The sequence below is a fragment of the Paenibacillus sp. FSL E2-8871 genome (genome assembly GCF_038000345.1).
GTDB lineage: Bacteria > Bacillota > Bacilli > Paenibacillales > Paenibacillaceae > Paenibacillus_AQ.
The window spans coordinates 1,326,442-1,384,112 of the sequence record NZ_JBBOBV010000001.1 but is presented as its reverse complement, the minus strand read 5'-3'; the positions used below and the strand labels follow the sequence as shown (position 1 = coordinate 1,384,112).

At 42.9% G+C, this 57,671-nt stretch carries 57 protein-coding genes and 1 riboswitch (1 of these 58 running past the window's edge); of the genes, 47 read left to right on the top strand and 10 right to left on the bottom strand.

Annotation, left to right across the window (positions count from 1 at the left end; genetic code table 11):
- The first annotated feature begins 74 nt into the window (after positions 1-74).
- Positions 75-986 (top strand): UDP-N-acetylmuramate dehydrogenase, encoded by a 912-nt coding sequence (gene murB, locus NYE25_RS06275; RefSeq protein WP_076283599.1) that lies wholly within the window; start codon positions 75-77, stop codon positions 984-986.
- Positions 987-1,046: 60 nt separating this feature from the next.
- On the opposite strand, the gene NYE25_RS06270 is transcribed toward murB, so the two are convergent.
- Positions 1,047-1,382: a hypothetical protein gene (locus NYE25_RS06270; protein ID WP_341145429.1), complete on the bottom strand. Its 336-nt coding sequence runs from the start codon at positions 1,380-1,382 to the stop codon at positions 1,047-1,049.
- Between the two features lie 213 nt (positions 1,383-1,595).
- On the opposite strand from NYE25_RS06270, the gene NYE25_RS06265 reads away from it, so the two are divergent.
- From NYE25_RS06265 to NYE25_RS06185, 17 genes are all read left to right on the top strand, one after another.
- Positions 1,596-2,444, top strand: a complete 849-nt coding sequence (locus tag NYE25_RS06265) for an ABC transporter ATP-binding protein (RefSeq protein WP_341145428.1) — start codon at positions 1,596-1,598, stop codon at positions 2,442-2,444.
- Complete coding sequence (locus tag NYE25_RS06260; RefSeq protein ID WP_341145427.1) at positions 2,441-3,127, top strand: ABC transporter permease; 687 nt, start codon at positions 2,441-2,443, stop codon at positions 3,125-3,127. Before NYE25_RS06265 ends, NYE25_RS06260 begins: the two co-directional genes overlap by 4 nt.
- A gap of 74 nt (positions 3,128-3,201) precedes the next feature.
- Positions 3,202-3,245: riboswitch (PreQ1 riboswitch) on the top strand.
- Positions 3,246-3,408: 163 nt separating this feature from the next.
- Complete coding sequence (queF, locus tag NYE25_RS06255; RefSeq protein ID WP_042193989.1) at positions 3,409-3,882, top strand: preQ(1) synthase; 474 nt, start codon at positions 3,409-3,411, stop codon at positions 3,880-3,882.
- A 29-nt stretch (positions 3,883-3,911) separates the two neighbouring features.
- Positions 3,912-4,574, top strand: a complete 663-nt coding sequence (queC, locus tag NYE25_RS06250; protein WP_341055204.1) for a 7-cyano-7-deazaguanine synthase QueC — start codon at positions 3,912-3,914, stop codon at positions 4,572-4,574.
- Positions 4,574-5,056 carry a 6-pyruvoyl trahydropterin synthase family protein gene (locus NYE25_RS06245; RefSeq protein ID WP_076298716.1) on the top strand — a complete coding sequence of 161 codons (483 nt, stop codon included), beginning with the start codon at positions 4,574-4,576 and terminating at the stop codon, positions 5,054-5,056. The genes queC and NYE25_RS06245 overlap by 1 nt, the downstream gene beginning before the upstream one ends.
- The gene (queE, locus tag NYE25_RS06240; protein ID WP_341145426.1) at positions 5,049-5,771 is read left to right on the top strand and encodes a 7-carboxy-7-deazaguanine synthase QueE; all 723 of its coding nucleotides are present in this window, start codon (positions 5,049-5,051) and stop codon (positions 5,769-5,771) included. Before NYE25_RS06245 ends, queE begins: the two co-directional genes overlap by 8 nt.
- A gap of 128 nt (positions 5,772-5,899) precedes the next feature.
- Complete coding sequence (locus NYE25_RS06235; RefSeq protein WP_341145425.1) at positions 5,900-6,424, top strand: cysteine hydrolase family protein; 525 nt, start codon at positions 5,900-5,902, stop codon at positions 6,422-6,424.
- Positions 6,425-7,243: a VanW family protein gene (locus tag NYE25_RS06230; protein WP_341055199.1), complete on the top strand. Its 819-nt coding sequence runs from the start codon at positions 6,425-6,427 to the stop codon at positions 7,241-7,243.
- Between the two features lie 82 nt (positions 7,244-7,325).
- Positions 7,326-8,462: a zinc-dependent alcohol dehydrogenase gene (locus NYE25_RS06225; protein ID WP_341145424.1), complete on the top strand. Its 1,137-nt coding sequence runs from the start codon at positions 7,326-7,328 to the stop codon at positions 8,460-8,462.
- A gap of 141 nt (positions 8,463-8,603) precedes the next feature.
- Entirely contained in the window at positions 8,604-9,518 is a 915-nt protein-coding gene (locus NYE25_RS06220) for a DMT family transporter (protein ID WP_341145423.1), read from the top strand.
- Positions 9,519-9,550: 32 nt separating this feature from the next.
- Complete coding sequence (locus NYE25_RS06215; protein ID WP_341145422.1) at positions 9,551-10,396, top strand: class I SAM-dependent methyltransferase; 846 nt, start codon at positions 9,551-9,553, stop codon at positions 10,394-10,396.
- A 242-nt stretch (positions 10,397-10,638) separates the two neighbouring features.
- Positions 10,639-12,138: a sugar ABC transporter ATP-binding protein gene (locus NYE25_RS06210; protein WP_341055193.1), complete on the top strand. Its 1,500-nt coding sequence runs from the start codon at positions 10,639-10,641 to the stop codon at positions 12,136-12,138.
- A gap of 31 nt (positions 12,139-12,169) precedes the next feature.
- The gene (locus tag NYE25_RS06205) at positions 12,170-13,162 is read left to right on the top strand and encodes an ABC transporter permease (protein ID WP_076283610.1); all 993 of its coding nucleotides are present in this window, start codon (positions 12,170-12,172) and stop codon (positions 13,160-13,162) included.
- A 60-nt stretch (positions 13,163-13,222) separates the two neighbouring features.
- Positions 13,223-14,203: an ABC transporter substrate-binding protein gene (locus NYE25_RS06200; RefSeq protein WP_341145421.1), complete on the top strand. Its 981-nt coding sequence runs from the start codon at positions 13,223-13,225 to the stop codon at positions 14,201-14,203.
- Between the two features lie 113 nt (positions 14,204-14,316).
- Entirely contained in the window at positions 14,317-15,927 is a 1,611-nt protein-coding gene (locus NYE25_RS06195; RefSeq protein ID WP_341055191.1) for a response regulator, read from the top strand.
- A complete protein-coding gene (locus tag NYE25_RS06190; protein WP_341145420.1) occupies positions 15,924-17,708 on the top strand; it encodes a cache domain-containing sensor histidine kinase in 1,785 nt (594 codons plus the stop codon). The genes NYE25_RS06195 and NYE25_RS06190 overlap by 4 nt, the downstream gene beginning before the upstream one ends.
- On the top strand, positions 17,705-18,694 hold the full coding sequence (locus NYE25_RS06185; RefSeq protein ID WP_076298710.1) for a substrate-binding domain-containing protein: 990 nt from the start codon (positions 17,705-17,707) through the stop codon (positions 18,692-18,694). The genes NYE25_RS06190 and NYE25_RS06185 overlap by 4 nt, the downstream gene beginning before the upstream one ends.
- A 65-nt stretch (positions 18,695-18,759) precedes the next feature.
- Here the strand turns inward: NYE25_RS06185 and NYE25_RS06180 are convergent, their stop codons facing one another.
- Positions 18,760-19,644, bottom strand: a complete 885-nt coding sequence (locus NYE25_RS06180; RefSeq protein ID WP_341145419.1) for a LysR family transcriptional regulator — start codon at positions 19,642-19,644, stop codon at positions 18,760-18,762.
- A 332-nt stretch (positions 19,645-19,976) separates the two neighbouring features.
- Between NYE25_RS06180 and NYE25_RS06175 the strand changes: the two genes are divergently transcribed.
- The 10 genes from NYE25_RS06175 (at position 19,977) to NYE25_RS06130 (ending at position 27,323) form a co-directional block, all read left to right on the top strand.
- A complete protein-coding gene (locus NYE25_RS06175) occupies positions 19,977-20,909 on the top strand; it encodes a phosphate ABC transporter substrate-binding protein (RefSeq protein ID WP_042132223.1) in 933 nt (310 codons plus the stop codon).
- Between the two features lie 91 nt (positions 20,910-21,000).
- The gene (pstC, locus tag NYE25_RS06170; protein WP_042128137.1) at positions 21,001-21,903 is read left to right on the top strand and encodes a phosphate ABC transporter permease subunit PstC; all 903 of its coding nucleotides are present in this window, start codon (positions 21,001-21,003) and stop codon (positions 21,901-21,903) included.
- Positions 21,900-22,796, top strand: coding sequence for a phosphate ABC transporter permease PstA (gene pstA / locus NYE25_RS06165; RefSeq protein WP_042128135.1), 897 nt, complete (start codon positions 21,900-21,902; stop codon positions 22,794-22,796). Before pstC ends, pstA begins: the two co-directional genes overlap by 4 nt.
- A 39-nt stretch (positions 22,797-22,835) precedes the next feature.
- A complete protein-coding gene (gene pstB, locus NYE25_RS06160; RefSeq protein ID WP_042188599.1) occupies positions 22,836-23,612 on the top strand; it encodes a phosphate ABC transporter ATP-binding protein PstB in 777 nt (258 codons plus the stop codon).
- Positions 23,613-23,732: 120 nt separating this feature from the next.
- Positions 23,733-24,335 (top strand): nitroreductase family protein, encoded by a 603-nt coding sequence (locus tag NYE25_RS06155; protein WP_341145418.1) that lies wholly within the window; start codon positions 23,733-23,735, stop codon positions 24,333-24,335.
- Positions 24,336-24,574: 239 nt separating this feature from the next.
- Positions 24,575-24,754 (top strand): helix-turn-helix transcriptional regulator, encoded by a 180-nt coding sequence (locus NYE25_RS06150; protein ID WP_042132222.1) that lies wholly within the window; start codon positions 24,575-24,577, stop codon positions 24,752-24,754.
- A gap of 2 nt (positions 24,755-24,756) precedes the next feature.
- Entirely contained in the window at positions 24,757-25,230 is a 474-nt protein-coding gene (locus tag NYE25_RS06145; RefSeq protein ID WP_341145417.1) for a DUF6773 family protein, read from the top strand.
- A gap of 83 nt (positions 25,231-25,313) precedes the next feature.
- Positions 25,314-26,030: an MBL fold metallo-hydrolase gene (locus tag NYE25_RS06140; protein WP_341147691.1), complete on the top strand. Its 717-nt coding sequence runs from the start codon at positions 25,314-25,316 to the stop codon at positions 26,028-26,030.
- 1 nt (position 26,031) lies between these two features.
- The gene (locus tag NYE25_RS06135) at positions 26,032-26,604 is read left to right on the top strand and encodes a TetR/AcrR family transcriptional regulator (RefSeq protein WP_341145416.1); all 573 of its coding nucleotides are present in this window, start codon (positions 26,032-26,034) and stop codon (positions 26,602-26,604) included.
- A 26-nt stretch (positions 26,605-26,630) separates the two neighbouring features.
- Entirely contained in the window at positions 26,631-27,323 is a 693-nt protein-coding gene (locus tag NYE25_RS06130; RefSeq protein ID WP_341145415.1) for an AlkZ-related protein, read from the top strand.
- A gap of 71 nt (positions 27,324-27,394) precedes the next feature.
- Here NYE25_RS06130 and NYE25_RS06125 read toward each other — a convergent pair whose 3' ends face one another.
- From NYE25_RS06125 to NYE25_RS06115, 3 genes are all read right to left on the bottom strand, one after another.
- On the bottom strand, positions 27,395-27,577 hold the full coding sequence (locus NYE25_RS06125) for a hypothetical protein (protein ID WP_042128123.1): 183 nt from the start codon (positions 27,575-27,577) through the stop codon (positions 27,395-27,397).
- A gap of 222 nt (positions 27,578-27,799) precedes the next feature.
- The gene (locus NYE25_RS06120; RefSeq protein ID WP_341145414.1) at positions 27,800-29,029 is read right to left on the bottom strand and encodes an aminopeptidase; all 1,230 of its coding nucleotides are present in this window, start codon (positions 29,027-29,029) and stop codon (positions 27,800-27,802) included.
- A 51-nt stretch (positions 29,030-29,080) separates the two neighbouring features.
- Positions 29,081-30,313, bottom strand: a complete 1,233-nt coding sequence (locus NYE25_RS06115; protein ID WP_341055178.1) for an aminopeptidase — start codon at positions 30,311-30,313, stop codon at positions 29,081-29,083.
- 177 nt (positions 30,314-30,490) lie between these two features.
- Here NYE25_RS06115 and NYE25_RS06110 point away from each other — a divergent pair, with 177 nt between their 5' ends.
- Positions 30,491-30,766, top strand: coding sequence for a hypothetical protein (locus NYE25_RS06110; RefSeq protein ID WP_042188584.1), 276 nt, complete (start codon positions 30,491-30,493; stop codon positions 30,764-30,766).
- Between the two features lie 60 nt (positions 30,767-30,826).
- Here the strand turns inward: NYE25_RS06110 and NYE25_RS06105 are convergent, their stop codons facing one another.
- On the bottom strand, positions 30,827-32,173 hold the full coding sequence (locus tag NYE25_RS06105) for a TrkH family potassium uptake protein (RefSeq protein WP_339264944.1): 1,347 nt from the start codon (positions 32,171-32,173) through the stop codon (positions 30,827-30,829).
- A 161-nt stretch (positions 32,174-32,334) separates the two neighbouring features.
- On the opposite strand from NYE25_RS06105, the gene NYE25_RS06100 reads away from it, so the two are divergent.
- Both NYE25_RS06100 and NYE25_RS06095 read left to right on the top strand, forming a co-directional pair.
- Entirely contained in the window at positions 32,335-32,688 is a 354-nt protein-coding gene (locus tag NYE25_RS06100) for a VOC family protein (protein ID WP_341055678.1), read from the top strand.
- 27 nt (positions 32,689-32,715) lie between these two features.
- Positions 32,716-33,249: a GNAT family N-acetyltransferase gene (locus NYE25_RS06095; RefSeq protein ID WP_341145413.1), complete on the top strand. Its 534-nt coding sequence runs from the start codon at positions 32,716-32,718 to the stop codon at positions 33,247-33,249.
- 36 nt (positions 33,250-33,285) lie between these two features.
- On the opposite strand, the gene NYE25_RS06090 is transcribed toward NYE25_RS06095, so the two are convergent.
- On the bottom strand, positions 33,286-34,611 hold the full coding sequence (locus NYE25_RS06090; RefSeq protein ID WP_042188579.1) for a hemolysin family protein: 1,326 nt from the start codon (positions 34,609-34,611) through the stop codon (positions 33,286-33,288).
- 113 nt (positions 34,612-34,724) lie between these two features.
- On the opposite strand from NYE25_RS06090, the gene NYE25_RS06085 reads away from it, so the two are divergent.
- From NYE25_RS06085 to NYE25_RS06025, 13 genes are all read left to right on the top strand, one after another.
- A complete protein-coding gene (locus tag NYE25_RS06085; protein ID WP_341145412.1) occupies positions 34,725-35,492 on the top strand; it encodes a DUF1836 domain-containing protein in 768 nt (255 codons plus the stop codon).
- Positions 35,493-35,583: 91 nt separating this feature from the next.
- The gene (locus NYE25_RS06080) at positions 35,584-36,786 is read left to right on the top strand and encodes an MFS transporter (protein WP_042193977.1); all 1,203 of its coding nucleotides are present in this window, start codon (positions 35,584-35,586) and stop codon (positions 36,784-36,786) included.
- Between the two features lie 192 nt (positions 36,787-36,978).
- A complete protein-coding gene (locus NYE25_RS06075; RefSeq protein WP_341145411.1) occupies positions 36,979-38,583 on the top strand; it encodes a TerB N-terminal domain-containing protein in 1,605 nt (534 codons plus the stop codon).
- Between the two features lie 15 nt (positions 38,584-38,598).
- Positions 38,599-39,918, top strand: a complete 1,320-nt coding sequence (locus NYE25_RS06070) for an ATP-binding protein (RefSeq protein WP_341145410.1) — start codon at positions 38,599-38,601, stop codon at positions 39,916-39,918.
- On the top strand, positions 39,915-42,113 hold the full coding sequence (locus NYE25_RS06065) for a DEAD/DEAH box helicase (RefSeq protein ID WP_340969819.1): 2,199 nt from the start codon (positions 39,915-39,917) through the stop codon (positions 42,111-42,113). Before NYE25_RS06070 ends, NYE25_RS06065 begins: the two co-directional genes overlap by 4 nt.
- Before the next feature lie 178 nt (positions 42,114-42,291).
- The gene (locus NYE25_RS06060) at positions 42,292-43,959 is read left to right on the top strand and encodes a spore germination protein (RefSeq protein WP_076283627.1); all 1,668 of its coding nucleotides are present in this window, start codon (positions 42,292-42,294) and stop codon (positions 43,957-43,959) included.
- 36 nt (positions 43,960-43,995) lie between these two features.
- Positions 43,996-45,099 (top strand): GerAB/ArcD/ProY family transporter, encoded by a 1,104-nt coding sequence (locus NYE25_RS06055; RefSeq protein ID WP_076283628.1) that lies wholly within the window; start codon positions 43,996-43,998, stop codon positions 45,097-45,099.
- Positions 45,092-46,282, top strand: coding sequence for a Ger(x)C family spore germination protein (locus NYE25_RS06050; RefSeq protein WP_341145409.1), 1,191 nt, complete (start codon positions 45,092-45,094; stop codon positions 46,280-46,282). The genes NYE25_RS06055 and NYE25_RS06050 overlap by 8 nt, the downstream gene beginning before the upstream one ends.
- A 191-nt stretch (positions 46,283-46,473) precedes the next feature.
- Positions 46,474-47,847 (top strand): extracellular solute-binding protein, encoded by a 1,374-nt coding sequence (locus tag NYE25_RS06045; RefSeq protein WP_341060929.1) that lies wholly within the window; start codon positions 46,474-46,476, stop codon positions 47,845-47,847.
- Positions 47,848-47,923: 76 nt separating this feature from the next.
- Positions 47,924-48,817 (top strand): carbohydrate ABC transporter permease, encoded by an 894-nt coding sequence (locus tag NYE25_RS06040; protein ID WP_042188566.1) that lies wholly within the window; start codon positions 47,924-47,926, stop codon positions 48,815-48,817.
- Positions 48,818-48,834: 17 nt separating this feature from the next.
- On the top strand, positions 48,835-49,758 hold the full coding sequence (locus NYE25_RS06035) for a carbohydrate ABC transporter permease (RefSeq protein WP_256716236.1): 924 nt from the start codon (positions 48,835-48,837) through the stop codon (positions 49,756-49,758).
- 77 nt (positions 49,759-49,835) lie between these two features.
- On the top strand, positions 49,836-51,617 hold the full coding sequence (locus tag NYE25_RS06030; protein ID WP_341060928.1) for a cache domain-containing sensor histidine kinase: 1,782 nt from the start codon (positions 49,836-49,838) through the stop codon (positions 51,615-51,617).
- Positions 51,598-52,782: a response regulator gene (locus NYE25_RS06025; protein ID WP_341145408.1), complete on the top strand. Its 1,185-nt coding sequence runs from the start codon at positions 51,598-51,600 to the stop codon at positions 52,780-52,782. Before NYE25_RS06030 ends, NYE25_RS06025 begins: the two co-directional genes overlap by 20 nt.
- A gap of 75 nt (positions 52,783-52,857) precedes the next feature.
- On the opposite strand, the gene NYE25_RS06020 is transcribed toward NYE25_RS06025, so the two are convergent.
- Together NYE25_RS06020 and NYE25_RS06015 are read right to left on the bottom strand one after the other, a co-directional pair.
- Entirely contained in the window at positions 52,858-53,172 is a 315-nt protein-coding gene (locus NYE25_RS06020) for a DUF4190 domain-containing protein (RefSeq protein ID WP_076298693.1), read from the bottom strand.
- A 24-nt stretch (positions 53,173-53,196) separates the two neighbouring features.
- Positions 53,197-53,976, bottom strand: a complete 780-nt coding sequence (locus NYE25_RS06015; RefSeq protein WP_341145407.1) for a GNAT family N-acetyltransferase — start codon at positions 53,974-53,976, stop codon at positions 53,197-53,199.
- A 176-nt stretch (positions 53,977-54,152) separates the two neighbouring features.
- On the opposite strand from NYE25_RS06015, the gene NYE25_RS06010 reads away from it, so the two are divergent.
- A complete protein-coding gene (locus NYE25_RS06010) occupies positions 54,153-55,376 on the top strand; it encodes an MFS transporter (protein WP_341145406.1) in 1,224 nt (407 codons plus the stop codon).
- A complete protein-coding gene (locus tag NYE25_RS06005; RefSeq protein ID WP_341145405.1) occupies positions 55,373-55,897 on the top strand; it encodes a GrpB family protein in 525 nt (174 codons plus the stop codon). Before NYE25_RS06010 ends, NYE25_RS06005 begins: the two co-directional genes overlap by 4 nt.
- A gap of 11 nt (positions 55,898-55,908) precedes the next feature.
- Here the strand turns inward: NYE25_RS06005 and NYE25_RS06000 are convergent, their stop codons facing one another.
- Positions 55,909-56,772 carry an AraC family transcriptional regulator gene (locus NYE25_RS06000; protein ID WP_341145404.1) on the bottom strand — a complete coding sequence of 288 codons (864 nt, stop codon included), beginning with the start codon at positions 56,770-56,772 and terminating at the stop codon, positions 55,909-55,911.
- A gap of 254 nt (positions 56,773-57,026) precedes the next feature.
- Here NYE25_RS06000 and NYE25_RS05995 point away from each other — a divergent pair, with 254 nt between their 5' ends.
- A protein-coding gene (locus tag NYE25_RS05995; protein ID WP_341145403.1) for an alpha-glucosidase/alpha-galactosidase crosses the window boundary here: on the top strand, positions 57,027-57,671 show its beginning. 654 nt of this gene lie beyond the right edge of the window; 645 of the gene's 1,299 nt are visible here — the first part of the coding sequence; the start codon lies at positions 57,027-57,029; its stop codon lies off the right edge, out of view.

The following is a 57,671-nucleotide window of genomic DNA, read 5'->3' as shown; positions in this document are numbered from 1 at the left end:
CTACAAATCCATGATACCACTACTAAAAATAGATCAAGGACCATCATTTATACATGGTTAAAGGAGCATGAAACATGAATATTGACAAAATTCAAAATGACCTAGAGCAGCTAATGACTGCAGGGATTGTGAAGAGTCATGAGAACTTAAAAGATCACGTGTATACCAAAATGGGCGGTAAAGCTGATATTTTGGCAGCACCAGCTACTTATGAGGAAATTCAAAAGATCGTTACATATGCGGAACAGAATGGGATAAACCTTACGGTACTTGGGAACGGCTCCAATGTGATTATCCGTGATGGAGGTGTGCGTGGAATAGTTCTGCAAACGGCAGGACTAACGGATGTGGGGATTCGAGACAATCTCTTATATGCGGAGTGCGGCGCTAAGATTATTGATGTTTCCAGATATGCGCTGGATATGGAGCTTACGGGTCTTGAGTTCGCCTGTGGCATTCCAGGAACGGTTGGTGGAGCGTTATACATGAACGCAGGCGCTTACGGTGGAGAAATTAAAGATGTACTGCATAGTGCACTGGCTATAACTAAGAGCGGACAATTAGTGACTCTGCAAGGGGATGAGCTGCAATGGGGTTATAGAAAAAGCGTGTTCGCAAGCGGTGAATACATCGTACTTGAGGCCAATTTTGCTATGACTTCAGGTGATGCATTAGCCATCAAGTCGAAAATGGATGAACTTACTTACCTGCGTGAATCCAAGCAACCGCTTGAGTATCCTTCCTGTGGTAGTGTCTTTAAACGTCCTCCAGGTCGGTTTGCAGGTCAGTTAATTCAAGAGAGTGGCTTGCAGGGAACAAGAATCGGTGGTGCTGAGGTATCCAAGAAGCATGCAGGGTTTATTGTAAATGCAGATAATGCAACCGCCAGCGATTACATCGGGCTAATTCACCATGTAAGAGCGACTGTGAAGGATAAATTCGGCGTGGAGCTTGAAACTGAAGTGGAGATCATTGGAGAAGAGTAACTTCTAATTAGAAAGAGCCCACAGATTACTGTGGGCTCTTTTGTTGTCATTACATATAGTTTAATCCACTGAAAGGGTATATTTAGCTCTTTCAGTAGTTATTTCCGCCTTGCGATCACTTATGTCCTCAATCCGAAGCCCGTCAATTGCTAAGTCATAGGTGGAGTGTGGTAGTGATACTAGCTCACCATCGGCGTTTAAAGTGCTGCCAAATCCTTTTAATATTAATGCACTCCCAAGATAATCATCGATAACATCCTCCGCACTCCGAAACTCAACAGCCTCTAGATTAAAATGAATTTTATCCAGATCACGAAGCTCTTTCTTTTCAATTACAATAGTTTCATTCACATGACTGTTAATCCAGTCCATAAGTTTCTGTGTACTTTGTTCCATTAGATGATCCCACCCTTACCTCGAAGATTATTATGTTTAAGTTACCCTTTTCTTAGGATTTGAATCCTTATTTTTGCCACATCTGAGCGGATTTGAACAAAGGAAGGTACTAAGGAATAGCGAATGTTACAGAATAGCAACAAAAGAGATAATCCTCTACAACCAGAATAAGGATAGAAGAAAGTTAACTATTCTAAAAAGGGGGGAGTGTTATTGATTCAGCTAACTGAGGTCTCAAAATATTATCAGGAGAGGTGTGCAGTTGATCGAATTACTTTCACTGTGGAGAAAGGTGAGGTCTTTGGATTTCTAGGTCCCAATGGTGCAGGGAAAACTACAACGATGCGCATGATGACAGGGCTTCTTCAGTCTACAAGCGGAGAAATTTTAATTAATGGCATGAATATTTCACGTCATAAAAAAGAAATCCATGCTCAAATTGGTGTTGTTTTCGAGCTTCCGAACCTATACATGCGTAGTTCTATTCGAAATAATCTGGAGCTGTTCGCTGATCTGTATAGGGTAGCAGGAAATCGAGTGAATGAAGTCATGGAAACCCTCCAGCTGTTAGATAAGGAAAAAGCTAAAGTAAGCAGCTTATCCAAAGGCTGGAAGCAGCGTGTTCTAATCGCCAGAGCATTATTACATAAGCCTCAAGTGTTGTTTTTAGATGAGCCTACAAGTGGGTTAGATCCAAATTCAGCTTCACTCATACGTAATCACGTCAAGAGAATTCAAGAAGAAGGCACAACCATTGTCCTAACGACGCATGATATGCACGAAGCCGAGGAATTAAGCGATAGAGTGGGCATCATGTACGCTGGTGCATTAGTGGCACTCGATGAACCGCATAGACTTAAGACCATTTATGGTAAACCAGAAATTGAAGTTAAATATCAGCAGGATGGTAAAGTGGTTATTAAATCCTGGCCGATTGCAGAAGAAGCTACTAAAGATCATATCTATCAGTTAATGTCTACGAATAAAATTCTAAGTATGCACAGCAAAGAAGCTTCGCTGGCAGATGTATTCGCTGCCCTGACGGGAAGTGAGCTAAGTTGAGTTATCAGATATGGAAGCTGCTTAAACATGAAAGTAAGGATATACTGCGTAATCCTGCGACTGTAATTCTAATAATTTTGCCTATATTTATGGCTAAAATCATCATCACTGTAGTGGACAAGAGCGGTTTGGACTTCATGCTTCTTTCTACATGGATATTATTTGCACAAGTGATGGTTGGGATCATGATTACCGGCCCAGGATTAATTGAGGAGCGGGAGAGTAAGACTTATGATGCGCTGTTGATTACTCCGCTAAGCAGAGGCCAGATTATTACTGCGAAAGCTGGATCTGTTCTTGTTTTTTCTTTGTTATCACAGCTGATTGTTTATGTACTAAATCAAGGTTTGACAATGGATTTACTCCCTTCCTTATTGTATATGTTATTGGGTGGAATTATCTTTGTGCAAGTTGGAATTATCATTGGTTTAAAGGTAAGTTCCTCCAAAAATGGTTCAGCCATCAGCTCCGCATTTATGGTTGTTTTTTTCTTAGTAGCTTCTGTGTACGGCGCTCTTCCAGAATGGACCTATCCGATCTTTGTTATTCTGCCAAGTATTGAAATCGTTCAGAATTTGAACAGTATTCTAAATGGAGAAGGAGTATTGCTCCTAGAAAGCCTGCTTTTGCTCTTGTGGATTGTGGTACTTTCGCTCTGGATTTGGAAGACGGGCAAAGCGTAGAACTTGTCAGAAGCAAATTACCATGGTATAGTTCAAGACGCAATATGCATGAAGAAGAAGTCTGCACGGATTGTGCAGGAGAGGTTCGCGAACTCCCTCTATAAAAAACTAAGAGTATATTAAATCTTATAAGCGGATGCAGTCCTTAACCCGGATGTTGCTTCCGTTTCTTCTTAGTGGAGCAAAGTTTTCGAAATCTCGTTCTTCTTTCCATTACCGGCCAAGGCCGAAGGAAAAGAGAGGGGTTTTTTGTCGTGTCAGAAGGAAGATTGAAAGAGGAAATGCAAGAAGTCACTTTACTTGGTAATCAGGGAACGCAGTACAAGTTTGGTTATGATCCAGCTATTCTTGAGGTGTTTGATAACAAGCATCCAGGGCGTGATTATTTTGTTAAATTCAACTGCCCTGAGTTTACTAGCTTATGTCCTGTTACAGGTCAGCCGGATTTTGCCACATTGTATATTTCGTATATTCCTGAACAGAAAATGGTGGAATCTAAATCATTAAAGCTGTATCTGTTTAGCTTCCGTAACCACGGTGACTTTCATGAGGACTGCGTCAACATTATTATGAATGATCTGATCTCACTGATGGACCCACGATATATTGAGGTATGGGGCAAGTTCACTCCGCGTGGAGGCATATCTATTGATCCTTATTGCAACTATGGAAGACCGGGTACGAAGTATGAGGCGATGGCGGAGCACCGCTTAATGAATCACGACCTCTATCCGGAAAAAGTGGATAACCGCTAATCCCAACAAGTTGATAAGGAGAGATTAAGATGAACAAAAAAGCACTCGTCGTATTTAGCGGCGGACAAGATAGCACCACTTGCCTGGTTTGGGCATTGAAGCAGTTTGAGGAAGTGCAGGTAGTTACCTTTAATTATAATCAGCGTCATGCGGCTGAAATCGAAGTTGCTACAGAAATAGCAGCTAAGTTTAATGTAAAACAGCATATCCTTGATCTTGGGCTGCTTAATCAGCTGGCACCAAATGCACTAACCCGCCAGGATATTGATATCGTTGCTGGCGAAGGTGATGAGCTTCCTAGTACATTTGTTGACGGACGGAATCTGTTATTTTTATCTTTTTCCGCAATATTAGCTAAACAATTGGGTTACTCCCATATCGTCACTGGTGTCTGCCAAACGGACTTTAGCGGGTATCCGGACTGCCGTGATGTATTTGTGAAATCATTGAATGTTACGCTGAATTTATCTATGGACTATGAGTTTGCGATACACACTCCATTGATGTGGCTGGATAAAAAAGAAACGTGGAAGATGGCAGATGAACTTGGTTATTTTGATTATGTTCGCGAACACACATTGACCTGTTACAACGGTATTATTGGCAGTGGCTGCGGTACTTGTCCAGCCTGTCTGTTGCGTCAGCGTGGTCTTGAGCAATATGAGGCGGAGAAAATGGAGGCCGGATCTTAATGCTTAACGAGGTTTCAGTCTGCAAAATATTTACGTTTGATGCGGCGCATCAATTAATTGGTCACAAAGGGAAATGCAGCAATCTGCATGGACATACTTATAAGCTCGAAGTAGTGCTTAAGGGCAAACCAGAGGCTACGGAAGGCCATTCAGACGAAGGGTTTGTTATTGACTTCAGCGATATCAAGACGACTGTGCAACAAAGCCTTGTAGATCGTTTAGATCACGCTTTTCTTGCTATGGGAAATGAACCTGTGTTAGAAACGTTAACGAATACGGGCTCCAAAGTAGCTTTGTTGTCTTTCCGCACCACAGTGGAGAATATGTCTTCATATATTGCCTACAAGCTTAAGCAAGCAGGGTTGCCTTTGTACTCGGTAAAGCTATGGGAGACTCCAACCTCCTGGGCAGAGGTGCTGGCTGAAGATGTTCCGGATGAAGGGCCATCCTACCGTTTATATGGAGGCTGTGACTGTGAGTAAGATTCCTGTAATTGAAATGTTCGGTCCGACTATTCAAGGCGAAGGTGCGGTAATTGGAGTGAAGACGATGTTTGTCCGCACCTATGGCTGCGATTATCGCTGTGGCTGGTGTGACTCTGCTTTTACTTGGGATGGTACTGCTAAGGATAAGGTTCGAATGATGACCTCGGATGAAATTATGAATGAACTTTTAGCTATAGCTGGAGATAATTTCGACTGTGTTACGATTTCAGGCGGAAATCCTGCTTTGATTGGTGACGGGATGGGCACTTTTATTAACCTGCTACATGAGCGCGGGATTCAAGCTACAATAGAAACTCAGGGGAGTAAATGGCAGGAGTGGTTCAATGACGTGGATGTGCTGACAATTAGCCCTAAACCCCCAAGCTCAGGAATGACAACGAATTGGGAAATTCTAGATAACATCATGAGTAAAATGGAGAAACTGGGTCGTTCTACGCATAGCTTGAAGGTCGTAGTGTTTGACGATAAGGATTTTGATTATGCAAAAGACATTCATGAGCGATATCCCAATGTGCAGCTCTTTCTGCAGCCTGGGAATGATGATGTCACTGAAGAAGGCGACATTTCTGCTCGACTTTTGGGAAGGCTGGAATGGTTGTTTAATAAAGTAATCGTAGACGCTGATATGAATAGAGTACGTGTCCTTCCACAGCTGCATGCATTGATCTGGCATAATAAGCGTGGCAAGTAAAAAGTATTTAAATGTAACGGGTGTCTGCTCAGCAGATGCCCTTTTTTTATTGATTTAAGCCTTTAAATAGGTAGATAGAATGTCGCATAATCTGATATGATTTTCATAAAAGTTGTAGGAGGTACTAAATGAGAAATTCAACTGCACTATTAATTATCGATGTTCAAGAAGCTATGTTCTCCTATCCTGATCAAAAGCTGTACGATGAAGAGGGTGTAATGGAGAGAATTATTTCCCTTCAGAACAAAGCTAGGGTAGCAGGTACTCCAATAGTTTATATTCAACACACCGAAGATGAGGAATATACAAAAGGTACGTCCACATGGCAGATCAGTCACCGTATCACACCGCAGGAAGGTGAAGTTATTGTGGAGAAGTCTACTTGGGATGCTTTTCACCGAACCGAACTGCAAGAGGAGCTACAGAAGCTGGGGATCACGAATCTGGTGATTTGTGGGATGCAAAGTGAGTTCTGCCTAGATACGACAATAAGACGCGCATACAGTATGGGGTATAAGAATGTTCTCGTCCAAGATGCTCATAGCACCTTTGATAATGGGGTTCTCAATAGTAGTGAGATCGTTAAGCATCATAATGCAGTAATCGGAGGGAGATTCGCCCAGTTACGAGCTGAAAGCGAGGTTCAGTTCTAGATGAGTACACCTCAGGCTGCCATGAAACCTATTCAGCGTTCTCGACTTAGACTATTTGCCGGAAAGCGATATTTTATTTGGAAAAGATATTTGAAATGGTGCACTAGCCGCAGCAAGGTGGCGAAGCAGCGCACTAGTGGAATTTTATCTAATGAAGTGATGACTCATGCTACACCGTTATTAAGAAGTCTACGGAATGTAGATATGGTACTTCAATACAATAAAATAACCAATTTACGTCTGGCGATAGCGAAACTGGATGGGCTCTTGGTGCGCCCGGGTGAGACTTTTTCCTATTGGAGAAGCATCGGTAAGCCCAGTAAGCGAAAAGGGTATCTGGACGGGATGGTGCTGCATTATGGTGGCTTCCATTCTGGAGTCGGCGGGGGACTGTGCCAGTTGTCCAATCTGATCTACTGGATGACATTGCATACACCTCTTACGGTTACAGAACGGCATCGGCACAGCTATGATGTATTTCCAGATGAACAGCGTACACAGCCATTTGGAAGCGGGGCCACCTGTTCTTATAATTATTTGGATCTTCAAGTGAAGAATAACACGAATCAAACGTATCAATTAAAGCTCTGGCTGGATGACAGCCATTTGCATGGGGAATGGAGATGCGATGAGCAGTCCCTTTATAAATATGAAGTGTACGAAAGTGATCATAGGATTAGTTTAGAACCTTGGGGAGGGTATATACGCAGTAACAAGATTAGTCGAAAAGTATATACACGGACCGGAGAGCTACTTGGAGATGAAGCTGTAACGGATAATTATGCGCTTATGATGTATTCTCCGCTTCTTCATGGATAAGAGGATAAGGTAATGGGTTATAACATAGAAGACACGTTATCGTTCTATCCTATGCTATACTTCAAAGGAGCGGATTAACAGCATGAAAGCATTAACCTACCAAGGGAAGAAGAAAGTGAAAGTTAAAGAGGTAGCTGATCCGAAGATTGAGAAAAAGGATGACATTATCGTTCGAATTACTTCTACAGCGATTTGTGGATCAGATTTGCACATTTTTAACGGTGAAATTCCAGGTATGTATGATGACTATGTTATTGGTCATGAGCCCATGGGGATTGTTGAGGAGACCGGTCCAGACGTAACTAAAGTCAAGAAAGGCGACCGTGTCATTCTTCCCTTTAATGTGGCCTGTGGTCAGTGCTTCTTCTGCCAGCATGAGATGGAGAGTCAATGTGACAATGCTAATGATGCTAAGGATACTGGCGGTTATTTAGGGTATTCTGATACTTATGGCGGATTTGCTGGCGGGCAAGCTGAATTGCTGCGGGTTCCTTATGGTAATTTCGGCCCTTTTGTAGTTCCTGAGGATGCAGAAATGGAAGATGAGAAGCTGCTTTTCTTATCAGATATTGTACCTACAGCTTGGTGGGGAGTAGAAAGCGGAGGAGTGAAGTCCGGGGATACGGTCATTGTTCTCGGCTGCGGGCCGGTGGGACTGCTAACTCAAAAATTTGCTTGGATCAAAGGCGCCTCTAGAGTTATTGCTGTTGACCACATTGGCTATCGGCTGCAGCATGCGAAGTTGACAAATAATGTTGAAGTTTATAACTTTGAAGAGATGAAGGATATTGCAGCTCATTTGAAGGAGATAACACATGGGGGCGCAGATGTAGTTATTGACTGTGTAGGTTTGGATGCCAAAATATCTGCATTGGAGAAAGTGGAAACCACACTGAAGCTACAGGGAGGCTCACTCAGTGCATTTAGAATGGCCTCGGATATCGTACGTAAATTCGGAACTATTCAGCTTGTAGGAGTTTATGGGCTTAATTACAATATGTTCCCTTTGGGTCATCTATTTGAACGTAACATTACTTTAAAAATGGGACAGGCTCCAGTGATTCACTATATGCCTTTGCTTTATAAGATGATTAAAGAGAATAAATTTGATCCTACAGATATCATTACACATCGCTTGCCTATCAGCAAAGCGGAGCATGGCTATGACATTTTTAGTGAGAAAAAAGAGGATTGCATCAAGGTTGTTCTGAAGCCGTAGCCTATAAGAAGCATATGCTCTCGTCAGAAATGACATTGCTTATGCTTTTTTTAGTGAAATCTAATGAAAATAGATGCATTTTTTCACGGTCTGCGTTAAATTAACATAAGTGACTTAAGATATTGAAAGGACGCGTACCATGTGAAGCTTAAAAAACCGCCACTTCCTATTCCAATTTTAATGTTGGTTGGGATTGTGGCCATCTCTTTTTCCGCAATTTTTATTAAGTGGTCTACAGCGCCAGCATCTATACAAGGAATGTATCGGCTGTTGTTCACCTCGCTGCTGATGTTGCCTTTTGCAAGACCATACAGCGGAGCAGCGTTCGCTCTTCGTAAAAAAGACTGGATCATGCTAGTGCTCTCAGGCATTATGCTAGCTCTACATTTTTTGCTTTGGATGGGCTCTTTGAAGTATACTTCGGTAGCTAGTTCAACGATGATCATGGCGCTGGAGCCAGTGTTTATTATGCTGGGCGTTTATTTTTTGTATAAGGAAAAAACGGCTGTGTCTGCTATTCTCGGGCTGAGTATTGCTATTGGCGGAGTAGTGTTTATCGGTTGGGGAGATATTGGTATCTCTGCAGATAATCTTAAAGGTGATTTGTTATCGGTTGGAGGAACAGTAGCGGTAGCTGTGCATATGCTTATCGGTCAAAAGCTTGTAGTGCGCATGCCCTCATACCTGTACAGCTTGATAGTCTTCTTATCAGCGGCTGGTGTGTTTGCCATATACAATCTGTTCATGGGGATTTCCTTCTTCAATTATCCTGCGAATGAGTGGGGGATTTTCCTTTTGCTAGCAGTGGTTCCTACGGTGTTCGGCCATATTTTATTTAATTGGCTGCTTCAGTATGTATCCGCAACTACGGTATCTATGAACATCTTAGGAGAACCAGTGGGGGCTAGTATCCTTGCTTATCTGCTCTTGGGTGAACAATTAACTGCGCTACAATGGGCAGGTGGACTTTTGGTTATGTTAGGACTGGGCGTATATTTGTACGCTGGAAGAAAGAAAACGATTCAGGTGGCAGATGCCATTCAGAATGCTTCATAACAGATATTTTAATCATAAAGGGGTCGCAAGGTATGGAAGAACAAGATCAAAATTTAGAACTGCATCCTGGAAAAGGCACTGCGCCAACGAGTGAGGAACTATGGAACGAAGACACATACACAGCTTGGGTTGCTCGATTTGGTACACCGTCAGAGGCAGCAGCCAAGTTAATCAAGGAACCTAGTGCAAAGCTGTACCCGCTCTCTTCTTATTTTGGAGATGTACAGGGTAAAAAGATGATGAATCTCATGGGATCAAACGGAATGAAGGCAGTCGCGCTGTCATTACTTGGAGCGGACGTTACTGTTGCTGACTTCTCAGAAGCTAATGCGCGTTATGCAGCTGATCTCGCACAAGAAGCAGGTGTTCAGCTTAACTATATCGTATCAGATGTTCTTAAGCTGCCAGATCACGTGCTCGATGGTTCATATGATATCGTATTTGCTGAATTAGGAATTGTACACTACTTTACCGACCTAGCACCGTTTATGGAAACCGTCCGCCATTTACTTTCTCCTGATGGGATCTTTGTTCTACGTGATTTCCATCCTGTGACAACTAAGCTTATATCCTCTAAGGGTTCTACAGCGAAGGTTCGTAAGCACAAAGTTAGCGGGGACTATTTCGATACGACATTGGAAGAAAAAAAGGTCTCGTACTCTAAGTATTTGCCTTCCACAGGCAAACCAATAGCCGAACAGGAACATAGCGTTGTATATTGGCGCCGCTGGACACTTGGAGAAATTGTAACTGCTGCTGCCAGTTCTGGGCTTGTGATCCGCCAATTGAACGAAGAACCTAATCTATCCTCGGATGTTTATGATAAAGGAATACCAAAGACATTCACCTTGGTGGCTGGAAAGGGTCAGAACCTGTAGGCTATTCGAATGTAAGGATTACAACTGTTATACACATATGAGCTAATCAAAAGGCTACTTTGTCCGAAAAAGGACGGTGTAGTCTTTTTTGCTTGCTTCAAAACATAAAATTTTAAACTTTTTTACGGAGAATATTCCATTACATTGGAAACTTATAGGTAATACAATAATTTTACATTCAACATTTGAAAGCGATTACTTTAACAAAAAGGCATTCATAAAGGATTTGAGGTGGATATGAAATGGACGAAGTATTACTACGAATGGCGGGGATTGATAAATTTTTCCCAGGTGTTCATGCATTGAATCAATGTCAATTTGAGCTGAAGCGTGGGGAAGTGCATGCCTTAGTCGGTGAAAATGGCGCAGGAAAGTCTACCTTAATGAAGATTGCAACAGGAGTCTATTCCAAGGATGCGGGTCAGATGTGGTACAAGGGATCTGAGGTGGAAATTGCCAATACTCGTGCTGCGCAGGAACTCGGGATTAGTATCATACATCAGGAACTGAATCTAATGCCGCATCTTACAGTGGCCCAAAATATATTTATTGGTCGTGAGCCGCGAAAGGCACTGAAATGGTTCGTTGATGATCTGGAGCTAAATCGTAAGGTGCAGGAACTGTTTGATCAGATGAATCTAAAACTAGATCCGAAGACTTTGGTCTCAGATCTGACAGTTGCTAATCAGCAAATGGTTGAAATCGCCAAAGCTTTGTCCTTCAATGCGGAGGTACTAATCATGGATGAACCAACTGCAGCGTTGACAGATACGGAAATTAACGAGTTATTCCGTATGATCGAGCAATTACGAGAAAAAGGTGTAGGTATTATATACATCTCTCACCGCATGGATGAGTTGAAACGGATCACAGACCGCATTACAGTCATGCGGGATGGTTGTTACGTGGATACTGTTCGGACGGATTCAATAACCATTGATCAGATTATTAGCATGATGGTTGGTCGTGAACTGTATCAAACGTCGAAGCCAACGCTTTCGTTACAGACAGAGCAAGTCGTACTAGAGGTTCGAAACTTATCCAGTGGGCAAATGTTGAAGGATATCAGCTTTCATCTGAATAAAGGTGAGATTCTGGGCTTCGCTGGATTAATGGGCGCTGGACGTACTGAGGTTGTTCGTGCCGTATTTGGGGCTGATCCTATCGATAAGGGTGAGATTAAGCTGCATGGAAATACGGTTCGTATAAAACAGCCTCACCAAGCCGTGCAGCATGGAATTGGCTATTTGTCCGAAGATCGCAAACGCTACGGGCTGCTTGTAGATATGGACATTAGCATGAATAATGCGATTGCTTCCTTCTATAAATTCCGTAATGCATTCGGATGGATGAGGGATCGGGAGATGCGAAAGTCCGCGGAGCAGCATGCGGAAGCACTAGCAACCAAGACTCCAAGTGTAAGTCAAAAAGTCAAATTCTTATCCGGTGGGAATCAGCAAAAAGTAGTTATCGGGAAATGGTTAACGAGAGATTGCGATGTGTTGATCTTTGACGAGCCAACACGTGGTATTGATGTAGGAGCGAAAAGTGAGATCTATAAGTTGCTTGATCAGCTAGCAGGTGAGGGAAAAGCGATCATTATAGTCTCTTCAGATCTCCCAGAGATTCTAAGAATGAGCCATCGCATTATTGTCATGTGTGAAGGACGTATAACTGGTGAACTACTCGCAGAAGAAGCATCGCAAGAAGCGATAATGAAATATGCGACGATGCGTTCATAATCGTTCAATGTTTATCGGAGGTGTCAAGGTCATGAAGATCGCAGATAAAGGGATTAGCCAGCCTATCAGCTCGAAGCAAACCGGGGCGCAATCAGGATTTAAACAAAAATTACTAGCATTCGCAAGTTTGATCATTCTGGTCATCGTATTTTCCGTAGCATCAAGTAACTTTTTTCAGTTTTCTAACCTAGTTGGAATTCTCGTCTCGACAGCTGTAATTGGGGTATTAGCGCTGGGCGCAACCTTTGTAATTATTACGGGCGGGATCGACCTTGCTTTGGGTACTGTGATGACCTTCTCCTCGGTGATGGTTGGCGTCATCATTACATTCTGGGGTCTACCTGTTCCACTCGGAATTGTAGGCGGAATTCTAGCTGGTGCACTATGCGGTTTTATAAGTGGTTTAATGGTGGCGAAAATGAATATTCCACCTTTCATTGCTACTCTAGCGATCATGATGGTCACTAAAGGATTGTCACTTGTCATAACGGGTGCCAAGCCGATTTATTTCAATGATGATCCGATTTTTGCCAAGATTGCAATGGGCAAGATGATCCCAGGCATTCCTAACACCATCGTAATCTTCCTATTGCTCGGTGTTATCGCAAGCATCATCTTATCGAAGACCATTATTGGACGCTATAACTTTGCACTTGGCAGCAATGAAGAAGCAACTCGCTTATCAGGTGTGAATACGGTCAAATGGAAGATTGTGATCTATACCATCACAGGGATTTTCAGCGGAATCGCTGGTATCCTGATGGCATCACGTCTAAATTCAGCCCAACCATCACTTGGCACTGGTTATGAACTTGAAGCTATAGCGGCTGTCGTCATTGGAGGCACATCTTTAAGCGGGGGCGTAGGTTCTATTCTAGGTACAATTATTGGTGCACTGATTATGAGTGTACTGACGAATGGCTTACAGATTATGTCCGTTGCTCAGGAATGGCGGACAGTCATTGTTGGTGTTGTAATCATCATAGCAGTGTATGCTGATATTCTTCGTAGACGGAAGCAATGAACGAGGTATTATCTCCATACGGAGTGATATACAAAGCAAATGACGAGGGGGAAGATTTAAATGAAACAACGTCGAAGAGGGATTATCATGCTTGCCAGTTTGTTATTGGCTACTACCTTACTTGGTGCTTGTAACAACAGTGATAGCAAAAAGAGTGCATCCGGTTCAGACAAACCATATATCCCAGTCATTTCAAAAGGCTTCCAGCATCAATTCTGGCAAGCGGTGAAGCAAGGAGCCGAGAAGGCTGCCAAGGAGTTTAATGTCGAGATTACGTTTGAAGGACCTGAAAATGAGAGTCAGGTAGATAAACAAATTGAGATGCTGCAGACGGCGCTAGATAAGAAACCAGCAGCAATCGCGTTAGCAGCTCTAGATAGCAAAGCAGCGATTCCATATCTGGAAAAGGCAAAGGAAAACAATATTCCAATCATTGGCTTTGACTCTGGTGTAGATAGCGATATTCCTGTAGCAACCGCAGCGACTGACAATAAAGCGGCAGCAGCTTTGGCAGCTGATAAAATGGCTGAGTTGATCGGCAAAAAGGGTAAAGTAGGTTTAGTTGTACATGACCAAACAAGCAGCACAGGTCAACAGCGTCGAGATGGCTTCTTAGAACAAATGAAAGCGAAATATCCAGATATTGAAGTGTTAGAGCCGCAATATGGCGGCGGAGATCAGTTGAAGTCCACGGATCTTGCAAAAGCGATGATGCAAGCCAATCCGGACCTTAAAGGAATCTATGGCTCAAACGAAGGATCTGCAGTAGGAGTAGCTAATGCAGTAAATGAATTACAGATGGGTGGTAAGATTGTGGTTATCGGCTTTGACTCCGGTAAACAGTTAATGGATGCTATTCGTAGTGGTGTTGTAGCTGGCGCTGTTACACAGAACCCCATTGGTATTGGGTATCAAGCGGTGAAGGCAGCTGTACAGGCGATTAAAGGGGAAACCGTAGAAAAGAATATTGATACCGGGTTTCACTGGTACGATAAGAACAATATAGATTCCGATGAGATCAAACCTCTGCTGTACGAATAGAAGAGATTAATAATAGAGGTTGCCTCAAGAAGGCAACCTCTATTATGCTTATCCCAAAAGGTAAACATTTACATTACATGCACTCGTTGAGTCAATAGCTGAGGAGGTGTTGGATGTATAAGATTATTCTAGTTGATGATGAAGACGAGGTTCGTGAGGGGATTAAACAGAAGATAGCATGGAATAATCATGGTTTTGAACTTGTTGGAGATTTCGATAACGGCAGAGATGCCCTTGATGCAGTCGAGCAGTATCGACCGGATGTGATTATTACAGATATTTGCATGCCCTTTATGGATGGACTAGGATTGGCTAAAGCTGTAATGGAACGATACCGGGACATGAAGGTCATTATCGTAACTGGTTATGAAGACTTCGAATACGCTAAACAGGCTATAACCTTGAAGGTGACGGAATATTTGTTAAAACCAATTAATGCTCGTGAGTTTGCCGAATATCTAAGCAAGATGAAGCAGGATTTGGATGAAGAGCATTTACAAAAGGCCAATATCGCTAAGCTTCGTATGCAATTAAATCAGAGCTTTCCTTTGCTTCGCGAACGTTTTCTGGAGAAGCTTGTTACTACTCGTATGAAAAACGACGAGATCGAGAATAAAATGAATTATTTTCATATACAGCTGCAAGGTGAGGCTAACCTTGCAATCGTAATCGATATAGAAATGGACAATCGTAGCCTGGATATTGCTTCTGATGCTGAGCTGCTGCGCTTTGCAGCTTTTAACATTGTGCAGGAGCAACTTGAGAAGGAGCAGGGCGGTGTCGTATTTCAGACGAGAGATGGGAAATTCGCTGCGATATTATCAGGGGATTCCGATGAGATCGAAGTCACAACACAACTTCTTGCAGATCAAGTACAAACCAGCCTGAACAAGTACTTGAAGCTGACGGCTACCATCGGCATCGGTAGAAAATACGCTGATTTACAGCAAATTCCACAATCATTCCAGGAAGCGATTTCATCCATAGAATACCGATATCTTTTAGGCATAGATAAGGTTATCTCCATACAGGACCTTGAGTTCGGCAAAGGATTGGATCAAGCACATTTCTCTTCATGGGAAAAGCAATTCATATCCGCGTTGAAGACAGGTAAAGCATCAGCGATCTCGGAGGTCCTCTCAAAATGGTTTCAGGAGCTAAAGAGCAATAGCTCTTCTATAGAAGACTGCCGAAGTAGCATCTACCAAATGCTCGTTGCTCTAATGAACTATGTAGTCGATATAGGATTCCCAAATACAGAGCTTGTTTCGCATAATATGTTTGCTGAGGTTGCAGCCCTTAAGACTTTAGATGAAGCTAGGAATTATTTGGAGAGAACTTGCCATGAGTTGATACTCAAGCTATCGGAACAAAGAACAACCGTCAGAACCTCTCAGATGAAAGCAGCAGAAGCTTATATTCGGGAGAATTATTGTAATGACAGCTTTTCACTTAATGAGCTGTGCAGCCATATTTTTATGAGCATCAGTTATTTCAGTGCGACTTTTAAACAGCATACTGGAGAGACTTTTATTGAGTATTTGACTCGTCTCCGTTTGGAAAAAGCTAAAGAGCTCCTTACCGTCACACAGTTGAAGACTTATGACATCGCTGCTAGAGTTGGCTATGCTGATCCTCAGTACTTTAGTGTGATTTTCAAACGTAATGTTGGGATCACACCGAAGGAGTATCGACAGCGACAGAAGGAGAATCTCCTTCTATGAACCCTCATCGCTTCTTCCGAAGTCGAAGTATTCATAATAATATCGCTATTTCTTTTTCCCTTCTTATTCTCTGCACAACTATAGTTCTGAGCTATACTTCATACCGACTCTCCTCAGCTGCCGTCATGGGGAATTCCGTAGCCTATACTTCACAATTAATAGAACAAGTAAAACTGAACATCGAGAATTATATTAGCAACATGGAGAGTATTGCTGCTTTGGTATTAACTAGTAGTGATCTTGAGAGATATGTAAAAGATTCGAGTTCGGGACAAGAAGGGAAAGTCAAAGATAAGCTGTTAGCCAGCCAATATCTTCGATCTGTCGTCCAATCCCGCACCGACATTTCTTCTATAGTGTATGCAAGCTCAGAGGGGATAACGGTTTCGGATCGACTAGACGCAGTTTTGAAACCGCTTCCTGAGTTGATTGCTCAAGAGTGGTATCAGCAAGCTTTGAACCAGACGGGAGTGGCTGTCTCCTCTTCACATGTGCAGCACTTATTTCAAGATGAATATCGTTGGGTAGTGTCGATCAGTAGAAAGCTATCAGATACCTTTTCAGAAATGGAAGCAGATCGACAAGGTGTGCTACTTGTAGATCTTAATTACAGCGTAATTAACAATTTGTGCAAACAAATCGAACTGGGAAAACGCGGCTATGTATTCATCGTAGATCCGTCAGGGAGCCTAGTCTATCATCCTCAACAGCAGCTGATCTACTCGCAGCTCAAGTTCGAGCAATTGGAAACCGTTCTTGGGATTAAGAGCGGGTCGGTTACAGTGAACACAGGGAACGAGCAGAAGCTGTACACGGTGGATACAACCAGCTTTGGCTGGAAGATTGTAGGGGTGACCTATCCGGATGACCTGGTTGCTAACAAACAGCAGATGCAAGGTACAGCTGCCTTGTGGGGAGCTGTAAGTCTCATCTTTGCCATGGCTATATCTGTGCTTCTTTCGTACGCACTAACTAAGCCACTCAAGAATCTTGAAATAAACATGAAAAAGGCTGAACGCGGAGAGTTCGACATTCGTGTGGAAATTGAGAGCACGAACGAAATTGGCAAGCTTGCCCGAACATTTAATCTGATGATCATGAAGATTAAAGAGTTAATGAGCCAGATTGTGATGGAGCAAGAGATGAAGCGTGTGAGTGAGTTGAAGGCATTACAAGCACAGATTAAGCCCCACTTTTTGTACAATACGCTAGACTCGATCATCTGGATGGCAGAGACCGGTAAGATGGAGGAGGTGGTCGAAATGACCTCATCATTATCGAAGCTGCTGCGTTCTACGATTGGTGAGGGCGAGGAATTGATTCCGATCGCAAGAGAACTAGAACATATTCGCCACTATCTAACGATTCAAAATATGCGCTATCGCCATAAATTCACATATTCGATAGAGGTGAATGAAGACATTCTTGAATGCAGTATATTGAAATTGGTCCTTCAACCCTTAGTTGAAAATGCGATTTATCATGGGATAAAGCATAATCCTGAGCAAGGGCACATCCTGATTAGAGGTAAAAAAGAGCAAAACGATATTACCATTCAGGTTATAGATAATGGTGTTGGTATGAATCCAGAGCAGATGAACAAGTTATTGCTTCAAAAGGCAGATTACAGGATTGGCAGCGGGGTTGGCGTTGCAAATGTGAACCATCGCATTCAGCTATATTTCGGGGACCATTACGGGTTGTCTTTTACGAGTGAAATGGAAGAAGGGACGACGGTCACTTTAAGAATTCCTGCGCTCTATGAGGAGGAGAGTCCATGAGCTCACTATGGTCGAAAATAGGCTTGTCTGCTCTACTGTTATTCTTCATTGTAGCGCTCGGGTGTGTAGGTTATCGTATGTTTATGAACGATCTTGATCCAAAGGTCAGAACCATTATCTACGTTCCTAAGACTATCGATACCAGTATTGAATTCTGGGAGGTAATGAAACAAGGGGTGGCGACTGCTGCCAAGGAATTCGGTGCAGATGTCCATACGGTAGGAACAGATACCGAGCTAGATGTAGATAAGCAGATTCAATTACTGGAACAGGCGATTGAGGAGAAGCCTGATGCCATTATTTTGGCTGCTACCGACTATTATCGTCTCGTTCCGGTTGCAGAGCAGATTAAGGCGGCTGGTATCACTCTTATTACGGTGGATTCGGGACTGAACGGCGGTGTATCGGAGAGCTTTATTGCTACAGATAATTATGAAGCAGGCCGTAAAGCAGCGCAGAAGTTAATTGAAAATATTCAAAGCGACGATCAAGTCGCCATTATGAATTTTGTACAAGGCTCCGCTACAGCTATCGAAAGGGAGAAAGGGGTTCGGGATGCTTTATCTCAGAATGGAGTTAATCTTGTGCAGGATACTCTTTACAGTAACGGATCTTCGAAGAAGGCATATCAATTAACTGTTGATCTTCTAAAGAATCAGCCACAACTAAAGGGAATCATTGGCCTAAATGAGCCCTCTACATTAGGTGCGGGACTGGCGATTATGGATATGGGCTTAAAATCAAAAGTGAAGCTGGTTGGGTTCGACAATTCCAGTAGTGAGGTTCAGTTGCTGGAGAACGAAACGATGCTGGGAACGGTGATTCAAAAACCTTTTACTATGGGGTACTTGGCTGTGAAAACTGCACTTGAAGTCGTTTCAGGTCACAAAGTAGCTCCTGTTATGGATACAGGCTCCGAATTCATTACGAAGGAAAATATGTACACAAGTGAGAATGAAAAGTTAATGTTTCCCTTTATAGAATAAGCAAATAAGAGCGCTCAAAACCATTTTGGCTTTGGGCGCTCCCTTTTATAAAATAGAAGGACCTATTAGTTGTTGTTTAATATATCGGCAAAAGATTGCTGCAACGGTGTTAATATATGATCTTTTCGCCAAGCCAGTACAAAACCACCGCTCTCAGGCAAAACTCCCGGTAGAGGAGCATAACAAAGACGACCTAACGCAAGTTCTGCTTCAATGCTAACTCTAGAACAAATACCTACGCCATCTCCCTCGCTAACTAACATCTTTAGAGTTTCAGGTGAATTCAACTCGGATCGGTTCCACAAGCGAATATGATTTATTTCTGCCCATTGATCCGCAAATCCCCGTAAACAAGAACCACCCTCATACTGAATCCAAGGCTCAAGCGCGATCTGTTCTGGTGTTAACTTCTCTATAGTTGCAAAAGGGTGACTAGGGGCAAAAATGAGCACAGGCTCGTCGCGGACAACCAGCTGAAAGTTAAAGGATTCATCATGCCAATCAGAAGTGTGTAAAATAGCCATTTGAATTTCTCGGCTTCGGAGTCGTTCCTTTAACAAAGTATCACTTTGGATCGTCATTGAATTATTAATCCCAGGATATTGTTTCATGAATTGGATTAGCGCTTTAGGTAAAATATAAGTTGCAGGTATATAACTTGCTTCCAGCTTTAAAGTACCTTGTGTTGGTGAAGAAAACTGTTTAACAGTACGTTCAGCTTCAGCTGTAAGTGAGACAATCTTGAGCGCATATTGATAAAGGGCCCGACCCGCATCTGTAAGCAGTACTCTTCCACTTCGATATTGGAATAAAGGCGTTCCAAATTCATTCTCTAGATTCTTCATATGAAAAGATACTGTGGGTTGTTTAAGGCCTAATTCAGCAGCTACATCGGTTACTTTCTTATATTTTTCAAGTAGGATAACGATCTTTAACTTCATAATATTCATGACTTTCCTCCGTACAATGCTAAGTTGGATAACAAATTATATCTCCATTATAGATTAAATCTATACATATATATAGTTTCTATTGGTATTTTTATCGTTGGCTTTACAAAGTTAAGAAGTTTCTCTAACGAACGAGCTCTAGAATAAGAAGAGTCAGAGGGGCTAAGAAGCTCCGGACAACAACAATAACATATGCGTACAATGCACTTTTACAGTAAACAAGCATATGGGGGCCAAAGCTCCACAACACCATGTTAAAGCTTGCGAAGCCAGTTCCGTATGAACTGTATGAGGAAGCTGTGCTAACAAAACATTTAGGAGGAGACAAAACAATGCAATTCAAAAAATCTTGGGTTATGACTTTGGCTTTAACAAGCGTACTAGCACTTTCAGCTTGCGGTAATGGTGGGGCAAACAACACGGGAGGAAACGCTGCAGCTACAAATGAAGGTAGCGGCGCTAAAATAAGTGGTTCGATTCTAGCTTCAGGTTCAACAGCACTACAACCATTGGTTGAGCTGGTAGCCGAGAATTTCATGGATAAAAATGCTGGTGTGGACATTCAAGTTCAAGGCGGCGGCAGTGGTACTGGTCTTACTCAAGTAGCTGAGAAACAAGTAGATATCGGTAACTCTGACGTATTCGCAGAAGAAAAACTAAAAGATGCAGATGCAGAAAAAGCAGCAGCTCTTGTAGATCATCAAGTAGCAGTAGTAGCGATCGCAGCAGTAACTCATCCGGATGCTGGTGTAGACAGCTTGACTAAGCAACAACTTATCGATATTTTCACAGGAAAAGTTACAAACTTTAAAGAAGTTGGCGGAGCGGATCAAAAAATCCAAATCATCAACCGTCCAGGCAGCTCCGGTACTCGCGCAACCTTTGAAAGCTTTGCACTTGGAACTAAAACTGAAGATATCCCAGGATCGATTCAAGAAGATTCCTCCGGTACTGTTAAGAAAATGATCGGAGAAACTCCAGGGGCTATCGGTTATCTGGCTCTTTCATACCTTGATGATTCAATCAAAACACTTAGCCTTGATGGTGTAGAAGCATCTGTAGACAATGTTATTTCTGGTAAATATCCAGTATGGGCTTACGAGCACATGTACACAAACGGCGAACCAAATGAAACAGTAAAAGCATTCCTTGACTTTTTCTTGACAGACGAAGTACAAACAGGTGAAGTTGTTGAGCTTGGATACATTCCAGCAGTAAAAATGCAAGTTACTCGTGACGTTGCAGGAAATGTTACAGCTAAGTAATTCACTTCTAAGTAATTTGTAAGGATTAGAATCTCAAGTGATTAGAGGCGGATACATCTGCCTCTCTTTTCACTTTAGAAAGAGGGAGCAATTGAGGGTGAAACTAAAGAACTCACGCATCGAGAAACATCATATTGAAGATTTTGTGGGACGTACATATATGTCCTTCTGTGTACTGCTATTGATAACAATCATTGTATCGATGGTATATTTTGTGGCGTCTAAAGGTATTTCAACTTTTACAAGTGGTGATGTTAGCGTTACTGATTTTCTATTCGGAACAAAGTGGTCACCTGAAGCAGATACGCCATCCTTTGGTGCTTTTCCGTTTATCACGGGATCCTTCTTAGTTACTCTACTTGCAGCATTGATTGCTAGTCCACTTAGCCTTTGCGCTGCGCTGTTCATGACTGAGATTGTCCCAGGATGGGGCAAAAAATTGCTTCAGCCCGTAATCGAGCTGTTGGCAGGTATCCCTTCAGTTGTTTATGGTTTCATCGGATTAAGTGTTATTGTACCGTTTCTACGCAACAACCTGCCTGGTCAAGGCATCGGGGTAGCTGCAGGCGCGCTTGTGCTCTCGGTCATGATTCTTCCGACGATTACAAGCGTGGCTGCAGACGCGCTGGCTTCATTGCCGCAAAATTTAAAGGAATCCTCCTATGCGCTTGGTGCCACCCGGTGGCAGACGATCTCTCGAGTGATTATTCCGACAACGTTTCCTGCTATTATGACTGGTATTGTACTGGGGATGGCACGTGCATTCGGTGAAGCCCTTGCTGTACAGATGGTTATCGGGAATGCGCCATTCGTACCAAAATCACTCTTTGAATCAGCTTCTACCCTGACGAGTGTAATCACGCTTGGAATGGGGAACACAACCATGGGCTCTGCGCACAATAATGCTCTGTGGAGTATGGCACTGGTTCTTATGCTGATGACCTTTGTATTTGTCTTCTTTGTGAGACTGCTTGAAAGGAGAAATAAAATTTGAAGCCGAGAACCGTAAATAAAATTGCCACAAGCCTTATTGTGTTTTTCGCATTGCTCATCGTAGCTATTCTGGTTGGTCTACTAGGATATATCCTCTTTCGAGGTCTTAGTCACATTAGTTGGGATTTTCTATTCTCTGCACCGCAAAAAATTAGAGCAGGTGGAGGAATTGGCCCTCAGCTATTCAACTCTTTATTCCTTTTGGTACTCACGCTAATAATTACAGTACCTCTAGGACTGGGTGCCGGTATTTACATGGCTGAATATGCTCGTCCGGGAAAAATCACCGGCTTTATTCGCTTAATTGTTGAGGTATTATCTTCGTTCCCTTCAATCGTAGTCGGCTTGTTTGGTCTATTGCTGATTGTTAACTATTTTAATCTTGGCTTTTCCTTAATCTCTGGAGCACTGGCATTGACGGTCTTTAATCTACCGCTGATGGTTCGGATTACTGAGCAAGCTTTCCGTAGTGTTCCGAAGCAACAAAAAGAGGCTGGTTTTGCACTAGGATTGTCCAAGTGGAAAATCGTAACCTCCGTGTTGTTCCCAGTAGCATTACCAACGATTATTACGGGTACTATTTTGTCCGCTGGCCGTGTCTTTGGGGAAGCAGCCGCGTTGATGTTCACTGCAGGAATGAGTAGCCCAAGACTAGATTTCACCAACTGGAATCCACTTAGTCCGAACTCACCACTGAATCCTTTCCGTCCAGCTGAAACACTGGCTGTTCATATCTGGAAGGTAAATAGTGAAGGCCTTGCTCCCGATGCCGCGCAAATTGCTGCGGGAGCTTCAGCAGTACTTGTAATTATGGTGTTAATCTTCAACTTGGCAGCACGTTATTTCGGTAGATTTATTTATCGTAAGCTTACAGCTTCAAAAAGAATGAACTAATTCCTAAAAACTAAAGTAGAGATGTAGGAGGAGTAATCGATGGGAACGTCGGCAACAGCAGTGCGTGAATCTTTTCAAACCGAGGACCTGAGTATTTTTTATGGAACATATGAGGCAGTAAAGGGGATTAGTCTTCCTTTTGCTGAAAATACGGTTACTGCACTGATCGGCCCATCCGGCTGCGGTAAATCAACCTTTCTTCGTTCACTGAACCGTATGAATGACGAAATCTCCGGATCAACAACCAAAGGAAGCATCTGGATTGATGGCGTTGATATTAATGCTCCTGGGACAGATGTTATCAAACTGCGTCAGAAGATCGGTATGGTTTGGCAAAAGCCCAATCCGTTCTATAAATCCATTTATGATAACATCGCCTTTGGACCGAAGTACCATGGGGTAAAAGGAAAAAAAGCACTCGATGAGATTGTAGAGAGCAGCCTTCGTAAAGCAGCGTTGTGGGATGAAGTGAAGGACCGGTTAAAAGATTCAGCATTAGCTTTGTCCGGTGGACAACAGCAGCGCCTTTGTATTGCAAGAGCGTTGTCAGTTAACCCACAAATTCTACTCTTGGACGAACCAGCATCCGCACTAGATCCGGTTTCCACTGGTAAAGTAGAGGAGCTCATCAAGGAGTTAAAAGAAGAGCTACGCATAGTAATCGTGACACACAACATGCAGCAAGCTGCACGGATTTCTGATTATACGGCTTACTTCTATCTGGGATCCCTTATAGAATACGATAAGACGGATAAGGTCTTTACTAATCCAGAGAATCAAATGACACAAGAATATATTATGGGTCGTTTCGGCTGAAGCCTTTCAACATCGTTCCTTAGGGAACGGTGTTTTTTGTTTCTATTATTTGCAAAAGGCAGATAGATACTGTATCATTAATGATAATGATTATCATTATTACTATAGGGAGTGGATCTCATGACACAAACTCAACCGACTCAAAAGAATAGCGTAGCTGAAGTAATAAGAGAAAGACGCTCTATTAAGCTTTTTAAAAAAGATCCACTGCCAAAAGGTCTATTAGAGGAACTGTTAAATGTAGCTGTATGGGCGCCCAACCATGGGGTGCGTGAGCCGTGGAGATTTATTGCTTTTCAAGGTGATGGTACAAAGTTCTTGGCTGAAGCGGCATTTGCTTTCGTGAAACGTGCTTTTTCTGATCCTGAAGTGGCTGCTAAGCGAAAAGAATATATCTCAAATATTCCATTAACGTTAATTGTGGTGATGCCTGAGGATCCTCGGCAGAGAGAGTGGGATGAGGATTTTGCAGCAGCGTCAGCACTTGTGCAGAACTTCCAGCTAGCGGCTTGGGAGCAAGGCGTGGGAACGATTTGGAAGACCGATCCTTATATCAATAATCCTGAATTCCGTAACAAAATTGGTGTGAAGCCAGGAGAGAAGATCATAGCCATGATCCATGCCGGATACCCGGAGACTGTGCCAGACAGCCGTCCACGCACGGATGCTTCTGAACTATTGAAGATCATTGATAGCTATCCAGAGAACGATGTAGTGGAATAAGTAGAAGGTTTTACGGTATTTGAATAATGAATATTAAAAGAATATATATCCGAAGCATCCGAAGGGGTGCTTTTTTGTTGTAAGTTTAAGCTCATAATGTCGTATGGTTGATAGGAATATCGCGATAAATGTTTATAGCAATATATAATGTACATAATGAATGATATTGATTACAATTTGGTTAAGTGGATGAATTTAAATAAGGAGGGAAAAGCGTGGGGGAGAACAAGAACATCAAGATGAAACTGGCTCGTATACAAAAAGATCTTTCCCAAGAACAGTTAGCGGAAGTTGTAGGGGTTACAAGACAGACGATTGGTCTGATTGAAGCCGGGAACTATAACCCAACGCTTAAGTTGTGCATAGCTATCTGCAAGGCATTGGATCGATCTTTAAACGATATTTTTTGGGAGGAATAAGGGTGAGCAGGACAAGGATTAAGGATGAGCGGATTATCAGCGAAATTCAGAAGTTTAGTACGCATGGTTTTATGATTGTGTTCGTGGGCTTTATGGTTAGTCTTTTGGTAAAAGTGTTTATTCTGCAATGGGACATTAAGTATTGGTTTGATACGTTTGTGATTGTGATGGCAGGGTGTTTGTATATAACTGTTCGTTCCGTCAAAAATGGAATATATCTGCTACCGAGTAAAGAAGGCGAAGGCGATGTAAGACGGTATAAGAAAATCAATTTAATTGGGGGAGCTGTCAGTACGTTAATATGGGCCGCTTTAATGTTCCTATCTGATTTTAGAGAAGCCGGGGAGTTGGATATTGCTAAAAGTATCATGAGCACCCTTGTGGGTTCCGTTATATTTTTCGTTGGGATTACATGGATGCAGTGGTTCATTATTAAAAGATCTAATAAAAATGCGGACAAAAGTCTAGAGGGTTAGTTGGGTGAAAAATTCACTCTTGTAAAACTAATGTGATTAGTTTATATTTAAGCTAATACCATTAGTTTTATGGAGGGGTAATGATGAGAGTAACGCGTGAAGGTCATTTATTACAGCTAACTTGGATGCCAAGAGTCTTTCCTGTGAATTGTTACATCATTGAGGAAGAGAATGAGTTGACTTTGATAGATGCGGCAATGCCGTTCAGTGTAAAAGGAATTATAGATACCGCAGCGAAGCTTGATAAAAAGATCACTCGTATTATATTGACGCATGCTCATGACGATCATATAGGTGCACTGGATGAGCTAAAGAGACAGCTTCCAGAGGCTCAGGTGTACATTTCAGAAAGGGATGCAGCATTGCTTAGTGGAGATCGTTCACTTCGTGAGGGAGAACCTCAGACCCCTATAAAGGGAGGCGTGCCCAAGAAGGTAACAACGAGACCAGATGTATTACTCTATGATGGAGATACCATTGGTTCATTAACAGCAATTCTAACTCCTGGTCATACCCCTGGATCTATGTCTTTCATTGATTCACGAAGCGGCGCTGTTGTCGTTGGAGATGCTTTTCAAACCTTCCGGGGAACCGCAGTTTCAGGAACCGTAATTCCTTGGTTTCCGTTTCCGGCTCTGGCAACCTGGAGTAAAGATCAAGCCTTAAAAAGTGCAATTAAGCTTCTAGAGGCTTCCCCGACTATACTGGCTACTGGACATGGAGACTTACTTAGAAACCCAGTACAAACCATGGAGAAAGCTATTCATAAAGCACAAATGATTCAAGATAGGAGTAATTAAAATGTCACCTAGAGCAGGATTAGATCGTCGTACGCTAGTTATTGCAGCAGCAGAAATCGCCGATCATGAAGGGATAGAGGCCGTAACCTTAGCCGCATTGGCTAACAAATTAGGTGTTCGTTCTCCGTCTTTATACAATCACATTAACGGGCTACAGGAATTGCGCACACAACTTGCAATTTATGGACTAGGGGAGCTTTCCAATGCAATGAACAACGCAGCTAAAGGCTTTAGTGGAGACGCCGCTGTACAGGCGATGGGGCGAGCGTATGTGGACTTTGCTAGAAGCAGACCTGGATTATACGAGACAACGTTGCGAGCCCCTGAACAGGCAAATACGGAGCTGGAAACGGTAAGTGATCATATTTTGAAGCTTATCATTCATGTGATGAAGGATTATCAATTGGGTGAGGAAGGAGAAATTCATGCAGTACGCGGGTTACGAAGTATTCTGCATGGCTTTGCCTCTTTGGAACAAAAGGGCGGTTTTGGAATGGCGCTTGATACGAATGTAAGCCTATCTCGGCTCATCAGTACTTATATTGCTGGGATCGGAAATATGAAGTCTAAATAATGGAGTATATAGGAGATGATGTTGTGATGTATAAGGGATATGAAAAGGAAAGTGTTATCACCTTTGAGGAAACAGCAGAAATCGTTGCCACGATTGGGATTTTGCCGCTTGCCACTCTGATTCCTGAGCACCCATCTTTAAATGGATTAACGAAAGCGGAGAATTGGCATACGGGTTCAGAGCTAGATCCATGGTCATGGCGTGTAAGGTTTCCTGGTGAAGGCCTGGCTGGATACGGTAAATTTGTTAAGAAGAAAGCTATCTTGGTCTCTAGGGAGTGGTTTCCAGCATTTGTGGCAGCTGTAGGTAGTACTAAATCTATAGAAGAACGTTATAATGACGGATTGGCCAGCAGAGAAGCAGTGACTTTACTACAAATTATCCGTGAACATCAAGGGATTGATACGCGTATACTTCGTGTTGAAGCTGATATGAAGGCTAAAGAAAAGAAGACGGCTTTTGATAATGCGGTTACGGAGCTTCAGGCATCACTAGACATCGTTATTTCAGGCGTAAAAGAACGCCAAAATGCAGAAGGTGAGAAAAATGGCTGGAGCAGTACCTCGTTTGAGACTGTAAGCCACTGGATGGAAGATAACGGTCTTTCCTCATTTGAAGGTGATAGAGAAGAGGCAATAGCTTGGCTACATTCCAAAATGAATGGCATATGGTCGCCTACAGCAATAGCCTGGACGAACAAAGCATTCTCATGGAAATAAAAACGGTTAATCACTACTCCCATGAGAGTGATTAACCGTAAGCGTTTTCTAATAAAATCATATCCATCACATTATTGTTCCAACATAGGTGCCAAGTAAGCAATCAGGAAATACAAGAATCCGAAAAACAGCATAACATAGGCGGTATATTTGATTGCATTGGATGCAACAATTCTTGAATCCACCGGTGCTTGAATTTCGAGCTGTTCTTCTTCAACGCTGTCAATTTCATTGGATATTGGGTCTCTCAACATGATAATCCCCTCCTTGGAAATTAGATCCTTAACTGTATTGTGACATATTTGTGAACGGAAATCAACAATAGTGTGAACAAATATTGAACTTTTATTCAAATTTGGACTATTTATTTTCTGGATATCTAGTATGCAATAAAAAAACAACCTGCTTTTGTCCTCGGAAGAGGAACCAAGCAGGTTGTTTGGCATTTCATTTATTCAATAATTTAAGCGAACAAATTAAGCCCAATCTCCATCACGGAAGATCGGTACAGTGGTTCCATCATCCTTAATACCATCAATGCTCATTTCAGGTGAACCCATCATAAAATCAACATGTGTATGGCTTTGGTTCATTCCTTTTTCCTGCAATTGTTCTTTGGTCATTGTCGTACCCTCTTGAAGGGTAAAGGCATATGCTGCACCTAACGCCAAATGGCAGGAGGCATTCTCATCAAACAATGTGGTGTAATATAGAATTCCGCTCTCGGAGATCGGGGAGTGGAAAGGCACCAAAGCGACTTCTCCAAGATAAGCAGAGCCTTCATCTAACGCGATAAGGGAAGCTAGCGTTTCTGAACCTTTTTCAGCGGTGAAATCCGTTACTTTACCGTTCTCAAAGGTGAGGGTGAAATTATCAATAAGATTACCCCCATAGCTAAGCGGCTTAGTGCTGCTTACCTTACCATTCACACCAGACTTCAGTGGGGCAGTAAACACTTCTTCTGTAGGGATATTGGCTAGGAAAGGAACTCCTTTGCCATTGACAGCTCCTGCTTGACACCAAATATGCCCTTCTGGTAGCTCAATCGTCAAATCGGTTCCATGTCCTGTATAGTGCAGCTTGCGGAACTTATTATCATTCAAAGCAGTACAACGTGCTTTCAGGCCATCTAAATGTTGACTCCATGCTTGAATAGGGTCAGCTTGATCCGCACGTGTAGCTTTAAAGATAGCATCCCATAGAAAATCAATCTGCTGATCAGGTGATGCTTCAGGGAATACCTTTGCCGCCCACGATGCTGATGGGAATGCTACAATACTCCAGCTTACGTGATTCCCCATTAACAATTCACGATATGGAGCTAACGTTTGTCCAGAGATCCGCTGATTATCTGCAATTCTTCCTGATTCAACACCGTTCAACAGATCTGGATTCGTTGAAGTTATCGATAGAAATGCTGCACCTTTTTTAGCCAGATCTTCTAATTCATCTGCTTGCCATTGTGGCGGTTCCAAGAAGGAATCGGATGGAGCGAGGTCATAACGTGTACGTGTAACAACCTCGTCGCTATAATTAACCTTGACGAGCTTCGCACCCGCTTCATAGGCTTTGCGTACGACAAGACGCACTAGTTCTGCCGAAACGATGTCGGCATTTACAACAAGGGTCTGCCCAGGTTGGATATTAACCCCAATCTTCACTGCCAGCAACGCATAGTTCTCCAGTTTTTGCTTGAAATCTAACATAGTTTCAACTCCTCCCAATATCTCTAGTCTTTTATTTCATATTTGCAATAATTAGAACGCCCAGTTTCCATTCAGGAATACAGGTTCTTCTGTTCCATCAGCAGTAATCCCGTAAATATTCATCTCCGCAGAACCGATCATGAAATCCACATGGGTAACGCTATTATTCAATCCATGTGCAATCAGTTCATCCGGAGTCATATCTTTACCGCCTTCTAAACAGAAAGCATAAGCCATACCTATAGCTAGGTGATTGGATGCATTCTCATCAAACAAGGTATTGTAATAAAGAATATTGGACTCTGAGATAGGGGACTTATGTGGAACTAATGCAACTTCACCTAGGTATTTTGCTCCTTCATCCATACTAATGAGGTGCTCTAGTGCTTCTTGTCCTTGCTCTGCACTAACACTAACAATTCGTCCGTTCTCAAAAGTAATAGAGAATCCATCGATAATGTTGCCGCCATGGCTAAGAGGTTTGGTACTTCGTACGGTGCCATTTACACCAGTCTTTAGAGGAGCGGTAAATACTTCCTCGGTAGGCATATTGGCTACAAAAGAATGACCTTTCGCATTAATGCTGTCACCTTGTGCCCAAATATGACCTTCTGGAAGCTCGATGCTTAGGTCCGTACCAGGTGCTATGTAATGCAGTTTCTTATATTTTTTTGCGTTGAGTACATTTGCTTTTTGATCTAAGGTGTCGAGATGTTCTTGCCATGCAGCTACTGGATCTTCACGATCAAGACGTACGGTGTGGAAAATAGCTTCCCATAGCTTACTTACACGTTCTTCAGCTGGAACATCCGGGAATACTTTATCCGCCCAAGCCTGACAAGGTACAGCAACAATACTCCAGCTAACTTTGTCGGACATTTGCATTTCACGATATTTGGTGAGTGCGGCTCCCCGTACTTTTTGATAATTTGAAATGCGTACAGGATCAATACCTTTAAGTGCATCAGGATCTTCCGCGATCACGTTAAGAATAGCCGCACCCTTCTCGGCGAGTTCGGTCATTTCACCTGCGTACCAAGTAGGAGGCTCAGTGAACACTTCTGGTGCAGCATGTTCAAACTGCTGGCGTGTAATGCTTGCATCACTCCAGTTCACCTTCACCAAGCTTGCTCCAATCGCATATGCCTTGGCGGTAATCATACGAACGAAATCAGCTGCAAGAATAGGTGCATTCACCACCAGAATTTGCCCTGGTTGAACGTTAACCCCAATTTGCACAGCTAAATCTGCATATTTACTAAGCTTTGCCTCGAAATCAGTCATCGATATTTCCTCCAATTACTAATAGTTTGGTACTTTAAAAGTATTGTACTAAATTATTAACCGCCGGATGAAAAAAGTCAATTACATGGAATTTACAGTGTAAATTGAGGAATTACATTCATTTCAATGCTATACTGAAAGGGGAAATGATTTGATGAATGGAAGGAAGATTAGCGGATGAATTTAGAGATCGTAAGTGCTGAAATGAGCCGTAAAGAGGATAAAAGCTATGTAGGGAGGACGATATTTACTCTCGAAAACCATAAGGCTCCATATGAGATTACTTTTTTCAGTACAAGAGGAACGGAATGGGATTACAGCCTAAGCTTTGCTGGTGAGCCTGGAAGTGAAGAGCAGTTCTTAGAAACTGACGCGCTACTTGAAAATGATGACGATGTATACAATCAATTGCTTGATGCCGCACTAGATAAACAAGAGATCGTTGAAGAGTAAAACATACAAGTGTTGATTGATTACCAGCGGCAATATTCATGCCGCTGGTTACATCTCGCCTTATCCGATTGTAATCTTACCTTCAGGATATCTGTAAAGTTCCTTACTACCCTTAGGTTTGAGTGCATAAGCTAGAGTAAGCGGACCTGTCCGACCCAGAAACATTAGAAAAATAATGAGCACTTTACCCGCCGTAGTCAATTCTGGAGTAAGTCCCATGGAGAGACCAGAAGTCCCGAATGCAGATACGGATTCAAAGAGTACAGCAAGAAAGTCAGCCTTTTCTGTCACAGATAACAACATCGTAGCAATGACCACTAACATTAGAGACATCAATGTCATCGTCACGGCTCTATAGACATTTTCTTTGGCAATCCGATGACGAAACATTACAATATCCTCTTTACCCCTTAGTCTTGCAGAAACCGCAGCCACTAGAACAGCGAACGTAGTAATCTTAATTCCCCCACCAGTAGATCCAGGCGCAGCTCCTATGAACATTAGCAGAATCATTAGAAATTGCGTTGATTCCCGCATCAGTGGAATTTCAATTGTAGTGACGCCACCTGAACGTGGTGTTATCGCTTGTAAAAATGTAGCCATCATCTTTCCACCTGCACTCAAGGGCTTCAGCGTAGAATTAAATTCTAGTAAGAAAAATAGAGCAGCCCCAATGACAATCAATATCATAGAGGTCGAAAGAACAACCTTAGAATGTAGAGTAAGCTTTTTGCGTTTTGGAAAGTCAAAAACATCAGATAGGACGATAAAACCGACCCCTCCAAGAAAGATGAGGATCATTGAGGTGAAATTCACTATAGGATCATTTACAAAACGAGTAAGTCCACTAAAGGGCCCATGAATGTCACCGAATAAATCAAAGCCTGCATTATTAAAAATAGATATGCTGTGAAAAATTCCATAATATACAGCTTTCCCGAAAGGCATATCCATCATAAACCTACCGGCAAACATGATGGCACCTGTGAGCTGAATAACAAGGGAATAGATCAGGACTCTGCGGATCAACTGGACAATACCTTGCATGGAATTCTGGTTCATAGATTCTTGCATAAGAATTCGCTCTTTAAAGGATATTCGTTTATTAAGGACCAAAGTAATTAAGGTGGCCATCGTAATAAAACCCAATCCCCCAAATTGAAATAATACGAGTAGAACAACTTGTCCAAAAGTAGTCAACTGTGTACCCGTATCAATGACTGCCAGACCTGTAACACAGGTTGCCGATGTAGCCATAAATAATGCATCAATAAAAGAAATATGCCCTTCTACTGAGGCGACCGGCAAACTAAGTAAAAAAGTTCCGGCAGTGATAAGTATTACAAATCCTAGTGATAAGACTTTTGGTGGAGTTAATTTCAATCCACCGAAGTTCAGATTAGCCAATTTAATTCTCCTGTCATACGTGAAATTAGAGTAGTGCACACAAAATTATAACATAACTTGCCAGACCTTCCCTAAGTGGAGGGAGGTAATTGACATATTTTATCGAATTATTCTAGAATAACACCCTATTCTGCAACTTTAAAGAGGAGGCTTTCTTAATGGTGGTAAGTCCGATTCTGAATCAGATTGGTGCAGTTTTTATTCCGGTAAAGGATATTGAGAAATCCAAAGAATGGTATTGCCAATTGCTTGGTTTGCCTTTGGATGGTGAAGTATTATTCGGGCATCTATACGTGATCCCCATGCAAGGACCAGAAATCGTATTAGACAGCAAAATTTACACTTCTGAGTCCGTTCTTAATATCCCCTCTTTTCATCTAAATACCGAAGATATTGATGCTGCTTACGATTATGTGAAAGCAAATGGCGGAGAGATTCTTACGGATATCGAGCATGACCATTGGTTTAATTTTAAAGATCCTGACGGTAATGTTATTATGGTCTGTCGTTGTTAAGAACCTTGCAGCTCGGAGGAGTAAGATATGGTCATTACATCAAGAAAGCTGATTCCAAATGATGCAGAAGAATTACTTCGATTACAGCATCAGCTGGATCAGGAATCCAAATTTATGTTATTAGAGCCGGATGAACGACAATCCAGTCTAAATCAGGTCAAAGAGATGCTCGAAACCTTCGCTTCAGCAGATACTTCAATCCTTATTGGGGCAGAGGTTGATAACCATTTGATAGGTTATATATCGGTTAGAGGTGGAAGTGTTAGACGCAATCGTCATAGTGCGTACATAGTCATTGGCATTCTAAGACAGTATCAAGGTCAGGGGATCGGTACGGGGCTATTCAAAGAACTGGATGCATGGGCTAAGAATACTGAAATTGTTCGTTTGGAGCTAACAGTTATGACCCATAATGAGTTAGCTATGTCGCTATATATCAAAAATGGGTTTGAGATCGAAGGGACGAAAAGAAAATCACTTGTGATCGATGGTCAATGGGTGGATGAATATTACATGAGTAAGATTTTGATAAAAGAAAAAAGGATAGAGGATCAGATTTAATCTGATAACTCTATCCTTTTTTTTATGATTAAAAGCTTATGAATTCTCAAGCTCTGACGATTCAGTGTCACCAGTGGTCTCAATGATGACCTCAACCTTGCGTACACGGTATCTGTTCATTTCACGAATGATTAAGGTTACGTTGTCATGTACAATGCTTTTGCCAACGGCCGGATCTGGGATATGACTGTATAACCAGCCTCCAATCGTTGTCACTTCCTCATGTTCGAAATCAAGACCGGTAAGCTCCTTGACCTCAATTAAAGATACCTTACCATCGAACAGATAATTTGTATCGCTTAGTTTCTCAATTTCTCTGCGCTCATCACCGTCAAATTCATCTCGAATTTCACCAACGATTTCTTCCAAAATATCTTCAATTGTGATGAGTCCAGACGTTCCACCATATTCATCAAGCAGCAGGGCGATATGCACCCGCTCCAACTGCATACGTGTTAAAAGGTTCTTAACAGGTGTTACCTCAGATACGGTTAGGACTGGCTGAATCAAGCCTTTGAAATCAAAATCAGGGTTATTGTCATATTGCAAATAAAGCTGTTTGGTATTAATCATTCCGATGATATTATCCTTGCTACCTTCTGCAACCGGGAAGCGAGTATATTGTTCCTTACGAATAATCTCAAAATTTTCTTTCAATGAATGATTGGTGAAAAGACATACCATATCCGTTCGTGGAACCATGATTTCTTTGGCCAACATCTCGTCAAAAGTAAAGATACGGTTGACATAGCCATATTCAGCTTTATTGATTTTTCCACTTTCATAGCTTTCGGATAAGATCAAACGAATCTCATCTTCACTATGAGCGTCTCCATGCTCACTGGCAGGCTTCATCCCGAAAAGGCGAACAAGCAGATTTGCGGAACCATTCATAAACCAAATGAGTGGGTACAAAATTCTGTAGAACCAAATAATCAGCGGTGATGTAATTTGACCGATTTTTTCCGGAATGTTTATAGCTACTGTCTTCGGAGCAAGTTCCCCGACAACGACGTGTAGGAATGTTGCAATGACGAATGCGAATAAGAACGCAAGAGGGTGACTCACACTTGGACTAATATTAGCCCAGTCGAATACCGGAAGGAGCAACTGCTCAAACGCTGGCTCTGCCAGTGCACCAATACCCAGTGCAGTGATTGTAATCCCGAGCTGACAAGCGGATAAGTATCCGTCAAGATTAGCAGACACTCGTTGTACAGCTAGCGCGTTCTTCTTTCCCTCGATCACCATCTGACTGATCTGACTACCTCTAAGTCTCACCAATGCAAATTCCGTTGCTACAAAAAAAGCGGTTAAAATAATCAAAATAGCCACCAACGTCAAACTAAGTCCTATACCCATATAATCTTTACCATCCCTTTCGTTCCTAAAATAGGTTATACTCATATTATGAGTTCTTATGAACTATTCTACGAACTTTTCAGAGAAATATCAAATGGTGGAGGGAAACAGATATGGAATCATTTGCATTGACTCGTATGGAGATGTCCAGTCTTCTGCTCTCATTGACCGGATTATCAGACCGGAAACCGCTGAATATCCTCCAAGAGGCATGGACTAAATTTCATCTTGATGAAGTACAAAAGGGGACTTCGTTACCCGCTTTTTTATCTACAGATGTTCCACCCATTTTTCAAAAGATCATTAAGGGGCATGATGTAAAAGGCTTTTCACTCGGTGAAATTGCTTCATTAGGCCATCTAATAGAGTATTCCACTTTGACTGTGACTACTATGCAAAATTGGGTGAAGCGTGATTTTAAGGAGTATCTCGGTTCTCCAAGAGAAGGAAAGAAGTATTCAGTTAATCAGGCAGCACTTCTGTTTATGATCGATGATCTCAAATCAGCCCTAAATTTCGAAAGTATTCGTCAGCTATTCCGATTAATGTTCTTAAAGCCAGATCGAGACGATGATGATCTTATAGAACCGACAAAGCTGTATTACGCATATGCTGGGCTGTTTGAAGAGATCAAGAGCAATCCAACTATACAAACCCAATGTAAAGTAGATCAACTTTTACACAAGGAGTTCTCCTGGAAAGAAGATTCCCTGCTTAGAAGTTCCACAGATCGTGTGATCAATCGGCTGACGCATCTTACGAGATCTCAGAGAGAGTCTGTCCGCAACATACTTCTGATAGCCACGATAGCTGTTCAGACCTGTTATTTTCAATCGCTTGCCAGACAATACTTTAATGCAGCTTTATTTCTTGATTTTTGAACGCTTCAATTTTAATATGTATAAGTGAAACAATCAAAAGTAAGTTTCATAAGATATATGTTGGATATAAGGGGGCTTAGAAGTGAATCAAATGACACTGCTGCGGAATCCGAAGCAAAGGAAATTACTCTTCAGTGCAGGCTTAAGCTGGATGTTCGACGCGATGGACGTCGGGATGATTTCTTTTGTTGTAGCGGCTTTAGCCAAGGATTGGAATCTGGGACCGGAGCAGATAGGTATATTGACAAGTATTAACTCCGTGGGCATGGCTGTGGGTGCTGCGGCAGCAGGGATATTAGCCGATCGTTTTGGACGTAAACCGATACTTCTATGGACACTCCTAATTTTCTCGGCTGCGAGTGGGTTATCGGCTTTTGCAACAGGCTTCGGAATACTCTGTGTACTTAGATTTATCGCTGGATTTGGACTAGGTGGGGAGCTGCCCGTCGCCTCAACATTAGTGTCTGAAAGTATGCCTGCCCGTGAGAGAGGCCGTGCGGTTGTGCTGCTGGAGAGCTTTTGGGCGGTTGGATGGATCGCTTCTGCTTTAATTGCATTCTTCGTGATTCCTGATTATGGCTGGCGTGTAGCATTCGGTATTGGTGCTGTTCCTGCTCTATACGCTCTTTACTTAAGACGTGCTATAGACGATTCACCGAAGTTTGCTGAGATCAAGAAGGCGCCTGTATCCTTGAAAAAACGTATCACAACAGTATGGTCACCAGAGTATCGTCGTTCTACGATTATGCTGTGGATTTTATGGTTTACTGTAGTGTTTTCGTATTATGGGATGTTTCTATGGCTACCTACAGTTATGGTACTTAAAGGCTTCAGCTTGGTTAAAAGCTTCGAATACGTGCTTATCATGACGCTAGCTCAGCTGCCGGGTTACTTTACTGCCGCTTACTTCATCGAAAAGTTCGGACGTAAGTTTGTCCTGGTCATCTATATGCTGTTCACTGCCGTTAGTGCGGCATGGTTCGGAAATGCAACTACAGAAGGCATGCTGATGGCGGCCGGGATTTGCTTATCGTTCTTTAATCTCGGAGCATGGGGTGGCATGTACGCTTATACACCAGAGTTGTACCCAACAACTATTCGCTCAACAGGCGCTGGTTTAGCGACTTCCTTTGGCCGGATTGGCGGCATCATCGCTCCTTTGTTAGTAGGGGTGCTGGTAGGTAAATCTATAGCGATTGGCTCGATCTTCATGTTATTTTTTGTAACGATTATTATCGGTGCGTTAGCGGTGCTCTTCCTAGGAAAAGAGACAAAGGGAACGGAGCTCCTGTAGAGGATAATTCTTCATTACATACTTGATGTTAATCTACCAACAATGCTAAAATTTAATAAGAACAAAACGGTTCCTTCACAGTTGTGAACAGGGCCGTTTTTTTTAACATTAGAAACTATATTTTTAGGGCCCCCGCAAAGAAGGCGTTATGCTTGCATTAGTCCTTCTTTTATAAGAACGGAGCGATCGAACATGAGTAAGGATAGGAATCAGCCTCATTTCACGGAATTAGTCTGGGAAAGTACGGAACAAAACGTTCCTATTCCCCCGCGAAATTCATCAGAACCAGCGCTGCCAAAGTTATCTACTGCAAATGTAGGGAAGCCTAAAGCGTCGTCTGAACCTTCTTTACAGCTTCAGCTTTGGGATCTGGAGACCGACACGCCGGAGCCTGTGACAACTACCGAAGGTCAGTTTGTAGCAAGAGCGAAGGAGTTGGAACATAGAACCGAGGATTCGGCGCTATTTATTCCTTTTAAGAGTTACTGGCCAACGTATGGTCATATGACGGGCACGCAAAGTAGATGGTATTTTTATTGGCGCAATGAAGTTAGACAGGGTAGATATCCGAAAACGGATCTTTCATATATTTTTCTGCACGTGTATGAGCTTATTAATGGAGTAGGTTGGCAAGATCCTTATGATGGTTTTAAACAGCTTAGTCAAATCTGGGAAGCTTATCGAGAAAATTATAAACGTCTGGATCAATATTTGGGTGGTTGGATCGCGGACTTCTCGTTTGTTCATCATTTGGATGTGCCTCTATCTTTAATCGTTGCTCGTTCACGCGGTCTCGCTGGAGATCTGGCAGAGCTAGAGTTAGAGAGATGTCTTACTGTAACTCCTGAGCAGTTAACTTTTACGGTATTAACAGCAATGTCGGACTACGATATTAGTAAATCGAAGTTTTATATGGGGGAAGGTAAAGAAGCCCTCGAACGATATATTCCACAGGTAGTGGCATTAATCAACGCTTATGTCAGTCGGAAACATGGCTCGAATCTGGTTGAAATGTTCCCACCAGGTCCCTCAGTAATGCGGGAGCGTTATTTATTCCGTAGCGCCGTATATGATATTTCGCTATATGGTTATTCTGTACTTATACCGGTTGTGCGTATCAGTAAATCTCCACCGCTTCGCAGTTTGATTACAAGGCTATTCCGTTTGACTGAGAATAAATTACGGGAACTGCTGGGGTATCGAGGAAGGCTCAAAGGGGTTAATGTGGATGCGGATATGGATGACCTTATCACTCGTTTTCTGAAGCGGGAATTTGAGAAAGAGAAACAGGGAGATAAGGGGCCGGCAGTAGTTATTGATCGTGAGAAGCTTGAAAGGCTGCAGAGTGATTCCGAGATTGTACGAACCATGCTTACGGTTGAGGAAATGAATGAGCTGGAAGAACTTGAGGATAGCGGTTTTGAGATTACTAATGAGGAATCCGAGCTTGAAGAAGTAGTAGAAAAAGAAGAATTTGAAGATATTGAAGATGAAATCATTGTACCGCTTCAGTCTCTTGAGCCTGAATTAACTATAGAAGAAATTCAATCTGCTAACGTAGATACGGAGTGGGAGCAGTTCTCTAATGCTTTAAGTCCACTCCAACACGAAGCTCTGATTGCGCTTATGAACGAGGATGGAACACAAACCATACAGAAGCTAGCGGCTGCAAATGGCACGATGTCAGAACTCTTGATTGATGAGATCAATGATATCGCAATGAACATTCTAGGTGATTTGATCATAGATGGTGAAGAAATTGCAGAAGAATATAAAATTCATCTGCTTAATATTTAATGGGGTGAACTTTGGATGAATGGTTTAAAAATACCCAAACGCATGACGACAGCGCTAGTCAATTCACTGACAGCCGGTGTGGTTCCGCGTATCGGACTAGAGCATATAGCCGTTGGCCGCAAGCCAGAGATTGAAGCGATATTGAGAGATATGGATAATATTGCGGAGGGTGGAGCTGCTTTTAAGCTGATTACCGGCAAATTCGGTAGCGGCAAAAGCTTTCTTTTGCAGATGATCCGTAATTATGCGATGGATCGGGATTTTGTAGTAGCCGATGCGGATCTATCCCCTGAACGAAGATTAGTGGGAACGAAAGGACAAGGTCTTGCTACATATCGAGAGCTGATGAGTCATTTGTCTACCCGGACGCGTCCAGATGGAGGCGCTCTGGAGATTATTTTGCAAAAATGGATCATTACGCTTCAGCAGTCTGTGATGCAAGAGAATGAATATGGCCCTGATCACCCCCAGCTTGGAGACGAGGTAGAGAAACGAATCTATGCTGTAGCCTCCGAAATGCGCGGTTTGGTCCATGGATTTGATTTTGCCAAAGTGCTGGCTTCTTATTGGAATGCCCATAAGCTCGCTGACGATGAATTGAAGCAGGATTCCCTTCGCTGGCTAAGAGGTGAATTCGCTACTCGAACGGAAGCACGAAAAGCACTTGGTGTTGGCGTGATTATTGATGATGATAATTGGTATGATTATATGAAGCTGTGGGCGGAATTCACTTCTGCTATCGGTTATAAGGGACTGCTGCTGTTCATAGACGAAGGCGTCAACCTCTACAAAATCACGAACAGTATCTCACGTCAGAGTAACTATGAAAAGCTGCTTACGATGTTCAACGATACGATGCAGGGCAAGGCGGAAAGCCTAGGGATTTTTATAGGGGGAACTCCGCAATTTGTGGAGGATGGACGGCGTGGATTATTTAGTTATGAAGCGCTGCGTTCAAGATTAGTTGCAGGAAGATACGGCGCAGCAGGTCTGAACAATTATACTGGGCCTATTATCGCACTGGACATGCTCTCACACGAAGAAATTCTGATCCTTTTGCAAAAGCTTAGAGATATCCATGCCCTTCATTATGGTTACGAAGCACAGTTAACACAGGAGCAATTGGTTCATTTTATGGAAGAAGCTGTGGGCAGATTAGGGGCAGACGAGCTCCTGACACCGCGTGAAGTGGTGCGTGATTTCATGGATTTACTTCACACCTTACACCAGCATCCGGAGATCTCTTTCGAGAAGCTAGTGGGCGAACGAACCTCTAAACCTGCCGATACTGAACAAAATGAGTTAGATGGATTCCTCGCGGAGTTTGAATTATGAGTGATAATCCGTTTTATAGGCTGGCTCCCTTTATTAAAGAGTTTATCTATAAGAACCGTTGGGAGACTTTGCGTGAGGCGCAGGTGGATGCCTGTCGTGTGCTGTTTGATACGCCGCATCACTTACTGATTGCTTCGGGTACAGCTTCAGGTAAGACAGAGGCGGCTTTTTTTCCAGCGCTTACTGAGCTGTATGAACGTCCTTCCGGTTCGGTTGGTATTCTGTATATCGCTCCGCTGAAAGCATTGATTAACGATCAATTTACACGGCTGAACGATTTGCTCCGTGAAGGCAATATTCCGGTGTGGCACTGGCATGGGGATGTTCCGCAAGCCGATAAGACGAAACTGGTGCAGAATCCTTCCGGCGTGCTACAGATTACCCCTGAATCGCTTGAAGGACTATTGATGAACCGTCCGAATGCTATCCCGGCGCTGTTCCATGATCTCCGTTATATTGTCATTGACGAGGTGCATGCCTTTATGGGTGCTGATCGGGGGATTCAGGTTCTGAGTCAGCTGGCGAGAATCTCACGAATGGCGGGATGTCATCCGCGTAGAATCGGTCTATCGGCTACGCTTAGTGACTATGCTTCGGTGACGGAGTGGCTGGCGGCAGGGACGCGGGAGAGCGTAGAGGTGTCCGCTCCACAGGGCGGGCGTAAGCTCCGTTTAAGTGTGGAGCATTTCTCTTTCCCGGATGCACGGGATGAAGTGCAGGCGGAGCATTTAGAACGCGCGAAGCAGTCTTATTACGATTTCATTTATGATCATACGCATCTTAAGAAAGCGTTGATCTTCACGAATAGCCGCTCGGATGCGGAGACGGCAACCCTTGAGCTGCGGAGAACGGCCGCGAAGCGTGGGGAACGGGATGTTTTTCACGTTCACCATGGCAGCATCTCCGCGATGCTCCGCGAAGAGACGGAAGCCGCGCTGCGGCAAGGCTCCGGTCCTGCAGTTGCGGCAGCGACATTGACGCTGGAGCTGGGCATTGATCTAGGAGAGCTGGAGCGGGTGCTCCAGGTCGGCGCTCCTTATAGCTGCGCAAGCTTTGTGCAGCGACTCGGCCGCTCGGGCAGGCGTGGTGACGCCGCATCCGAGATGATCTTTGTCACGCCCGAGGAAGAGGATGAGGAAGCACAGCTTCCGGCACGGATGCCTTGGACGCTGCTTCGAGCGATAGCGGTTATTGAGCTATATGTGCGCGAGAAGTGGGTTGAACCACTGGTGGTGCGCCAGCTGCCAGTCGGGCTGTTATACCATCAGACGATGAGCATATTGAAGAGTATGGGGGAGGCGGAGCCGGAGGATTTAAAGGAGGCTGTACTAAGCTTACCTTCCTTCAATAGCATTGATCCTGCCGACTACGATACCTTCATGATTTATATGCTGGGTATGGGACAAATCGAGAAGATGGATGAAGGCAGCTTGATTATTGGGATGGCGGGGGAGAAGATCGTGAATAACTTCCGCTTCTACGCAGTCTTCAAAGACGATGAAGAGCATGTTGTCTATAACGGGACTGAAGAGATCGGTTCGATTACAACAGTACCACCACCAGGTTACTGTTTTACTCTGGCAGGGAAGCTCTGGAAGGTAGAAGAGGTCGATAATCGCCATAAAGCTGTTTATGTAAAAACCTCACGCGGTAAAGTGGATACGTTGTGGCTTGGAGCGGGCGGGGATGTGCATACACGAATTATGACCAAAATACGTGAAGTGTTAGGCGCAACATCCTTGTATCCGTATCTTGCACCGAGTGCGGCTGCGCGGCTTGAACGAGCTCGTCGTTTAGCGAAGGAAAGTGGAATGCTTGAACGTTCCGTTATGCCGGCAGGTGGAGATTCGATGTTTATCTTACCGTGGGCGGGTAGTCGGCAATTCCGCACACTAGAGCGCCTTCTTAAGAACAATTTGAAGAGCTCACAGGGACTTCGATCTATCGTGCCGATGGAACCTTATTATATGGTGGTTGCAGGCAAAACAGATGCAGAAACGCTGGAAGCGGAGATCATCGCTGAGAGTATGGCTGCCGCTGATCCTTTAACATTGTTATCTCCAGATGAAGCACCCTACCTCGGAAAGTATGACGAGTTCATCCCGCATGAGCTGTTGCGCAAAGCTTTTTCTTTAGATGGATTAGATGTTCCGGGGTTGCTTGAAGTGCTAAAACAATGGCGGCAACCACAGTAACTATTTTAAATATTTTTAATCGAGACGCCCGCTTATGCGGGCGTCTCTTTATGTTCGGACGCACAGCAACGTGTATCTCCTTGCGCCGATATAGACTTTCCTCCTATTCCATAAGTTGTATAAAAACAGGGCAGGCAGAGAATAGTATCTAGAAGATTCCTATTAAAGGATGATAACGATGTGGTCTAAAATAGTCTCTTATATTCCAGATTGGACAGTTTTTATGCAGGCAGCCATCACGCTGCTCTTTCCCATAGGGTTATATTACCTTTACAAGCATTTGTATTTTTATGTTGGAAGCGGACGTTCCAAGGAGTCAGGAGCTGACTCTCAGGAGGAACATAAGAAGGCAGACAATGAGGGAGTAAAACAGCAGCAGGGTGCGTCTACAGTGTTTACGCAAGATTATGATGCCGACCTAGCGGCGATAAGAACGGCCTTGGGGGGGAATAGTGATGTGCATTTTCGTGAATTTTCAGTCAAAGGTATTCAGGCACGTGCCGCATTGGTCTATGTGGAGGGCATGCAGGATGAAGAGCTAATCAATCAACAGGTGTTGCAAAATCTGATGTTTGCCGGTGAAATGCAAGCTTCGGAAGGAATATACACCTATATGAAACAGACTATGCTCCCGCTGGCTCAGCTTAGTGATGCTAGAGATTTGGACCATCTGCAGGAGTCTGTCCTGTTTGGATACACTGCACTGATTGTCGAAGGCATGCGTGAGATGCTTCTGGTGGGCTTTCCACATGGAGCAGTGCGCGCAATAACTGAGCCAACCTCGGAAGCTTTACTGCGGGGACCCCGGATTGGCTTTACCGAAGTGCTCAGTGAGAATACCTCTATGCTACGGCGCCAAGGTCTTAATATGAATCTGGAAATGAAAATGGTTGAAGTGGGTAGCGAAATCAAGAAGAGTCTAGTTATCGCTTATATGAAAAACATTGTAAATCCTGATCTGCTACAGGAAGTGAATGAACGGATCTCCAAAATTGATATGGATTTCATTCTGGAATCTGGCTATGTGGAGCAGTTAATCGAGGATGATTATTTAAGTCCGTTTCAGCAAACACAGAATACGGAAAGACCCGATCGAGTGATTGCCTCTTTATTAGAGGGGAGAATTGCAATTTTGCTGGACGGCACACCGTTTGCACTCATTGTTCCAGTGACGTTCAGTATGCTTTTACAGTCTCCCGAGGATTACTATGAGCGCTGGTTTCCAGGTACCCTTTTAAGGGTGTTACGGTTTTGCGCATCATTTCTGGCTCTGTTAGCCCCTGCGCTTTATATTTCCTTTATCTCCTTTCATCCGGGACTAATTCCTACTCAGCTGGCCATTTCCATAATTGAAGCACGCCAAGGTGTACCCTTTCCTGCTTTAATTGAAGTACTGATTCTGGAGATTTCCATTGAAATCTTACGTGAAGCTGGAATTCGTCTGCCGAAGCCCATAGGTCCGGCAATGGGAATTGTCGGAGGTCTGATCATTGGAGATGCCGCGGTACAGGCCGGTATTGTAAGTCCATTTCTAGTAATTGTCGTTGCAGTGACAGCGATCTCTTCGTTTTCCATACCGATGTACAGTGCCGGCATTACCCTCCGGATCTTACGATTCGCAGGCATGTTATTTGCAGCGGTCCTGGGCATGTACGGAACCATCCTGTTCTTCCTGCTGATTTGCAGTCATCTGACTCGCCTTTCAAGCTTCGGGGTGCCTTACATCACACCGATCTCGCCCTTTCGGGTAAGTGACTGGAAGGATTTGTTTATCCGTGCACCCTTATCCATTATGAAGCGAAGACCGGAGATGCTGAAGACCCAGAAGAAAAATCGCAAATCCTAGAGAATGTATTCTTGCAGGAGCAGGGGGGAGACCACAGTGTTCAAACGTACGGATGACAAGATCACAACCTCGCAAGCTGCCATAGTATTGACCAATTCAATGCTGGGTGCCGGAATTTTGACCTTGCCAAGAGATCTTGTCAAGGCTGTACAGACTCCTGATGCCTGGGTTTCTGTGGTGCTGGGTGGTATTGTCGTGTTTATAGTGATAATGGTTATGGTGAAGCTTAGCCAGCAATTTCCAGGTAAAACTGTCTTTCAGTATTCTAAAAAAATTGTTGGAAATCTTCCAGGTGGTGTACTGAGTTCTTTGTTGATTCTGTACTTTATTGTGATTGCGGGCTTCGAAATCCGAGTACTGGCGGAAGTAACGTTGTTCTTTCTTCTGGAAGGGACTCCAATTTGGGCGATTGTGATGCCGTTCATCTGGGTAGGCACCTATTTGGTGTATGGGGGGATTAATTCCATTGCCCGTGTGTTTCAAATTGTGTTTCCGATCAGTATCTTTATTCTGATTATTTGTTTTATCTTAAGCTCCAGAATATTTGATATTCATCATTTACGCCCTTTTATGAGTGAAGGCCTGATGCCGGTCATTCGGGGGATGAAGTCGGGCATCCTGATCTTTACTGGATGTGAGGTTGTTATGATCATGACGGCCTTTATGGAGCATCCGCAGGAAGCGGTTAAAGGGATGATGGTCGGATTCTGTATCCCGTTGGTACTGTATTTGGTAACTGTTGTGATGGTTATTGGAGGTCTGTCCATCAATTCTGTAATCACCAGTACCTGGCCTACGATAGATTTGGTACGAAGCTTGGAAATTTCAGGATTCTTTTTTGAACGATTTGAATTTCCTTTGTTAGTCATATGGCTGATGCAGATGTTCTGCAATTTTTGCAGTTTTTTCTTTAATGCGTCACTTGGAATTTCGCAAGTGTTTAATCTGAAGATCCATCCGGTTATGTTCGCCTTAATGCCTGTAATTTTCATCTGCACGATGATTCCTCAACGAATCAACGATGTCTTCAGTCTTGGTGAATCGATTGGCTATATGGGTGTGCTGATTTTTATGTTGTTGCCACTGTTATTGTCGATCGTATTACTGATCAGGAAGAAAGGACTCAAGCAGAATGTTTAGACAGAGGGTAATACACTTACTAATAATATTCATGATTCTGCTTACGCAGCCTGGTTGTTGGAGCAGTAAAGAGATTGAAGACCTGAGTGTTATTACGGGATTGGCGCTTGATAAGGGGGAACCTAGAACGCTCGAACGGGAATTTGAGGAGCGTGGAGGGAGCTACCCAAAGCATAATAAACTTACGGCAACCGTACAAATTGTGCCTGAAAGAACAATCGGGAACTCCGGTAAAGAAGGCGAAAAAACCAAAACCCATTTTTACAATATTTCAGAAACAGGGGATTCTCTGCTTGAAATATTCCGTCAGTTCTCCATTCGCAAGAACCGTCCGATTATAGGCCATCACCTTAAGGTTATCGTCATATCAGAGGATCTAGTGCAAAAGGCGAAGATCAGACAGTTAATGGATTTTGTACTCCGAGATAACGATATCCGTCCCAGTTGTCTCATATTTCTTAGCCAGGGGCTCGCGTCCGATTCGCTTATGACGACTGAGGAGGAGATTCCTTCCTTCCGGCTGGTGGAGATGGTCCGTAACAATTTCAGAACCAGTAAAGTTATGAAGGGCATAACGCTATCGAATCTAGATGCGCTTATGTACTCCAAGCAAAGCTTTGTGTTGCAGAACGTTATAGAGGCACATGGTGAGATCAAATTTTCCGGAGCCGGTATAATCAAGGGAGATACAGGACATTGGATCGGAAATCTCGACCAAAATGACGTGGAGAGTATTGCCTGGATCAAGGGGGATATAAGAGGAGGGAGTCTCAAAGCATATGATCAGTCGAACGAGTCGATTACTTATGAGATTAAATCCGTTAAGAGTAAGATTACGCTGAAAGAGACCGATGATAAGAAGATATCATTTCATGTTGCAATTGAGTCCACTGGACGCCTAATTGAGAATTGGGATGCTGATGCGCATTCCTCGGAAGTTGATTATTTCAAAGAACTAGAGAAGATATTCGAAGAAAAATTAACCCAACAAATCAATGCTCTTATCAACAAAATGCAATCCACTTACAAAGTGGATGTAGCAGGATTCGGAGATTGGTTTAGCATTGAAAGGCCTCATGTCTGGAAACAGATTAAGGATCATTGGGACGAGGAATTTACTCGGATTCCAGTGACCTTTGATCTAAAGCTTAAGATTACCGATTTTGGTACAACATCTGATTGAACGAATTTCCAGACAGAATATCGAAAATTATTTTTAATCGAAGCACCCCAATTAGCGGGTGTTTCGTTATGTTCGGACATATATTGTATTTTTCTAGAAAAAACAAACCATATATCTTAAATTTGACACCTTGTTGAAAGCGCTTAACAGTACAATAATAAGCCTATAACGAAAATAGGGGGCGTCAAACAATGGTCAGCAAAAAAATGAAGGCAACTTCAGCAATTGCGTTATCAGCAGCTTTGGTTTTAAGTATGGCAGCGTGTGGAAATTCAAACAACAACGAGAGTAAAGGCGCTACAGAGTCGAAAGGGAATACAGCTACGAATGCTCCAGATGCCGGAACTACAAAAACCGAAAGCGGTAAGAAGGTCACGATTACTTTTCAAAATATCTACCCGGATCCAGCAACACCTTCTTATAAGATGCTTCATGAATTAGTTGACCAATATGAAAAAGAAAACCCTAACATTCACATCGAACTGGATACTTTAAATACGGACCAGCAAAAGGTCAAATTGAAAACACAAGCCGCTTCCAAAGAAATTCCTGATATTACGATTGTTAACCCGGCTGCACAAATGAAACCTTTCGTTGATGCTAAGCTGTTTGCTCCTCTGAATGACATGCTGGATCAAAATGGACTGAAAGACACTTATCAATCCGGTCTACTTGATTACTACAGCTTCGATGGTAATGTTTATGCGCTGCCAGATGGTAATAACATCGAGGTAGTCTACTATAATAAAGAACTCTTCGAGCAAGCGGGCATCGCAGACACTCCTAAAACATTCGATGAATTACTCCAAGATGTAAAAACCTTGAAAGCAAAAGGCATTACGCCAATCGCGATCGGTGAAAAAGATTCCTGGACGGGTTCATTCTTGTTCATGAATATCCTGCTTCGCACGAATGGAGGACCTGGTTTCCTTCAAGACGTACTTGATGGCAAAAAAACATTTGAAGATCCTGCTTTCGTAGAAGCTGTAGATCGTTTCCAAGACCTCGTGCAAGCAGGTGCATTCCCAGATGGAGCAACTTCCATCGATGCTAATGCAGGTGGTAATATCTTCAAATCCGGTAAAGCTGCTATGTGGGTTATCGGTTCATGGGAAACAGGTGCAATTGACGCTTCCTCAGTCGCTGGTAAAGCAGGAGCCTTCCAATTCCCAAGCGTTAATGGTAAAGGGGATCCAAATGAATTCATGCTCGCACCAGGTAGCGCCTTTGCGATTTCTGCGAACAGTGAGCATTTACAAGAAACGAAAGATTTCTTGAATTTCTTTACACTGAATCTTCCTAAAAAACAATTTGAACTTAAAAATGCTGTAGGGATTGGTCAAAAAGTGGATGGGGACCTGAAAGGCGCAGGATATTCTGATCTGGCGATCAACATTTCAGGATTGTTCAATCAGGTTAAAGGTGGCGACTTGGCCTTTGACAACACCATGAACCCAGCTACGGCACAAGTCCATCTAAGCAGTATCCAAAATCTTTTTGTTCAAAAAGTGGATTCCGCTCAAGTAGCTAAAGAACATCAAACCGCATTTGAAGCTAATAAATAAGAAGGTTTTGAAAACGCGATGCGAGGGTGCTTAAACGCTTCTTCGCATCGTGTTTACATTCTAGGGGGCGGAAATAATGAAGGTACTAAAGGTTCCAGCGCGCACAATCGCCGTCTTCGTGTTACCTTGCCTGCTTTTGTATGTGTGCTTGGTGTTTGCTCCTATCCTAGTATCCTTTTATACAGGATTGCTGCAATGGGACGGAATTACGACTACGAAAACATTTGCTGGACTTGCTAATTTCAAAGAGATGTTTTTTCATGATCCAGTGTTTTGGCCATCTGTAAAGAGAACGTTACTCTATGCTGTGGCTTCCATGGTGGAAATTCCATTTTGTTTGTTGATGGCTATCCTTCTAAATCGGTACGTGAGAAAAGGAAACACTTTAGTTTCTATTTACTTTACGCCGGTTATTTTGTCGGTGGTTATCATTGGTCAGCTCTGGAAAACGATCTATGACCCTGTCTCCATGGGCGGGATGTTGAATGGCGTCCTGATCTCTCTTGGGCTGGATAGCTGGACTCACAATTGGATCACAGAACCTAAAATTGCGATGTTTGCGCTTTATGCAGTATCTCTTTGGCAATATTTTGGCTACCATTTGCTGATTCAATATACCGGTGTTCAGAATATCCCGGATGAGCTGTATGAAGCGGCAAAGATTGATGGGGCTGACGGATTCAAAGCCGATCGATATATTACTTTTCCGCTGATTATTCCAATCTTTAAAATATCTATCGTACTCGCCTTTATAGGGTCTTTGCAGGCTTTTGATCTCGTTATGGTCATGACAGCCGGTGGACCTGCTCACGCTACAGATGTTATTTCTACACATATGTACAACAGTTCATTCTTATCCTTTAAATATGGATATGGTAGTGCTATCGCTTCGTTCTTGGTCATACTGTGCCTTGTGTTTACTGCTAGCATTAATACTATCTTTAATAAGCTTGAGAAAAAATTCAGTTAGCAAAGGAGTGCGCGATCATGCGGAATGTCAAGCATAAACGCCCAAAGCGTCCTTACAAGGACGGTAAGCGTTTAAGCGAGAAATATAAGAATAATGTATTCCGTGAAACTAATACGTTCTTATATTTTAAAAAAGGACTCGTGTATCTTCTCTTTGCGATTCCTGTCGTTACCCAGCTATATCCTCTTCTATGGCTAATGCTCTATTCCTTGAAGACCAATGAAGAGATTTTGGGAGGAAGTTTTTTCTCATTTCCTAAAGTATTTCAGTGGCATAACTATAGCGAGGCTTATAAGTCCGGTAGCTATTTAAAGTATTTATCTAACAGTGTAGTGGTTACTGGTGTAACGATGATCTTCGTCATCCTGCTTAGCTCGATGGTAGCTTACGCGATCTCACGGTTCCGTTGGCGTTACGGCAACTTGGTCATGACGATCTTCTTAATGGGGATGATGATTCCCATGCAGGCCACCTTGCTTCCGCTGATGATCATTTTCAAAAATATGCATATTCTGAATACGCACTTATCGCTCATATTGCCTTATGTTGCTTTTTCAACCCCTATAGCGGTGTTCATATTAAGTGGCTTTATGAAGAGCATTCCGCATGAAATCGAAGAATCAGCCTTTATTGATGGGGCGAGCGTATATCGGATCTTCCGCACGATCATTCTTCCTGTGTCCGTACCACCTGTAATGACTGTGTGTATTCTAACGTTCATCAACATTTGGAATGAGTATATCTTAGCGGCCACCTTCATTTCTTCCGAGAAATTGAAGACCTTGCCCTTTGGCGTGTACACATTCGTTAGTCAGTATTCTGTAAACTATGGGAATATCGGTGCATTTCTAGTGATGGGTGCGTTACCCGTCATTTTAATCTATTTCTTCTTATCCAATCAGATTACAAAAGGAATGGTGGCGGGCGCAGTAAAAGGATAAATCTATATTGCAAATTACAATAATGGAATTATAATGAAGAAGCAGCAGGACAGATGAGTTTGAGGAGGGAAGCCTTTTTGAGAAACAGCTTTCATTCCATCCACCATCGATTGTTTTTGCTGTTTCTTTTTTGCATGTCTAGCATTCTATTAATTGTGAGTCTGCTCTATTACAACCGGACAACCGTACAGTTTCATGAGAAAATAAGTGATTTGTCGCAGAAGAATGTCGCTCAGACAGCGGATCTATTCAGCTTACTGTACAAAGGGTATGATAGTCTCTCTAAATCACTCAGCAATAACTTTGAATTGATACGTTTGATTAATGAGACAAGCACAGAGCCCGCGGTAGCTTACATCAATGAACAGACGATTACCAATATTTTAGGAGCTATATTTTATTCTCGGGATGATCTCGTAGGTATTCATGTCATTACAGATAAAGGTAAGATCTATAATTACGGAAACTATATGAATGTGGTTGATCCCGAATATATGAAGGAAGATTGGTACCATCAGCTGCAAGCTTCCTCCGGTAAAATGGTCTGGCTCGGCGTCTATGAACATTCTCTTATCGATCAGGTGGAGGATAGTCCTGTGTTTGCCTTCGGCCGTCAGATTTACGATCTCAATGAACACAAACCGATTGGCATTGTTCTGTACGAGACGAATCCGAAGCCTGTTCTGGATGCGTTGGATAATGTGAAGCTGGGTGAGCATAGCCAGGTGTATTTAATGTCGCAGGATGGACGATTCGTATCCTCTGCCGAAGATCAGGAACCTGATTTAACTCAGCTCCCGTCTTTACAGAACTCCCAGAATGTTGTGGTCGAACAGACAGCCAACCGTCTGCTTGTCGCTTCTAAACTGTCCTTCTCTGGTTGGTGGGTGCTTAGTATCACTCCTAATCGCGACCTAAATGTAGAGTTGGTAGAGATGAAACGTTATCTGTTCATTGTATTTTCGATTCTTGTTCTCGTCTCTACTTTGATAGCTTCTATTGTCTCACGAACGATTTCTTTGCCGCTTAAAAAGGTGATTCGAGAGATGAAGCAAGTGGAGATCGGTAATTTTCGGGGAATGGTGAATGTTTCATCTTATCAAGAGATTAATATTCTTGTTGCTTCGTTTAATCGGATGGTTCGCCGGATCGAAGAACTAATCGAGCGGGTAAAACTTTCTTCCGTCAGTGAGAAGAATGCTGAGCTTCATGCCTTACAATCTCAAGTGAACCCACATTTTCTATACAATACTCTGGATATGATTTATTGGATGCTGGATGAGGAAGGGAATGAGCAACTGGGTGAACTTGTTCTCTCGCTATCTTCGATGTTCCGGTACAGCAGTTATTGGGAAGTTGACGTAGAAGTCACGCTACGAGAAGAACTGGAACAAATCGGGCACTATCTAAATATTATTTCTATCCGGCTGGAAGGTCGTCTACGGATTGAGATAAATATAGATGAACGATGGCTTGAGGTTCGCCTTCCCAAGATGACTGTACAACCGGTCATTGAAAATGCTGTAAAACATGGCTTGGAATCGCTCGATCGTCAAGGTATTTTGAAGGTGAGTATACTTGAAGAAGCTGGATTGCTGAATATCGTCGTTCAAGATAATGGCAAAGGTATGGATGCAGAGAAGCTGAATGCGCTGGTGGAATCCTTGGATCGACCTACAACGAAAGAAAATGGAAAAATGGGGATCGGTCTTCAAAATCTGCATCGGCGGCTCCAGCATATGTTCGGAGAATCTTATGGTCTTGTGATTCGAAGCTTACCTGGAGAAGGAACCGTGGTTGCTATTATGCTGCCGATTCCGCAGGAAGGAGAGCATAGTCGTGAACATTCTCATAGCTGATGATGAACGGGTGATCCGAGAAGGCATTAAGCGCACTATAAGAAGTATCTATCCAGATTATTGTGTACATGTTGCTGCGTCGACAGAAGAAGCTGTCAAGATTATGGAGGAACAGTCCATCCATATCGTCTTAACAGATATTCTTATGCCCGGTATGAATGGTCTAGAGTTCATGAGGATTTCTAAGCGGCGGTATCCTTATGTCAAATGGGTGGTCATCTCTGCACACAGTGAGTTCGCCTATGCGCAGGAGGCAGTTCGTCTTGGAGCGAGAGATTATCTACTTAAGCCGATCGGTAAAAGCAAGCTACTTGAGATTATTAGTAACTTATCGCTAGAAATAGAGCAGGATCATAAGCTTATTAAAGATGAAGACCGATTAAGGTCAAGTCTGAAATATTTAAGAGAAGGTGTATTTCAAAGGCTCGCTTCTGGTTTTAATCTCGGTAATTTAGACATCAGTCAATTAATAGAAGACCATCAATGTTTCTATTTGATTTTGCTTCAAATGGAGGCGGGTGATAAAAACATCCGGATAGAACATTTTATTGTAGAGAATGTGTTAACTGAGCTGATAGAGCGTGACGGGAGCGGTTTTGTGGTCAGCTATGACCGCCAGAGTCTGCTGGGATTAATCACCTTAAGAGAAGATGCACGATTAGAATCTTTTCTGGAAGATGGGCGGACCTATTTGAAGCAATATTTAAAAACACCTTTCCAAATGATCCATTCCGGACTTAGCTACGATATAAATACTGTCCCTCAGATCGTAACGAGCTTAAGAGAGGCAGTGAATTCGCAAGTATTGGATTTAACGCCAGCGAAAGGTAGTGGCGAAAAAGCCATCGACATCGCATTGCAGTATGTAAAAGAACACTATTTCGAAGACCTTACTTTGGAAAAGATTGCTTCCGTTGTATTTCTGAATCCGGTCTACTTCAGTCAATTATTTAAACAGAAGACGGGTCAAGGCTATAAAGAATACGTGACATCCTTACGATTAGAGCAAGCCAAGCTGCTGCTAGTGAACTCGAAGCTTAAGGTGGCAGAAATCGCCGAACGTATTGGATATCAGGACATGCGACATTTTACACAGATGTTCCGCAAGCGGTTCCTAGTAACTCCGACGGAGTATCGTCAGCAGCTTAACAATGGAACCTACTGAATTTTTGTTCATAGGAAAGGAAAAAGGATCTCTGCAGCCATTAGGGTGGCTATAGAGATCTTTTTTGTGTGTAGATCAGTATGGGTAACTAGAAGCAGCGTATATAAAAATAACGAAAAATAAAATGATTATGGCATAAAGTAGAGTGCCGACAATCCCGCATACCAGACCCGCAATAGCTAAGCCTCTTCCTTGCTCATACCGAATCCGTATTTCTTTAAGGGACAGGGCAGACAGAATAACCGCTACAATCCCTAACAAAAATCCGATATAAGGAACAATTATGGAAAGTACTCCTAAAACGAAACCAGCAATTGACTTGCCATTCATCGGTGTTGGTGGGGGCGGGGGAGGATAATAGTTTTGATTCTCGTTCGGCCCATAACTCATTCAAATCACCTCCTATCAAGCGTGTTATTGGATGTAGTTAATCCAGTGTTCAAGCTGTACACAAGGAATGAGTCCAATAGATTCAGCTAGTCTGATGGAAGCTTGATTTGTTTCAAGCACATGATAGCGTGGAATAAACCCTCGTTCTAACGTTTCTTGTATGGCGGTTTGGACCACCTTTTTCGCATACCCGTTTCTTTGAGAGGATTCTAAAGTATGTACAGCGCCGATTTCCCAGATGGTTTCTTCATTACGGAACGCTAAGCAGGTACTGACCGGATTGTTGTCTAGGAAAATTGACACGGAAAAAGCCCCGTTTTGAAAATAGTCTTCTATTTCGTCTTTCGTGTAATGATTAGCGGCCCACAGCGGAATTAATCTGTCGTCAACCACATGACTGATAACAACATCTTCGTCCTTCGGAAAGATTTGTCCCTCAGCTGTACTGTATGAGTAGAACCCCCGGACTTTCTCCATTGAAAAATGTGATGATAATGCCTCTTTATAGTTCACGTCTTGCAGTTTAAAAACAATTTTTGCTTGTGGAGGCAACAATTGAAACAGAGCCGGAAATACATCTGGGCTGCTGTAATCCATAAATACGATGTAATCCGCTTGAGGATATACTCTATGATCATATGCGTACGCTGAAGCAGGAAGAAGCAATAAAACACCCCATTGATTTCCTTGCTCCACAAGATGAGACTCCATGACTTCATGGAATGAGGTTAGCATTTTTAATAAACTGACATTCTTTAACGGTTCTTTGCGCAATCTGGTCATAATTCGGTCATTCTGGTGCATGTTATTTACTCCCCGCTCAATATATTTCAATATAAATTGCACTTATGCAGATCATTGTATTTAGGATAATTATTATATCGCAGAAATACGTCAGCTTGACAGTGACTGCTATAATGTATTAGGAAAATAAAGCTTGCTGTTTGATGCAGCATACGTAATCGGAGGCACAGAATTTCATGACACAATCTATCACACCCGCTGCAGTTCGTGTAGGAGGAGGCCTAACTAAGCAATTTATACTTATTTTAGCCATTGCATCAGGATTAAGCGTTGCAAATATGTATTACAATCAGCCCCTTTTGGCTGATATAGGACGAACATTCCATGCATCCTCTAACGCAGTAGGATATGTATCGATGCTTACTCAGATCGGTTATGCGCTTGGGATGTTATTCTTTGTTCCGTTGGGCGACATCCGTGAACGAAGAACACTAATATCCGGACTTCTTATTGCTGTATCACTATCACTTGTTGGTTTCGCTACAGCTCAGAACCTTATTTGGATGTATATCGCCAGTTTTGCTATTGGCATAACTACGGTCGTGCCGCAGGTCATCATTCCTCTCTCGGCGGAGCTCGCTTTGCCAGAAGAAAGAGGTAAGGTTATTGGAACCGTAATGAGCGGGCTATTTTTTGGTATTTTGCTGGCAAGAACAATATCCGGAATTATAGGAGATATGTTCGGCTGGAGAGCCATGTACTGGATTGCCGCAGCTATAATGCTATTGTTATCCCTTATCTTATACCAACTAATTCCAAAGACGAAACCAGAAAATAATTCATCCTATTCAGATCTACTGAAATCAATGGGGAATTTGATTCGCAGATATTCGACGCTTCGTGAAGCATCATTGATTGGTGCTTGTATGTTTGGTGGCTTCAGCGTGTTCTGGACTTCACTGGCTTTCTTTCTAGAAGGTGAACCTTACCACTATAGTAGCTCTATCACAGGCTTGTTTGGGTTGATTGGTGTAGCAGGTGCTGCGGGCGCTCCATTTATCGGTAGGTTAGCTGATAGGATCGCACCGAAAAAGATAGTAGGTATACTACTATTGCTGACATTGATTGCTTATGGATTCTTCGGTTTAGCTGGATTTACAATTTGGAGCCTGATTGCCGGTGTTATTATTCTGGATCTTGGAGTACAAGGGTCACAGGTTAGTAACCAAACACGAATCTATGCACTTGAGCCGGCGGCGCGCAGCCGAATAAATACGGTGTTTATGGTCAGCACTTTTACAGGTGGAGCTATTGGATCAACACTAGGAAGCTTTGCATGGCAGCATTGGGGCTGGAGTGGCGTCTGTCTGATGGGTGGAATGCTAATTGTGGCCGCTATATGCATATGGATAGTATATAGAGTAATTGAGAAGAAGGCATTAAACGCAGGAGGTGCATGAGCATCGCTCAGAAGACGAAAATCGTAGAGGTTGTCCCGTATGATCCAGAGTGGAAGGTAGAATTCGATAGAATAAGAGAACAGTTGTTATCTTATGTTGGCGACCTCATTATTACGATAGAGCATGTGGGGAGTACTTCCATTGAAGGGCTCGCTGCTAAACCCATCATAGATCTTGATCTTGTAATGGATAGCTACGATGTACTCCCACAAATCATAGAACGTTTACAACAGCATTGCTATGAACATCAAGGGAACTTGGGAATCGAGGGCAGGGAAGCCTTCAAAAGACGTCAAGCGGACGAATTCATGAAATATCATCTGTATGTATGCCCTAAGGATGGAAAAGGGTATTTGGAGCATATCGCTTTTAGAGACTATCTCCGTTCAAATGCGGAAGCACGCCAAGCATATGCAGAAGTCAAACAGCGTCTGGCGGAACAACACCGTTACGATATAGATGCTTACTGTGAAGGAAAGACAGCGTTTGTCACCTCGATTTTATCAAAAGCCATGAAATAACCCATAAGCAATCATGTGCCAGATCGAAGATGGTTTCGATATTCACTGGGGGACATACCGCTCCACTTACGGAACTGCTTGGAGAAATATAACGCATCATTGAAACCGACCGAAGAGGATACCTGGTCGATGGTGAGCGTTCCTCCAAGCAGTTCCTTTGCTTTATCCATGCGAACCTTTAACAAATATTGCTTGGGTGACATTCCGATCTTTTGCTTAAAGGCCTTAGAGAGGTGTGCCCTATGATAACCAAGAGAGGATGCCATGTGGTCGATACTGATCTGTTGATGAAATTGGAGAGAGATCCAGCGGATCGCTTGATTGATCTGGCGGTCGATAACATCCGGTAATTGTGCGGATTTAGGGGTGAGCGAACTTATGTTCGCAAGACCGAATTTGTGCACCAGAAGGCGCAGCCACCCAGAAGCCTCCAAACTTTCCAACCTTGGATAAGCAGACTGCTGAAAAGAAAAACGAATATGCTCATACAAGTTATGTATCTCTATAAGGTTATCTAAGTGTATTAACGGCTTGTCCGGTGTAATCCCCACTTCTTTAAATAGCTGTTGAACGGCTTCTCCTTGCAAGGCTACCCATACATAAGTCCAAGGCTGTTCCATGTCTGCCTGATAACTGAATAATGCCCCTGGGAAAATAACAAAGGTATCTCCCGTACCACATATATGAGAGTTACTTCCACTCTGAAACACACCCTTTCCATCCATTACGGTATGTATAAGGTAGTAATCGTGAACAGAAGGCCCCATCTTATGTCCCGGGACCGGTTTACCTTCTCCGCTGAACAATACAGTTAGGTCGATTTCATCTGGAGCAAGATTAAACCCTGCTGTGAAATGATAATGCTCTGAAGCCATTTGCTTATGACCTCCTATACGTGATTTGAATTACATTTAGATTATAGGACGGGCCACTTAAATGCAACAAATATCCATATATGAATTGTATTTCTCCATACTCATTGAGACCGCTCTCATTTATAGTGAATAGTGAAGAGAGAGACGGATATCCTTTGACATTCTAGTGTTTATAAGGGGAATTCATTGAGGTTTTCTGAGTGGCTAGCGATGTCGAGACCGTAGAACTCACTACTTAAGGAGGAATATTTCATATGTCCAAAATTACATTTATCGGAGCGGGTAGTACTGTATTTGCAAAGAATGTTTTAGGAGATTGCATGAGAACTCCAGCCCTTCAAGGCTTTGAGCTTGCCCTATATGATATTGATCTTCAGCGCCTGAAAGATTCCGAGAATATGCTGAGTAATATAAAAGCAAGTAGTGGCAGTACTTGTATCGTGAAATCCTATACGGATCGTAAGGAAGCTTTGCGCGGAGCTAAATATGTGATTAATGCGATTCAGGTCGGGGGTTACGATCCTTGTACCATTACAGACTTTGAAATTCCGAAGAAATATGGCTTGCGTCAAACGATTGCGGACACGGTTGGTATCGGTGGAGTTTTCCGCAACTTACGCACGATTCCTATCATGCTTGATTTTGCGGCAGATGTGAGAGAGGTTTGTCCAGATGCTCTGTTCATGAATTATACGAATCCAATGGCAGTATTGACCAATGTGATGAACACTTATGGTGGTGTGAAGACTGTTGGATTATGTCATAGCGTACAGCATTGTATTCCAGGCTTATTCGAGCATCTGGGAATGGATCAGACGGGTGTACAGGCTAAGATTGCAGGGATTAACCATATGGCTTGGCTACTCGAGGTTACGAAGGACGGAGAGGACTTATATCCG

Excerpts from the sequence above, each read along its gene's own strand:
- murB (WP_076283599.1), top strand. The coding sequence starts at position 75 with ATGAATATTGACAAAATTCAAAATGACCTAGAGCAGCTAATGACTGCA.
- NYE25_RS06270 (WP_341145429.1), bottom strand. The coding sequence starts at position 1,382 with ATGGAACAAAGTACACAGAAACTTATGGACTGGATTAACAGTCATGTG.
- queF (WP_042193989.1), top strand. The coding sequence starts at position 3,409 with ATGCAAGAAGTCACTTTACTTGGTAATCAGGGAACGCAGTACAAGTTT.
- queC (WP_341055204.1), top strand. The coding sequence starts at position 3,912 with ATGAACAAAAAAGCACTCGTCGTATTTAGCGGCGGACAAGATAGCACC.
- NYE25_RS06245 (WP_076298716.1), top strand. The coding sequence starts at position 4,574 with ATGCTTAACGAGGTTTCAGTCTGCAAAATATTTACGTTTGATGCGGCG.
- NYE25_RS06235 (WP_341145425.1), top strand. The coding sequence starts at position 5,900 with ATGAGAAATTCAACTGCACTATTAATTATCGATGTTCAAGAAGCTATG.
- NYE25_RS06230 (WP_341055199.1), top strand. The coding sequence starts at position 6,425 with ATGAGTACACCTCAGGCTGCCATGAAACCTATTCAGCGTTCTCGACTT.
- NYE25_RS06225 (WP_341145424.1), top strand. The coding sequence starts at position 7,326 with ATGAAAGCATTAACCTACCAAGGGAAGAAGAAAGTGAAAGTTAAAGAG.
- NYE25_RS06215 (WP_341145422.1), top strand. The coding sequence starts at position 9,551 with ATGGAAGAACAAGATCAAAATTTAGAACTGCATCCTGGAAAAGGCACT.
- NYE25_RS06210 (WP_341055193.1), top strand. The coding sequence starts at position 10,639 with ATGGACGAAGTATTACTACGAATGGCGGGGATTGATAAATTTTTCCCA.
- NYE25_RS06205 (WP_076283610.1), top strand. The coding sequence starts at position 12,170 with ATGAAGATCGCAGATAAAGGGATTAGCCAGCCTATCAGCTCGAAGCAA.
- NYE25_RS06200 (WP_341145421.1), top strand. The coding sequence starts at position 13,223 with ATGAAACAACGTCGAAGAGGGATTATCATGCTTGCCAGTTTGTTATTG.
- NYE25_RS06195 (WP_341055191.1), top strand. The coding sequence starts at position 14,317 with ATGTATAAGATTATTCTAGTTGATGATGAAGACGAGGTTCGTGAGGGG.
- NYE25_RS06190 (WP_341145420.1), top strand. The coding sequence starts at position 15,924 with ATGAACCCTCATCGCTTCTTCCGAAGTCGAAGTATTCATAATAATATC.
- NYE25_RS06185 (WP_076298710.1), top strand. The coding sequence starts at position 17,705 with ATGAGCTCACTATGGTCGAAAATAGGCTTGTCTGCTCTACTGTTATTC.
- NYE25_RS06180 (WP_341145419.1), bottom strand. The coding sequence starts at position 19,644 with ATGAATATTATGAAGTTAAAGATCGTTATCCTACTTGAAAAATATAAG.
- NYE25_RS06175 (WP_042132223.1), top strand. The coding sequence starts at position 19,977 with ATGCAATTCAAAAAATCTTGGGTTATGACTTTGGCTTTAACAAGCGTA.
- pstB (WP_042188599.1), top strand. The coding sequence starts at position 22,836 with ATGGGAACGTCGGCAACAGCAGTGCGTGAATCTTTTCAAACCGAGGAC.
- NYE25_RS06155 (WP_341145418.1), top strand. The coding sequence starts at position 23,733 with ATGACACAAACTCAACCGACTCAAAAGAATAGCGTAGCTGAAGTAATA.
- NYE25_RS06150 (WP_042132222.1), top strand. The coding sequence starts at position 24,575 with ATGAAACTGGCTCGTATACAAAAAGATCTTTCCCAAGAACAGTTAGCG.
- NYE25_RS06140 (WP_341147691.1), top strand. The coding sequence starts at position 25,314 with ATGAGAGTAACGCGTGAAGGTCATTTATTACAGCTAACTTGGATGCCA.
- NYE25_RS06135 (WP_341145416.1), top strand. The coding sequence starts at position 26,032 with ATGTCACCTAGAGCAGGATTAGATCGTCGTACGCTAGTTATTGCAGCA.
- NYE25_RS06130 (WP_341145415.1), top strand. The coding sequence starts at position 26,631 with ATGTATAAGGGATATGAAAAGGAAAGTGTTATCACCTTTGAGGAAACA.
- NYE25_RS06125 (WP_042128123.1), bottom strand. The coding sequence starts at position 27,577 with ATGTTGAGAGACCCAATATCCAATGAAATTGACAGCGTTGAAGAAGAA.
- NYE25_RS06120 (WP_341145414.1), bottom strand. The coding sequence starts at position 29,029 with ATGTTAGATTTCAAGCAAAAACTGGAGAACTATGCGTTGCTGGCAGTG.
- NYE25_RS06115 (WP_341055178.1), bottom strand. The coding sequence starts at position 30,313 with ATGACTGATTTCGAGGCAAAGCTTAGTAAATATGCAGATTTAGCTGTG.
- NYE25_RS06110 (WP_042188584.1), top strand. The coding sequence starts at position 30,491 with ATGAATTTAGAGATCGTAAGTGCTGAAATGAGCCGTAAAGAGGATAAA.
- NYE25_RS06095 (WP_341145413.1), top strand. The coding sequence starts at position 32,716 with ATGGTCATTACATCAAGAAAGCTGATTCCAAATGATGCAGAAGAATTA.
- NYE25_RS06090 (WP_042188579.1), bottom strand. The coding sequence starts at position 34,611 with ATGGGTATAGGACTTAGTTTGACGTTGGTGGCTATTTTGATTATTTTA.
- NYE25_RS06085 (WP_341145412.1), top strand. The coding sequence starts at position 34,725 with ATGGAATCATTTGCATTGACTCGTATGGAGATGTCCAGTCTTCTGCTC.
- NYE25_RS06080 (WP_042193977.1), top strand. The coding sequence starts at position 35,584 with ATGACACTGCTGCGGAATCCGAAGCAAAGGAAATTACTCTTCAGTGCA.
- NYE25_RS06075 (WP_341145411.1), top strand. The coding sequence starts at position 36,979 with ATGAGTAAGGATAGGAATCAGCCTCATTTCACGGAATTAGTCTGGGAA.
- NYE25_RS06070 (WP_341145410.1), top strand. The coding sequence starts at position 38,599 with ATGAATGGTTTAAAAATACCCAAACGCATGACGACAGCGCTAGTCAAT.
- NYE25_RS06065 (WP_340969819.1), top strand. The coding sequence starts at position 39,915 with ATGAGTGATAATCCGTTTTATAGGCTGGCTCCCTTTATTAAAGAGTTT.
- NYE25_RS06060 (WP_076283627.1), top strand. The coding sequence starts at position 42,292 with ATGTGGTCTAAAATAGTCTCTTATATTCCAGATTGGACAGTTTTTATG.
- NYE25_RS06050 (WP_341145409.1), top strand. The coding sequence starts at position 45,092 with ATGTTTAGACAGAGGGTAATACACTTACTAATAATATTCATGATTCTG.
- NYE25_RS06045 (WP_341060929.1), top strand. The coding sequence starts at position 46,474 with ATGGTCAGCAAAAAAATGAAGGCAACTTCAGCAATTGCGTTATCAGCA.
- NYE25_RS06040 (WP_042188566.1), top strand. The coding sequence starts at position 47,924 with ATGAAGGTACTAAAGGTTCCAGCGCGCACAATCGCCGTCTTCGTGTTA.
- NYE25_RS06035 (WP_256716236.1), top strand. The coding sequence starts at position 48,835 with ATGCGGAATGTCAAGCATAAACGCCCAAAGCGTCCTTACAAGGACGGT.
- NYE25_RS06020 (WP_076298693.1), bottom strand. The coding sequence starts at position 53,172 with ATGAGTTATGGGCCGAACGAGAATCAAAACTATTATCCTCCCCCGCCC.
- NYE25_RS06015 (WP_341145407.1), bottom strand. The coding sequence starts at position 53,976 with ATGCACCAGAATGACCGAATTATGACCAGATTGCGCAAAGAACCGTTA.
- NYE25_RS06010 (WP_341145406.1), top strand. The coding sequence starts at position 54,153 with ATGACACAATCTATCACACCCGCTGCAGTTCGTGTAGGAGGAGGCCTA.
- NYE25_RS06005 (WP_341145405.1), top strand. The coding sequence starts at position 55,373 with ATGAGCATCGCTCAGAAGACGAAAATCGTAGAGGTTGTCCCGTATGAT.
- NYE25_RS06000 (WP_341145404.1), bottom strand. The coding sequence starts at position 56,772 with ATGGCTTCAGAGCATTATCATTTCACAGCAGGGTTTAATCTTGCTCCA.